This window comes from Flavobacterium sp. LC2016-12 (assembly GCF_015351595.1).
Lineage (GTDB): Bacteria > Bacteroidota > Bacteroidia > Flavobacteriales > Flavobacteriaceae > Flavobacterium.
Genome location: NZ_JADKPT010000012.1, coordinates 1 through 57,182, shown reverse-complemented (window position 1 = coordinate 57,182; position 57,182 = coordinate 1). Strand labels below are relative to the sequence as shown.

General features: G+C 33.2%; 61 protein-coding genes and 2 tRNA genes (1 of these 63 running past the window's edge). 43 read left to right on the top strand and 20 right to left on the bottom strand.

The features are described from left to right. Positions 1-248, bottom strand: partial view of a type B 50S ribosomal protein L31 gene (locus tag IRZ99_RS17035; RefSeq protein WP_026984106.1) — the 5' portion only. 7 nt of this gene lie to the left of the window's left edge; 248 of the gene's 255 nt are visible here — the first part of the coding sequence; its start codon is at positions 246-248; its stop codon lies off the left edge, out of view. A gap of 248 nt (positions 249-496) precedes the next feature. Between IRZ99_RS17035 and IRZ99_RS17030 the strand changes: the two genes are divergently transcribed. The 5 genes from IRZ99_RS17030 to IRZ99_RS17010 all read left to right on the top strand — a co-directional run bounded on the left by IRZ99_RS17030 (position 497) and on the right by IRZ99_RS17010 (position 6,571). Beyond that, the gene (locus IRZ99_RS17030) at positions 497-1,027 is read left to right on the top strand and encodes a DUF4199 domain-containing protein (RefSeq protein WP_194658402.1); all 531 of its coding nucleotides are present in this window, start codon (positions 497-499) and stop codon (positions 1,025-1,027) included. A gap of 8 nt (positions 1,028-1,035) precedes the next feature. Then, positions 1,036-1,983, top strand: coding sequence for a glycosyltransferase family 2 protein (locus IRZ99_RS17025; RefSeq protein ID WP_194658401.1), 948 nt, complete (start codon positions 1,036-1,038; stop codon positions 1,981-1,983). 127 nt (positions 1,984-2,110) lie between these two features. Continuing rightward, complete coding sequence (locus tag IRZ99_RS17020) at positions 2,111-3,838, top strand: phospho-sugar mutase (RefSeq protein WP_194658492.1); 1,728 nt, start codon at positions 2,111-2,113, stop codon at positions 3,836-3,838. Between the two features lie 82 nt (positions 3,839-3,920). Beyond that, complete coding sequence (locus IRZ99_RS17015; RefSeq protein ID WP_194658400.1) at positions 3,921-5,750, top strand: ABC transporter ATP-binding protein; 1,830 nt, start codon at positions 3,921-3,923, stop codon at positions 5,748-5,750. Positions 5,751-5,869: 119 nt separating this feature from the next. Further along, on the top strand, positions 5,870-6,571 hold the full coding sequence (locus tag IRZ99_RS17010) for a DUF2971 domain-containing protein (RefSeq protein ID WP_194658399.1): 702 nt from the start codon (positions 5,870-5,872) through the stop codon (positions 6,569-6,571). Between the two features lie 156 nt (positions 6,572-6,727). On the opposite strand, the gene IRZ99_RS17005 is transcribed toward IRZ99_RS17010, so the two are convergent. The 3 genes from IRZ99_RS17005 to IRZ99_RS16995 form a co-directional block, all read right to left on the bottom strand. Further along, the gene (locus tag IRZ99_RS17005) at positions 6,728-7,450 is read right to left on the bottom strand and encodes a hypothetical protein (RefSeq protein ID WP_194658398.1); all 723 of its coding nucleotides are present in this window, start codon (positions 7,448-7,450) and stop codon (positions 6,728-6,730) included. A gap of 154 nt (positions 7,451-7,604) precedes the next feature. Continuing rightward, the gene (locus IRZ99_RS17000) at positions 7,605-10,064 is read right to left on the bottom strand and encodes a TonB-dependent receptor (RefSeq protein ID WP_194658397.1); all 2,460 of its coding nucleotides are present in this window, start codon (positions 10,062-10,064) and stop codon (positions 7,605-7,607) included. Between the two features lie 11 nt (positions 10,065-10,075). Next, the gene (locus IRZ99_RS16995) at positions 10,076-11,755 is read right to left on the bottom strand and encodes a M23 family metallopeptidase (RefSeq protein ID WP_194658396.1); all 1,680 of its coding nucleotides are present in this window, start codon (positions 11,753-11,755) and stop codon (positions 10,076-10,078) included. A gap of 180 nt (positions 11,756-11,935) precedes the next feature. Between IRZ99_RS16995 and IRZ99_RS16990 the strand changes: the two genes are divergently transcribed. The 3 genes from IRZ99_RS16990 (at position 11,936) to rny (ending at position 14,298) form a co-directional block, all read left to right on the top strand. Further along, entirely contained in the window at positions 11,936-12,226 is a 291-nt protein-coding gene (locus IRZ99_RS16990) for a hypothetical protein (protein ID WP_026984115.1), read from the top strand. Positions 12,227-12,232: 6 nt separating this feature from the next. Then, positions 12,233-12,526, top strand: a complete 294-nt coding sequence (locus tag IRZ99_RS16985; RefSeq protein ID WP_026984116.1) for a cell division protein ZapA — start codon at positions 12,233-12,235, stop codon at positions 12,524-12,526. Positions 12,527-12,735: 209 nt separating this feature from the next. Beyond that, positions 12,736-14,298, top strand: a complete 1,563-nt coding sequence (gene rny, locus IRZ99_RS16980) for a ribonuclease Y (protein WP_194658395.1) — start codon at positions 12,736-12,738, stop codon at positions 14,296-14,298. Between the two features lie 77 nt (positions 14,299-14,375). On the opposite strand, the gene IRZ99_RS16975 is transcribed toward rny, so the two are convergent. The 5 genes from IRZ99_RS16975 to IRZ99_RS16955 all read right to left on the bottom strand — a co-directional run bounded on the left by IRZ99_RS16975 (position 14,376) and on the right by IRZ99_RS16955 (position 19,022). Next, positions 14,376-15,896 (bottom strand): PAS domain-containing sensor histidine kinase, encoded by a 1,521-nt coding sequence (locus IRZ99_RS16975; protein ID WP_194658394.1) that lies wholly within the window; start codon positions 15,894-15,896, stop codon positions 14,376-14,378. Between the two features lie 131 nt (positions 15,897-16,027). Next, complete coding sequence (gene xerD, locus IRZ99_RS16970; RefSeq protein WP_194658393.1) at positions 16,028-16,924, bottom strand: site-specific tyrosine recombinase XerD; 897 nt, start codon at positions 16,922-16,924, stop codon at positions 16,028-16,030. Positions 16,925-17,003: 79 nt separating this feature from the next. Continuing rightward, positions 17,004-17,579: a porin family protein gene (locus IRZ99_RS16965; protein WP_194658392.1), complete on the bottom strand. Its 576-nt coding sequence runs from the start codon at positions 17,577-17,579 to the stop codon at positions 17,004-17,006. A 184-nt stretch (positions 17,580-17,763) separates the two neighbouring features. Further along, positions 17,764-18,339: a porin family protein gene (locus IRZ99_RS16960; RefSeq protein ID WP_194658391.1), complete on the bottom strand. Its 576-nt coding sequence runs from the start codon at positions 18,337-18,339 to the stop codon at positions 17,764-17,766. Between the two features lie 173 nt (positions 18,340-18,512). Further along, complete coding sequence (locus IRZ99_RS16955) at positions 18,513-19,022, bottom strand: hypothetical protein (RefSeq protein WP_194658390.1); 510 nt, start codon at positions 19,020-19,022, stop codon at positions 18,513-18,515. A 510-nt stretch (positions 19,023-19,532) separates the two neighbouring features. Here IRZ99_RS16955 and IRZ99_RS16950 point away from each other — a divergent pair. From IRZ99_RS16950 to IRZ99_RS21315, 4 genes are all read left to right on the top strand, one after another. Next, a complete protein-coding gene (locus tag IRZ99_RS16950) occupies positions 19,533-20,099 on the top strand; it encodes a porin family protein (protein WP_194658389.1) in 567 nt (188 codons plus the stop codon). 131 nt (positions 20,100-20,230) lie between these two features. Beyond that, complete coding sequence (gene aroQ, locus IRZ99_RS16945) at positions 20,231-20,644, top strand: type II 3-dehydroquinate dehydratase (RefSeq protein WP_194658388.1); 414 nt, start codon at positions 20,231-20,233, stop codon at positions 20,642-20,644. 157 nt (positions 20,645-20,801) lie between these two features. Then, a complete protein-coding gene (locus IRZ99_RS16940) occupies positions 20,802-23,291 on the top strand; it encodes a DUF5686 and carboxypeptidase regulatory-like domain-containing protein (RefSeq protein WP_194658387.1) in 2,490 nt (829 codons plus the stop codon). Positions 23,292-23,408: 117 nt separating this feature from the next. After that, positions 23,409-23,576, top strand: a complete 168-nt coding sequence (locus IRZ99_RS21315) for a GIY-YIG nuclease family protein (protein WP_370527668.1) — start codon at positions 23,409-23,411, stop codon at positions 23,574-23,576. A 343-nt stretch (positions 23,577-23,919) separates the two neighbouring features. On the opposite strand, the gene IRZ99_RS16930 is transcribed toward IRZ99_RS21315, so the two are convergent. The 4 genes from IRZ99_RS16930 to IRZ99_RS16915 form a co-directional block, all read right to left on the bottom strand. Beyond that, a complete protein-coding gene (locus IRZ99_RS16930) occupies positions 23,920-24,795 on the bottom strand; it encodes a cation diffusion facilitator family transporter (protein WP_194658386.1) in 876 nt (291 codons plus the stop codon). Positions 24,796-24,850: 55 nt separating this feature from the next. After that, complete coding sequence (gene murA / locus IRZ99_RS16925) at positions 24,851-26,164, bottom strand: UDP-N-acetylglucosamine 1-carboxyvinyltransferase (protein ID WP_194658385.1); 1,314 nt, start codon at positions 26,162-26,164, stop codon at positions 24,851-24,853. 91 nt (positions 26,165-26,255) lie between these two features. Further along, entirely contained in the window at positions 26,256-26,978 is a 723-nt protein-coding gene (locus IRZ99_RS16920) for a DUF4290 domain-containing protein (RefSeq protein WP_056195845.1), read from the bottom strand. Positions 26,979-26,981: 3 nt separating this feature from the next. Beyond that, positions 26,982-27,278, bottom strand: coding sequence for a DUF493 family protein (locus IRZ99_RS16915; RefSeq protein ID WP_042567278.1), 297 nt, complete (start codon positions 27,276-27,278; stop codon positions 26,982-26,984). A 272-nt stretch (positions 27,279-27,550) separates the two neighbouring features. Between IRZ99_RS16915 and IRZ99_RS16910 the strand changes: the two genes are divergently transcribed. The 7 genes from IRZ99_RS16910 (at position 27,551) to IRZ99_RS16880 (ending at position 34,313) form a co-directional block, all read left to right on the top strand. Continuing rightward, positions 27,551-28,468 carry a S9 family peptidase gene (locus IRZ99_RS16910; RefSeq protein WP_194658384.1) on the top strand — a complete coding sequence of 306 codons (918 nt, stop codon included), beginning with the start codon at positions 27,551-27,553 and terminating at the stop codon, positions 28,466-28,468. An 18-nt stretch (positions 28,469-28,486) separates the two neighbouring features. Next, the gene (locus IRZ99_RS16905; RefSeq protein ID WP_194658383.1) at positions 28,487-29,110 is read left to right on the top strand and encodes a hypothetical protein; all 624 of its coding nucleotides are present in this window, start codon (positions 28,487-28,489) and stop codon (positions 29,108-29,110) included. Between the two features lie 619 nt (positions 29,111-29,729). Beyond that, positions 29,730-30,263: an ATP-binding protein gene (locus tag IRZ99_RS16900; RefSeq protein ID WP_194658382.1), complete on the top strand. Its 534-nt coding sequence runs from the start codon at positions 29,730-29,732 to the stop codon at positions 30,261-30,263. Positions 30,264-30,328: 65 nt separating this feature from the next. Beyond that, positions 30,329-32,224 (top strand): ATP-dependent DNA helicase RecQ, encoded by a 1,896-nt coding sequence (locus tag IRZ99_RS16895; RefSeq protein ID WP_194658381.1) that lies wholly within the window; start codon positions 30,329-30,331, stop codon positions 32,222-32,224. Continuing rightward, complete coding sequence (gene fmt / locus IRZ99_RS16890; RefSeq protein WP_194658380.1) at positions 32,224-33,171, top strand: methionyl-tRNA formyltransferase; 948 nt, start codon at positions 32,224-32,226, stop codon at positions 33,169-33,171. Before IRZ99_RS16895 ends, fmt begins: the two co-directional genes overlap by 1 nt. 180 nt (positions 33,172-33,351) lie before the next feature. Further along, on the top strand, positions 33,352-33,624 hold the full coding sequence (locus IRZ99_RS16885; protein WP_017498096.1) for an HU family DNA-binding protein: 273 nt from the start codon (positions 33,352-33,354) through the stop codon (positions 33,622-33,624). A 128-nt stretch (positions 33,625-33,752) separates the two neighbouring features. Continuing rightward, the gene (locus tag IRZ99_RS16880; RefSeq protein ID WP_026984133.1) at positions 33,753-34,313 is read left to right on the top strand and encodes a YqgE/AlgH family protein; all 561 of its coding nucleotides are present in this window, start codon (positions 33,753-33,755) and stop codon (positions 34,311-34,313) included. On the opposite strand, the gene IRZ99_RS16875 is transcribed toward IRZ99_RS16880, so the two are convergent. Next, the gene (locus tag IRZ99_RS16875; protein WP_194658379.1) at positions 34,310-35,149 is read right to left on the bottom strand and encodes an aminotransferase class IV; all 840 of its coding nucleotides are present in this window, start codon (positions 35,147-35,149) and stop codon (positions 34,310-34,312) included. The two genes, IRZ99_RS16880 and IRZ99_RS16875, sit on opposite strands and share 4 nt — an antisense overlap. Before the next feature lie 55 nt (positions 35,150-35,204). Continuing rightward, positions 35,205-35,597: an START-like domain-containing protein gene (locus IRZ99_RS16870; protein ID WP_026984135.1), complete on the bottom strand. Its 393-nt coding sequence runs from the start codon at positions 35,595-35,597 to the stop codon at positions 35,205-35,207. Between the two features lie 153 nt (positions 35,598-35,750). On the opposite strand from IRZ99_RS16870, the gene IRZ99_RS16865 reads away from it, so the two are divergent. The 10 genes from IRZ99_RS16865 to IRZ99_RS16820 all read left to right on the top strand — a co-directional run bounded on the left by IRZ99_RS16865 (position 35,751) and on the right by IRZ99_RS16820 (position 41,964). Then, positions 35,751-35,824 (top strand) — tRNA-Met (locus IRZ99_RS16865). Positions 35,825-36,030: 206 nt separating this feature from the next. Then, positions 36,031-36,288 carry a hypothetical protein gene (locus IRZ99_RS16860; RefSeq protein ID WP_194658378.1) on the top strand — a complete coding sequence of 86 codons (258 nt, stop codon included), beginning with the start codon at positions 36,031-36,033 and terminating at the stop codon, positions 36,286-36,288. 85 nt (positions 36,289-36,373) lie between these two features. Next, a complete protein-coding gene (locus tag IRZ99_RS16855; protein WP_194658377.1) occupies positions 36,374-37,594 on the top strand; it encodes a DUF763 domain-containing protein in 1,221 nt (406 codons plus the stop codon). Positions 37,595-37,627: 33 nt separating this feature from the next. After that, positions 37,628-37,984, top strand: coding sequence for a nuclear transport factor 2 family protein (locus IRZ99_RS16850; RefSeq protein WP_194658376.1), 357 nt, complete (start codon positions 37,628-37,630; stop codon positions 37,982-37,984). Between the two features lie 17 nt (positions 37,985-38,001). Further along, a complete protein-coding gene (map, locus tag IRZ99_RS16845) occupies positions 38,002-38,766 on the top strand; it encodes a type I methionyl aminopeptidase (RefSeq protein WP_194658375.1) in 765 nt (254 codons plus the stop codon). A 155-nt stretch (positions 38,767-38,921) separates the two neighbouring features. After that, the gene (locus IRZ99_RS16840) at positions 38,922-39,398 is read left to right on the top strand and encodes a hypothetical protein (protein WP_194658374.1); all 477 of its coding nucleotides are present in this window, start codon (positions 38,922-38,924) and stop codon (positions 39,396-39,398) included. A gap of 197 nt (positions 39,399-39,595) precedes the next feature. Beyond that, complete coding sequence (locus IRZ99_RS16835; RefSeq protein WP_194658373.1) at positions 39,596-40,159, top strand: DUF6642 family protein; 564 nt, start codon at positions 39,596-39,598, stop codon at positions 40,157-40,159. A 2-nt stretch (positions 40,160-40,161) separates the two neighbouring features. Then, positions 40,162-41,082: an AraC family transcriptional regulator gene (locus IRZ99_RS16830; RefSeq protein ID WP_194658372.1), complete on the top strand. Its 921-nt coding sequence runs from the start codon at positions 40,162-40,164 to the stop codon at positions 41,080-41,082. A gap of 69 nt (positions 41,083-41,151) precedes the next feature. Further along, the gene (locus IRZ99_RS16825; protein WP_194658371.1) at positions 41,152-41,352 is read left to right on the top strand and encodes a hypothetical protein; all 201 of its coding nucleotides are present in this window, start codon (positions 41,152-41,154) and stop codon (positions 41,350-41,352) included. Positions 41,353-41,391: 39 nt separating this feature from the next. Continuing rightward, the gene (locus tag IRZ99_RS16820; protein ID WP_194658370.1) at positions 41,392-41,964 is read left to right on the top strand and encodes a pentapeptide repeat-containing protein; all 573 of its coding nucleotides are present in this window, start codon (positions 41,392-41,394) and stop codon (positions 41,962-41,964) included. A 78-nt stretch (positions 41,965-42,042) separates the two neighbouring features. Here the strand turns inward: IRZ99_RS16820 and IRZ99_RS16815 are convergent, their stop codons facing one another. Beyond that, entirely contained in the window at positions 42,043-43,209 is a 1,167-nt protein-coding gene (locus IRZ99_RS16815; RefSeq protein ID WP_194658369.1) for an MFS transporter, read from the bottom strand. Positions 43,210-43,311: 102 nt separating this feature from the next. Between IRZ99_RS16815 and IRZ99_RS16810 the strand changes: the two genes are divergently transcribed. The 4 genes from IRZ99_RS16810 (at position 43,312) to IRZ99_RS16795 (ending at position 45,804) form a co-directional block, all read left to right on the top strand. Next, complete coding sequence (locus tag IRZ99_RS16810) at positions 43,312-44,145, top strand: AraC family transcriptional regulator (RefSeq protein ID WP_194658368.1); 834 nt, start codon at positions 43,312-43,314, stop codon at positions 44,143-44,145. Positions 44,146-44,214: 69 nt separating this feature from the next. Beyond that, positions 44,215-44,598: a hypothetical protein gene (locus tag IRZ99_RS16805; protein ID WP_194658367.1), complete on the top strand. Its 384-nt coding sequence runs from the start codon at positions 44,215-44,217 to the stop codon at positions 44,596-44,598. Positions 44,599-44,713: 115 nt separating this feature from the next. Next, the gene (locus IRZ99_RS16800; RefSeq protein ID WP_194658366.1) at positions 44,714-45,241 is read left to right on the top strand and encodes a DUF3347 domain-containing protein; all 528 of its coding nucleotides are present in this window, start codon (positions 44,714-44,716) and stop codon (positions 45,239-45,241) included. Between the two features lie 2 nt (positions 45,242-45,243). Beyond that, entirely contained in the window at positions 45,244-45,804 is a 561-nt protein-coding gene (locus IRZ99_RS16795) for an AraC family transcriptional regulator (RefSeq protein ID WP_194658365.1), read from the top strand. A 46-nt stretch (positions 45,805-45,850) separates the two neighbouring features. Here the strand turns inward: IRZ99_RS16795 and IRZ99_RS16790 are convergent, their stop codons facing one another. Beyond that, positions 45,851-46,132: a Txe/YoeB family addiction module toxin gene (locus IRZ99_RS16790; protein ID WP_194658364.1), complete on the bottom strand. Its 282-nt coding sequence runs from the start codon at positions 46,130-46,132 to the stop codon at positions 45,851-45,853. Next, entirely contained in the window at positions 46,108-46,338 is a 231-nt protein-coding gene (locus IRZ99_RS16785) for a DUF2683 family protein (protein WP_072974537.1), read from the bottom strand. Before IRZ99_RS16785 ends, IRZ99_RS16790 begins: the two co-directional genes overlap by 25 nt. Positions 46,339-46,697: 359 nt before the next feature. Here IRZ99_RS16785 and IRZ99_RS16780 point away from each other — a divergent pair, with 359 nt between their 5' ends. The 4 genes from IRZ99_RS16780 to IRZ99_RS16765 all read left to right on the top strand — a co-directional run bounded on the left by IRZ99_RS16780 (position 46,698) and on the right by IRZ99_RS16765 (position 50,536). After that, on the top strand, positions 46,698-47,411 hold the full coding sequence (locus IRZ99_RS16780; protein WP_194658363.1) for a heavy-metal-associated domain-containing protein: 714 nt from the start codon (positions 46,698-46,700) through the stop codon (positions 47,409-47,411). Beyond that, positions 47,411-49,660 (top strand): multicopper oxidase domain-containing protein, encoded by a 2,250-nt coding sequence (locus tag IRZ99_RS16775; protein WP_194658362.1) that lies wholly within the window; start codon positions 47,411-47,413, stop codon positions 49,658-49,660. The genes IRZ99_RS16780 and IRZ99_RS16775 overlap by 1 nt, the downstream gene beginning before the upstream one ends. Before the next feature lie 52 nt (positions 49,661-49,712). Further along, positions 49,713-50,135, top strand: a complete 423-nt coding sequence (locus tag IRZ99_RS16770; protein ID WP_194658361.1) for a hypothetical protein — start codon at positions 49,713-49,715, stop codon at positions 50,133-50,135. A gap of 239 nt (positions 50,136-50,374) precedes the next feature. Next, complete coding sequence (locus IRZ99_RS16765; protein ID WP_194658360.1) at positions 50,375-50,536, top strand: hypothetical protein; 162 nt, start codon at positions 50,375-50,377, stop codon at positions 50,534-50,536. A 193-nt stretch (positions 50,537-50,729) separates the two neighbouring features. Here the strand turns inward: IRZ99_RS16765 and IRZ99_RS16760 are convergent, their stop codons facing one another. Continuing rightward, positions 50,730-51,182: a DUF4442 domain-containing protein gene (locus IRZ99_RS16760; protein WP_194658359.1), complete on the bottom strand. Its 453-nt coding sequence runs from the start codon at positions 51,180-51,182 to the stop codon at positions 50,730-50,732. Positions 51,183-51,413: 231 nt separating this feature from the next. On the opposite strand from IRZ99_RS16760, the gene IRZ99_RS16755 reads away from it, so the two are divergent. The 5 genes from IRZ99_RS16755 to IRZ99_RS16735 all read left to right on the top strand — a co-directional run bounded on the left by IRZ99_RS16755 (position 51,414) and on the right by IRZ99_RS16735 (position 55,725). After that, complete coding sequence (locus IRZ99_RS16755) at positions 51,414-51,893, top strand: DUF4870 domain-containing protein (protein ID WP_228519112.1); 480 nt, start codon at positions 51,414-51,416, stop codon at positions 51,891-51,893. A gap of 98 nt (positions 51,894-51,991) precedes the next feature. Further along, positions 51,992-52,324, top strand: coding sequence for a PadR family transcriptional regulator (locus tag IRZ99_RS16750; RefSeq protein WP_008464689.1), 333 nt, complete (start codon positions 51,992-51,994; stop codon positions 52,322-52,324). Between the two features lie 2 nt (positions 52,325-52,326). Then, entirely contained in the window at positions 52,327-54,063 is a 1,737-nt protein-coding gene (locus tag IRZ99_RS16745) for a PspC domain-containing protein (RefSeq protein ID WP_194658358.1), read from the top strand. Positions 54,064-54,067: 4 nt separating this feature from the next. Further along, positions 54,068-54,805 (top strand): head GIN domain-containing protein, encoded by a 738-nt coding sequence (locus IRZ99_RS16740; protein WP_194658357.1) that lies wholly within the window; start codon positions 54,068-54,070, stop codon positions 54,803-54,805. 86 nt (positions 54,806-54,891) lie between these two features. Then, positions 54,892-55,725 carry a GIN domain-containing protein gene (locus IRZ99_RS16735; RefSeq protein ID WP_228519111.1) on the top strand — a complete coding sequence of 278 codons (834 nt, stop codon included), beginning with the start codon at positions 54,892-54,894 and terminating at the stop codon, positions 55,723-55,725. A 140-nt stretch (positions 55,726-55,865) separates the two neighbouring features. Here the strand turns inward: IRZ99_RS16735 and trxB are convergent, their stop codons facing one another. Continuing rightward, a complete protein-coding gene (trxB, locus tag IRZ99_RS16730) occupies positions 55,866-56,813 on the bottom strand; it encodes a thioredoxin-disulfide reductase (RefSeq protein ID WP_194658355.1) in 948 nt (315 codons plus the stop codon). A 176-nt stretch (positions 56,814-56,989) separates the two neighbouring features. Between trxB and IRZ99_RS16725 the strand changes: the two genes are divergently transcribed. Continuing rightward, positions 56,990-57,064: transfer RNA gene (locus IRZ99_RS16725), tRNA-Pro, on the top strand. The last annotated feature ends 118 nt before the right edge of the window (positions 57,065-57,182 follow it).

Below are 57,182 nucleotides of genomic sequence, written 5' to 3'. Positions count from 1 at the left end.
TTAACGTGTTTTGCATATTTAGTTTTGAATTTATCAATACGTCCTGCAGTATCGATAAGTTTAGATTTACCAGTATAAAAAGGGTGAGATGTTCTAGAAATCTCCATTTTTACAACTGGATACTCAACTCCGTCAACTTCAATTGTTTCTCTTGTATCTGCAGTAGATTTAGTAATAAAAACTTCGTCATTTGACATGTCTTTAAATGCAACTAATCTGTAATTTTCTGGGTGGATTCCTTTTTTCATCTTTTCTTTTATTTATTGTTTAGAGTATTTTTATTTTGAAGCTTTTCCATGGTTAGAAAAAGGTGTAAACAAAGGCTACTCTTTTTTGTTTAAAAATTTAATTATTTTTGAGTGTGCAAATTTACAATTCTTTTTTAATAAACAAACATTTAGCTCATTTTTTTTAGTAAAATTCAAAAAGCTTTTTTTATCCCCGATTATATTGGGAATTGCTATATTTGTGGATTAATTTTAAAACATATAGAAATATGATTAATGAAGTTATAAAAAAGAACGGGATTACTTACGGTGTAATAATTGGAATTGCATCTGCTTTAATAACTGCTACCATATATGCGGTTGATTTAAATTTGTTCACAGCATGGTGGATGGGATTGTTAGGAATCGCTATTAGTTTAACTATTTCTATCATTTTGCTTTCTAAAACAAAGAAAGAGTTAAATGGCGTTTTTAGCTTTAAAGAAGCTTTTACAACTTATTTTATTGCTGCAGTAATCGGGATTCTGATTTCTACTTTTTTTAATATTATTCTATTTAATGTTATTGACCCAGGCGCGAAAGACACTTTAAGCGAATTAATGATTAAATATACCGTTGGGATGATGCAAAAATTTGGAACTCCAGCATCAGCCATTAACGAAACTATTGCCAAAATGAAACTAAGCAATCCATATTCGACTTTAGAATTATTGAAAGGGTCTGTTTTTGCAATTGTAATCAGTGCCATTTTTGGTTTAATTTTCGCAGCATTTTTCAAAAGCAAAACTACACAAGAATAAAAAAATAAATGAATTTATCTATACTTATACCGCTTCTAAACGAGGAGGAATCACTTCAAGAACTCTATTCGTGGATTATTAAAGTGATGCAATCTAACAATTACTCTTATGAAATCATTTTTGTAGATGATGGAAGTACGGATGATTCTTGGAATATTATTGAAAGTTTTTCAAACGAGAACCCGAATGTAAAAGGAGTTCGTTTCATGAAGAATTTTGGAAAATCGCAGGCTTTGCACGCTGGTTTCGCCAAAGCAAAAGGTGATGTTATCATTACCATGGATGCCGATTTGCAGGATAGTCCGGACGAAATTCCAGGATTATACGAAATGATTACCAAAGAAAAATTTGATTTGGTTTCAGGCTGGAAAAAGAAACGCTACGATTCTGTTGTGGCAAAAAATCTTCCTTCAAAATTATTTAACTGGGCTGCCCGAAAAACTTCAGGAGTTGAATTGAATGATTTTAACTGTGGCTTAAAAGCTTACAAAAATACGGTTGTAAAGAACATCGAAGTATCTGGCGAGATGCACCGATACATCCCGGTTTTAGCAAAAAATGCCGGCTTTAATAAAATTGGAGAAAAAGTTGTAATTCACCAAGCTCGCAAATATGGTGAAACGAAATTCGGGATGGATCGTTTTATTAACGGTTTCCTGGATTTGATAACTATTTGGTTTTTGTCAAGATTTGGAAAACGACCGATGCACTTATTTGGTTTATTAGGATCCATTATGTTTATGATTGGATTTTTATTAGCTTTATACTTAGGAATAGACAAATTGTTTATTCATAAAACCAGCCGTTTAATTACTGAAAGACCGCATTTTTATTTATCAATAACATCGATGATAATAGGTACACAATTGTTTTTGGCAGGTTTTCTTGGCGAAATTATTTTACGTACCAAAAGCAACGAAGCACGTTACAAGGTTGCCAGAGAGGTTAATTTTTAACATAAACGCCTAGCCCTGATGGGAACGGCATCCTTTTGTGTCCGCCACGGCGGAAGCAAAAGATATAGTGGACAGCAGGATCAGCTCCTGAAAATTATTATTATTTAAATATAAAAAGATACGAATGATGAATATAGCACCTAATATATTGAATGCTGTAAACGAATGGTTGACTCCAACATTTGATAAAGAAACACAAGCGGCAGTTAAAGAATTAATGACAACGTCGCCTAAGGAACTTGAAGAGAGTTTCTACAAAAATCTTGAATTTGGAACTGGTGGAATGCGTGGTGTTATGGGCGTTGGAAACAACAGAATTAACAAATATACGCTAGGAAAAAACACTCAGGGTTTGTCTGATTATATACATGAAGTTTTCCCAAACCAACCTTTAAAGGTTGTTATTGCTTATGATTGTCGTCATAACAGTAATACTTTAGCGAAAGTTGTAGCAGATGTATTTTCTGCAAATGGAATCCAGGTTTATTTATTCTCAGATTTGCGACCAACTCCGGAATTGTCTTTTGCACTTAAATATTTAGGCTGTCAGTGTGGAATTGTATTAACAGCTTCACATAATCCACCGGAATATAATGGATATAAAGTATACTGGGAAGATGGTGGACAAATTGTACCTCCGCAAGATGCTGCTATTATTAACGTAATTGAAAATTTAGGCTATGACAAAATTAAGTTTGACGCAAACGAAAGCCTAATTAAATATATTGATACTGAAATCGACAAGGCTTTTGTGAAATCATCTATTGAAAATGCAAGTTTCAATACTCCGGCTGAAGCAAAAGATAATTTACAGATTGTTTTTACATCATTACACGGAACTTCAATAAAATCTATTCCTGATACATTATCGCAGGCAGGTTACAAAAACGTACATATTGTACCGGAACAAGCTATCCCTGATGGTGATTTCCCAACAGTAAAATCACCAAATCCAGAAGAGCCGGAAGCTTTGACTATGGCTTTAGCATTAGCTGATAAAACAAATTCAGATATCGTTGTTGGAACAGATCCTGATTGCGACCGTCTTGGTGTTGCCGTTAGAAATAATGATGGCAAAATGATTTTATTGAACGGAAATCAAACCATGGTTTTAATGACTTCTTTCTTGTTGAAACAATGGAAAAAAGCTGGAAAAATTAATGGAAAACAATTCGTGGGTTCTACAATTGTATCCACTCCAATGATAATGGAATTGGCAACAAGTTATGGTGTAGAATGCAAAGTGGGTTTGACCGGTTTTAAATGGATTGCTAAAATGATTAAAGATTTCCCTGAACTTCAATTTATTGGAGGCGGTGAAGAAAGCTTTGGTTTTATGGTTGGCGATGCTGTTAGAGATAAAGATGCCGTTGCTGCTACCTTATTGATTTGTGAAGTTGCTGCTCAGGCAAAAGCTGCAGGAAGCAGTGTTTATAAAGAACTTTTACAACTTTATGTTGAAAATGGTTTTTACAAAGAATATTTGGTTTCATTGACCAAAAAAGGAATGGAAGGTTTAGAAGAAATCAATCAGATGATGATTGATTTACGCCAAAACCCTTTGAAAGAAATCAGTGGTCAAAGAGTAATTATGGTTGAAGATTACGACTCATCAGTTGCATTAAATCTATTGACTGGTGAAGAATCCGTAATGGATATTCCGAAATCGAATGTATTAATATATTATACTGAAGACGGATCTAAAATTTGTGCAAGACCAAGTGGTACTGAACCAAAAATCAAATTCTACATTAGTGTTAATGCAGAATTAGATTCAGTTGAAAATTTTGATGCAGCTGAAAGTTTCTTAGATCAAAAAATAGAAAATATCATTGCAGGAATGCAGTTGAAATAAAAAGACAAAAATACCTTTTCAATCAAACCCGGCATTGTTTCAAATAAACTGTCGGGTTTTAATGGTAAAATAACGACCCATAATGAGTAATTTCAAAAAAATAGTTCCTTTTATATATCCTTATAAAAAATACGCATTCTTAAACATCTTTTTTAATGTTTTGTATGCACTTTTCAGCACTCTATCTTTTGTTGCTTTAATACCAATGCTTCAGGTGTTATTTGACCAAACAAAGGCAAGAAAAGTAAAACCAGTATATCAGGGAATTTTAAAACTCCAGCAATATGGCGAGGATTATTTGAGCTATTATATCACTACAACAAAAGGCAATCATGATCCGGGCTACATTTTATCTATAATGGTAGCGATTATAATTTCAATCTTCTTATTAAAAAACTTAGCAGATTATTTAGCTATGTTTTTCATCACTTTTTTGCGAAATGGTGTTTTAAAAGATATGCGAAATGCGTTGTATAAAAAAACACTGGAACTTCCGTTAGCTTTTTATTCTGAGAAAAGAAAAGGAGATGTTATTTCCAGAATATCTGCTGATGTCAATGAGGTTCAAAACTCATTTTTAGCCATATTGGAACTTATTGTAAAAGAACCTTTAACTATAGTTTTTACCATAACAACAATGCTAATTATTAGCACCAAACTAACGCTGTTTGTTTTTATTTTTATTCCTGTATCAGGCTACATTATTTCATTAATTGGAAAACAACTTAAAAAACAATCGACTAAAGCACAGCAAGAACAAGGTACTTTTTTATCTACTATTGAAGAAACTATTGGGGGATTGAAAGTCGTAAAAGGATATAATTCTGAAAACTACTTTAATACAGTTTTTCAAAATTCAACTGAACGTTTTTTTACTTTATCTAATAGCATTGGGAATCGCCAGAATTTAGCTTCTCCTGCAAGTGAATTTATGGGAATTACCGTTATTGCCATTTTATTATGGTACGGAGGACAAATGGTTTTGATCGACAAAACGCTGAGCGGCCCTTCATTTATTGCCTATATGGGATTAGCTTATAATATTCTAACACCTGCAAAAGCAATTTCTAAAGCTTCTTACGGAGTAAAAAGAGGAAACGCAGCTGCTGAACGTGTTCTTGAAATTTTAGATCAGGAAAACCCAATTGTTTCAAAACCTGATGCAATCGAAAAAACAACTTTTGACAGTAATATAAACATTCAGAAAATTAATTTTAAGTATGAAGAGGAAACGGTTCTGAAAGACTTTTCACTTGAAATTAAAAAAGGCCAAACTGTTGCTTTGGTTGGACAGTCCGGAAGTGGAAAAAGTACTATTGCAAACTTACTTACCCGTTTTTATGATGTGAATGACGGAACGATTTCGATTGATGGAATCAACATCAAAGACATGAATTTACAATCACTGCGTAGTTTAATGGGATTGGTTACACAAGACAGCATTCTATTTAATGACACCATCAAAGCTAATATCGCTTTAGGAAAATTAGACGCTACTGATGATGAAATTATTGAAGCTTTAAAAATTGCAAATGCTTTTGAATTTGTAAAAGATCTTCCTTTAGGAATTTACACTAATATTGGTGACAGCGGAAACAAACTTTCAGGTGGACAAAAACAACGTTTATCTATTGCCAGGGCGGTATTAAAAAATCCTCCAATTATGATTTTAGACGAAGCTACATCTGCACTGGATACCGAAAGCGAAAAATTTGTTCAGGTTGCTTTGGAGAATATGATGCAAAACAGAACTTCTATTGTAATTGCACACAGACTTTCAACCATTCAAAAAGCAGACGTGATCATTGTAATGCAAAAAGGAAAAATCGTTGAACAAGGAACACACGACGAATTAATAGCGCATAACGGCACTTATAACAAATTAGTTACTATGCAATCTTTCGAGTCTTAAGATTTAAATAAAGATCTTATTCATACAGACACAGATTAAGGAAATATTAAAACTATATTTAATTTCTTTAATCTGTGTTTAATTTTCTAACTTTAGGTAGATTATTTAATTTTCTAAAAATGTATCTTAATAATCCAAACATAAAACTTCCTGACGACCCCGATACTATTGTCTGGAAATACCTTGACCTATCTAAATTTCTTGATTTACTACTTTCGAAAAAGTTATTCATGTCCCGTTCTGATAAATTCGAAGATCAGTATGAGGGCACGTTTAGTGAACCTACTTTTGAAGAGATCAAGAAACTAGCCATTGATAATCCCGACTTTTTAAAATATTACAAAACACAGCGCGAACAAGTTGCTATTAGCAGTTGGCATATCAATGAATACGAATCGTTTGCCATGTGGCAAATTTTTACGCAAAACAGTGAAGGTTTAGCAATTCAGTCGACAATTGGAAGATTACAAAAAGCGGTAAAACCAGAAAACAATTTTGATCAATATATTGGTGAAGTAAATTATATAGACTACAGAAAAGAATACATTCCGTTTGACGATTTGTTCTTTCCGTTTTTATTTAAACGAAAAAGCTTTCAGTACGAACGTGAAGTTCGAATTCTAACTGACACGTCAAAAAGCACTATAAAACTAAACGACGGTTTGAAAATAAATGTTGACATCAATCAATTGATTGAAAAGATATACATTCATCCAAAATCTGAAAACTGGTATAAAAAACTCGTTATTGAATTGGTAGAACGCCTGGGATTTGGTTTTGAAATAGAAAAATCAGATTTGGAAAGCGATATTTTGATCTAATTAAAACATTATCTATAAACTGGACTGAAGTCCAGCCCTACAAAATTTATTGAGCCTAGCGGCTCTTTATCAAAATAAAAAAGCCATTAAAAATTTTACTTTAATGGCTTTTTATAATATTTTCAATCTAAAATCTAAAATCAACAATCTAAGATTCTAGATCGGTTTATAATTTTTAACTTCCCATTTTTTAGACATTAAATCAATGTAGTTGTAATGCAACACATCGTTTTTATCGAATTGTCCATTTTGGTTGGTATCTTCAATAGTTCTAAAATAAATGCGATTTTTAGATTCGATCAAATTCCAATCTACTAATTCCTGAAGATCAGGCGAAACTTTAGTGAAATTCTCTCCGCTTATATCACTTAAATACAAAGTTTTAATATCACCTGTGTCTATTTTCCCATCTTTATTCGTATCAGAATCCGTTAAAGTATAGACCATAATTTTATTTATAGTACGATCTGCAACTGTTTTTAAATAAGTAGCAGTTAAGATTAAAACAGGCTTATCAGAAAGAGGACGAATAGAATCGGAGTCTACTCTTTGAAATTTCAGGTTTTGTAAATAACCAGTTATTTCAAATTCTCCTAAATTTGAAATAGTAAAACTCACATCATTCACACTAGAAGAACCATAACGTGCTTTTGTTCCTTTTTCAAAAACCCTTAGATCTCCAACAGGATGAATTAAATAATTCGTTCCCTCCATCTGAATAGGCAAGTCTGCCACTTCAATTTGTGTAGAATCGGTTTTAGTTAACACTTTTGCCTTATTTGAAGCATCATAAATTACTTTCGGTTTCTGAGCATCATCTTTACAACTCACTACTGTTCCGATGATTACTAAGGCGATATATTTTAGATAGTTTTTCATTTATGCTAATTATATTGGAATATCAAATATAGTATTTTTGATTGTATTATTTATTGTTATTGAATTTTCTCAAAATGACAATATAATCTCATTTTTAAAACGCAAGAAACTCTTTTCTTATTGCCGAAGTTTATTTTTAACTTCACTTATTTCTCTATAACCTGGCATTAATTTTCACATTAAAAACTCTCGAAGTCATATAATTTGGAATCGCGTATTGGTTTTTAGAATACACATCACGAACCCATGTATTGGTAATTGCGTTTTGATTATTGAAAAGGTTGAAAATTTCAAATCCAACGGATAATTCTTTAAAACCTTTTAACCAATTTGCTTTAGCGGTTTTGGTACTGGCATCAACGAAAACTTTAGCAAAACCAACATCTGCCCTTCTGTAATCGTTTAATCTGTTTTGATACAAATACGGATCTGAATAGGCTGGCGCACCGCCTGGCAGGCCAGTATTGTACACTAAATTCAGATACAATTTTACACTTGGAATATTCGGCATATAATCCTGAAACAACATGGCAAATTTTAACCGCTGGTCTGTTGGTCTGGCAATGTAACCTCTATTTTCGTAGTTCTCTTCGGTTTTCAAATAACCAAAACTAACCCACGATTCGGTTCCCGGAACAAATTCTCCATTCAATCTAAAATCTAAACCTTGTGCATATGCAGTTGCATTGTTATTGGCGATATATCGAATTCGAACATTGTCGATCGAATATACATTCACATCAGAAAGTGATTTATAATAGACTTCCGTCACCCATTTAAAAGGGCGATCCCACATTTTAAAGTTATAATCATTACTCAAAACGATATGAACTGATTCTTGCGCTTTCACATTAGGATTCACTACTCCATTTACATCGCGAAGCTCTCGATAAAAAGGTGGCTGATAATAAATCCCTCCTGCGAGTCTGAAAACCATATCCATGTCCCAATCCGGTTTTATAGCAAATTGTGCACGCGGACTAAAAACGGTCTGATTTTTACCTTCAACAGCTGCTCCGGATACATTCCAACTTTGAAAACGCGCTCCAACATGATACCAAACCTGATTTGAACCAATTGCAGTTTTCTGATTCCATTGCGCATAACCTGCAAGTCTGTTTACCGTATTAAAATTTGTTGCACGAATATCCTGATAAGGCAAAAGTGGTCCGGTATACGACTGATACGGCTGATTATTTTTGGGCAAAATAATCAAAGGTGGATTTATAGAAAATCCGGCCGAATCAATTACTTCCCACTCCACAACTCTGTCACGAATAGATTCTCTGGTATATTTTAAACCAAATTCTAGCTGACTGTCATTTTTCCATTCCTTAAATCCTTTGATTTCAATATTTGCAATTAAGGCATCCAGATCATTTCGGGCGTGATTGAGCTGAGAACCAATTCCTCTCGTAAAATCAATTGCCTCCGGTTCTCCTTCATCCGTAACATTACCTAAACGATATTGCGCCAAAATATCAAAGTGTTCCTGTTCTTTTGTATGAAATAACGAACCTATCAACTTTAAAGTAAAATCAGGAGTAACTTTATAAGTAGTTTTCAGTGCTCCAAAATAAGTATCATATTGATCTTTTTCCTGTCCTTCATAATAGACATTCAGCTCCATTGGCTGGTCTATTGTTCCGAATCTCGTTTCGCGGGTCAAAGGCTGGTACAAATATTTATTCTGAGAAATATTTCCTAAAAAACTCATTTGCCATTTTTTAGAAATATCATAGGTAATATTCGTTTGAACATCAGCAAAAGTTGGCGTATAATTTGTTTCAGTATCCTGGCTATTCACCAGCAAACTATTGTTTCGATAACGAATTCCGGTTACGGCTGACCATTTTTTATTTTTAGAAACCAAATCAACCGCTGCACTTGCCCCAAGTAAACTAGCTTCAAAAGCAGCGCCAAACTGAGTTGGTTTTCTATAAGTAATGTCTAAGACAGATGATAATTTATCTCCAAATTTAGCTTCAAATCCTCCGGCAGAGAAATCTACATTCTGTACCAAATCAGTATTTGTAAAACTTAAACCTTCTTGTTGACCGGAACGAATTAAAAACGGACGATAGACTTCGACTTCATTTACGTAAACTAAATTCTCATCATAATTACCACCACGAACTGCATATTGTGTGCTCAATTCGTTATTAGAATTTACTCCAGGCAACGTTTTTAGAATATTTTCTATACCGGCATTTGCTCCTGGAATCTTTTTGATCGTTGCAACATCAATTGTCGTAATTCCCTGAACTCGTTTTTTATTTTTAGAAGATACGAACACCTCGCCCATTTGTTCTTCAGAATTACTCATAACAGGATTAAAAACGAAAACTTCGTTCGGTTTTAAATTCACCGTCAGGCTCATCATTTTTAAAGAAATATGAGTAAAAATCAGTGATATTTTTTTATTGGAAGGAATTTCAATTTCAAAAAAACCATTTGAATCTGACTGGGCAGCATTCACTAAAGCTGTAATATTTACATCTGAAACCGGACGATTTTCCTGATCTAAAATAATACCTTTTACATGTGCATTCTGAGCAAATGAAACACAACTGCTTAGAAAAAGGAAAACAAATATTAATTGACGATAGCTCAAATGTTGTGGTTTTATTTTTGTTGGCTTCTAAAAAAACGAGTTTCAAAGATAGCAGAATTACCCACATTATCAATCACTTCAATTTTTAAATCATTTTCTCCTTCCGCTAATAAAGCATCATCAAACTTGTGGGTTATTTTTCTGGTTTTGTTATCATATTCAAACAAAACCCAATCTCCGTTTAAATATCCGTTATAGGATTTAATTCCGGACGAACTATCACTTATTGTAAACTGAATTGTTTTATCGCTGACCGATTTACCCTCAATTGGTTTTGCGATTTTAATAACCGGCGCAATTGTATCGAGTACCAAGCCAAATTGTCCTAAAGTTTTGGATTTGGCTGTAAAAACATCATTTTTTCTTGTAGTTGCATTATAACTACCGCTTCTTCCTATAAAAACTTTATCCCGTAACGCTTCTGAATAAGTACTGTCTTTTATTGTAATTGTAAAATTGGAATGAACCGGAACTACGTCATCATGAATATAAATTTTGTTATTCTTTACATCAAAATTCAGATTGAAATCATCATAAAAAGTTCCTGCCGGAAAAAATACCGACATATTATCCTTTTCAAAATTGTAATCTTTATTGACTTTTATAAAATATTTTGAAGTTTCAGGGACCTCGTTTATGATTGGAGTTGCTGCATCAAATTCAATTGGAATCGTAATGGCGCTTAAATTTCCAAAATAATCCGAAACTTCAATACGATATGTTGAAGCTAAATTCGGCTCGACCGGAATAATTCCACGAAGCGAATCGGTTTTTATAATACTTAATGCAAAAGGTGTTTTCATAAAAAGCTTTTGCACGCGCTGGCCTGATTTTTTATATCTGCCATAATCGATCAAAGCATTTATATAACGCATTTCATCAAACGAATACGTATTAAACTTATAATTGTAATTTGGATCTCCGTTAACGAAAGTCGACACATTAAAAACGCCATTTCTATTTCCGGAAACATTATCGAAATCAACAGCATTGATTCCGAAACCAATTTTTCCATTAGCTTTTACTTTACTTGCGAGATAAGTTCCGTCTTTCTGAAGCGCAAGATTTAACAACAAGGGTTGTTTCGATTGATTCACCGTTGTGTTATCCATCGGATAAACGTACAAACTCGAAATGGTTGGTTTTTTAGTGTCATTTATATTTTTATCGTATCCAAAGAACATTGGATTAATAACAAATTCCGATTTTGTATCTCTAATTTCAAAATGCAGGTGCGGTCCTTCAGAGGAGCCCGTATTACCCGAAAGTGCAATTAACTGCCCTTTTGTAACCGGTAATTCTCCCGGTTTTGGAAACATTTCAATTTCAAATGCTTTTTCTTTGTAGTGTGTTTTCTGAACATACTCCTGAATGGCTCCAAGTGTAGTTTGCAAATGTCCGTATACGGAAGTGTATCCGTTTGGATGTGTGATATAAATACATTTTCCGTTACCAAAAGTCGAAATTTTGATTCTTGACACATATCCTTCAGCAATTGCATAAACATTTAAACCTTCCCTTTGATTCGTTTTTAAATCAAAGCCGGCATGAAAATGATTTGGTCTCAACTCCCCAAAATTCCCCGAAAGCTGCATCGGAATATCAAGTGGCGGAGCAAAATAATCTGTAGGATATTGCGTCTGGGCAAAAATAAATTGGCAAAATAAAAGGGTAAGTATTGAAAATCTCATAAGGAACATTTTTGCTAAGATAAAAAAATAACAGGCGAAATCCGACGATAATTAAGACAAAAATACAATTGATTGAATTTCATTTATTTGTCTATTTTTAATGCAAAAAAATCGATAAAAAATTGCATTAATAAAAAGGAATACTAACTTTGTATGATTAAGTAATGAATAGGATTTATAATGAGTGTAATTGCAGAAATAATTGATACTCTTGAATATAAAGTCGAAAAGCTTTTTGAAAAATCAAAAGGCCTGGAGAAAAACAATCAGGAATTACGATTACAATTAGCCAAAGCTGCGCAAATCATCCAGAAACAATCTGAAGAAATGGAGGCTTTGAAAAAGCAGTATGACACACTTAAAATAGCCAATTCGTTGCTCGGCAGCGACAATAACAAGAGAGAGACAAAGCTTAAAATAAATTCATTAATTCGCGAAATTGATTACTGTATAGCGCAATTATCAGATTAGAAAAACATGGACGGAAAGCTTAGAATTAAAATATCAATTGCAGACCGCGTTTACCCCTTAACGGTTGAACCTGTTCAGGAAGAAGGACTTAGAAGTGCTTCTAAGAAAATTGATGCTATGATAAAGCAATTCGAAGAAAGTTACGCGGTTCGTGACAAACAAGATGTATTGGCTATGTGTGCACTACAATTTGCATCACAGGTTGAACAAAAACAAATTGACAACGCGATTGATGGCGAAGAAACCATCGAAAGAATTAAAAGATTAAATTCGCTATTAGATCAATATCTCGAAAATTAAACGTTCTTTACAGAAACTAAGATACTGCCTACATTAGTTCACAATTGGTAAACTCAACACTAACAAATTAAAGTGAGTGAATCGTCGCTACTATAGTACGTCCCGATTTTATTGGGAAAACTTGAACAGTGAGTTAGCTCAAAACTTGTCTTTACGAGTTTATTCAAGCAATTAATGTAGGCTTTTTTTATATATAAATTTAAACAAACATGGACATCATAACGATCATCATTTCAGGTATAATAGGTATTGCAGCAGGTTTTGGAATAGCTAAAATTATCGAAAAAAGTAATATTTCTAATCTTATTAAAAACGCAAAAAAAGAAGCTTCTTCCATTTTAAAAGATGCTAATTTAGAAGCAGAAAATATTAAAAAAGATAAAATCCTTCAGGCAAAAGAACGTTTTATCGAATTAAAATCAGAGCACGAACAGGTTATTTTAGCAAGAGACAAGAAAGTTGCTGAAGTAGAAAAAAGAGTTCGCGATAAAGAATCACAAATATCAAATGAACTTTCTAAGGCTAAGAAAGTAAACGATGATTTTGAAGCTAAAACATTAGAATACACTAATAAAATTGATGTTTTAGACAAAAAACAAGCGGAGGTTGATAAATTACACAAAAGCCAATTACAGCAATTAGAAGTAATTTCAGGGCTTTCTGCAGAAGAAGCAAAAGAACAGTTAGTGGAAGGTTTAAAAGCCGAAGCCAAGAGTAAAGCTATGTCTCATATTCAGGACACAATTGAAGAGGCTAAACTTACTGCACAGCAAGAAGCTAAAAAGATTATCATCAACACCATTCAAAGAGTTGGAACAGAAGAAGCAGTAGAGAATTGCGTTTCTGTATTTAACATTGAGTCTGATGATGTAAAAGGTAGAATTATTGGTCGTGAAGGACGTAACATTAGAGCTCTTGAAGCTGCAACCGGAGTTGAAATCATTGTTGATGATACACCGGAAGCTATCATTCTTTCTTGTTTTGATCCTGTTCGTAGAGAAATCGCACGTTTGTCATTGCACAAATTAGTAACTGACGGACGTATTCACCCGGCCAGAATTGAAGAAGTTGTTGCTAAAACAGCTAAACAAATTGATGATGAAATTATTGAAGTAGGTAAACGTACTGTAATTGACTTAGGAATTCACGGATTACACCCTGAATTAATTAAAGTTGTGGGAAGAATGAAATACCGTTCTTCTTACGGACAAAACTTACTACAACACTCAAGAGAAGTTTCTAAACTTTGTGGTATCATGGCAGCCGAATTAGGCTTAAATGTAAAACTAGCTAAAAGAGCTGGTTTACTTCACGATATTGGTAAAGTGCCAGACACTGAAAGTGATTTACCACACGCTTTATTAGGTATGCAATGGGCAGAAAAATATGGCGAGAAAGAAGAAGTTTGTAACGCGATTGGAGCTCACCACGATGAGATCGAAATGAAATCATTGTTATCTCCGATTATTCAGGTTTGTGATGCTATTTCAGGTGCAAGACCAGGTGCAAGACGTCAAGTTTTAGATTCTTATATCCAACGTTTGAAAGATCTTGAAGAAGTAGCTTACGGATTTACAGGTGTGAAAAATGCTTACGCAATTCAGGCCGGTAGAGAACTTCGTGTAATTGTAGAAAGCGAAAAAGTTTCTGATGATAATGCAGCAAACTTATCTTTCGAGATTTCACAAAAAATCCAAACAGAAATGACTTATCCAGGTCAGGTTAAAGTAACAGTTATTAGAGAAACAAGAGCCGTTAATATCGCGAAGTAATCTCCATTCTTTATAAAAACAATAAAGGCTATCTTGAAAAAGATAGCCTTTATTGTTTTTATACTAAATTTCAACTCTTATAGATCGCCGAATACAATTTTAAAACTTGTCCCCACTCCTACTTCACTTTCAACCGAAATAGTTCCTTTCATCGCTTCTATTTGATTTCTGGTAATATACAAGCCAATTCCGCGTGCTTCTTCGTGCTTATGAAAGGTTTTATACATTCCGAATAAAAGATCGCCATGAATGGCTAAATCGATACCTAAACCATTATCTGTAATCTTTAATGATTTTTGACCTTCCTGCTCAATACCGAAATCGAATACAACAATTGGATCGCGATCCGGATGAGCATATTTTATAGCATTCGTTGTAAAATTTAGTAAAACACTTTCAAGATAAGCGGGATTAAAATTAATAGTCAAATAATTCGGGACATTATTTACAATTACAACATTCTTTTGCTTGTCATATCCTTTTATCGTGGTGATTGTTTTTTCGATATATTCACAAAGTTTCAATGGCACAACGGCAATATTAATATTACTTTGTGTTTTTACGATTTGTGTCAAATTTGAAATAGTGTCATTCAAATCATTAGAAACTGTCCTTAAATGCACTAACATTTCATCGACAGTTTGTTTATCAACATCGGCATCAATAAAGTCTAAAATTGATTTAATATTTCCGGCCTGCGTATTTAAGTTATGAGAAACGATATGTGAAAAATTCAACAAACGACTGTTCTGGTCGCTGTATAATTTCATCGTTTTTATAATCTCTAACTCTTTTTCTTTCTGCAAAGAAACATCTGTATGCGTTCCTAACACACGCAATGGTTTTCCGTTTTCATCACGTTTAATCACCTTTCCACGATCGAGAATCCATTTGTAATTACCACTCGAAGTCATTACACGATGGTAGTTTTCGTAATAAGGTATTTTATTATCAAAATGCTCCTGTATATCAGAATAATATTTTGGAAGATCATCCGGATGAACAATTTTATCCCAACGTTCGGGATCATCAAAGATATCTGTAGACTCTAACTCCAGAATTTTAAGGGACAATGAAGAATAAAAAACACTATTAGTTACCATATCCCAATCCCAAACACCAACCGTCGAGGCATCAAGGGCAAATTGAAATCGTTCTTCGGAAATACGCAATTTTTCTTCCTTATCTTTAAGCTCGGTAATATCAGAAACGTGCCCGAAAAAGCTAACGCTATCAGCAATTGACTTTTCTGTTTTTGAGGAGATTTTAAACCAGCGCAAGCCTTTTTTTGGTAAGACAGCTCTAAACTCTATTTCCCAAGGCTTTACTTCCCTGCGTGCTTTTACCAAAGATTGAAAAAAAAGTTCTCTGTCAGAAGGGAAAATTCTGTCGTATATAAGAAGCTTAATATCATTTGTAAATTCCTTAGCAGAAATTTCAAAAATAGCATCAGCTGATTTACTTATAAGTGGAAAAGTATAATTATTGTCTCTGTCTATTACAAACTGAAAAAGCAAATCGGGCATTTCAGCTAATAATTTTTTATAAAAATTATTAATCTCTAAGCAATCATCATTTTCATATAAATCAAAAACCATATAGTAACTTTTATGTAAATTGACCGATTAAAACCAAAAAAATGCAGTTCGTCGATTTTATCTGCATTTAATAGAATTTATCATACAATATATTAATTTTTGAGATAAAAACAGAGTCTCTTCAAAAAAAATTACTTCCTTGGATGAAAAGAATGCATTACTTCTTTTAAAAAACTTCTGTCCAAATGCACATAAATTTCAGTAGTTGTTATTGATTCGTGACCAAGCATTAATTGAATTGATCTTAGATCGGCACCATTTTCCAGAAGATGCGTTGCAAAAGAATGACGAAGCGTATGGGGACTGATATTTTTTTTAAGACCGACTTTTACTGCCAAATCTTTTATGATGGTAAAAATCATTGCACGAGTTAACTGATTTCCTCTTCTGTTCAAAAACAGAGTATCTTCACAGCCTTTTTTAATAGTTAGATTTCCTCTAATTTCGTTCTGATAAATTTGAATGTATTTTTGTGTCAACTTCCCAATTGGTACAAAACGTTCTTTATTTCCTTTACCTGTAATTTTTATAAATCCTTCATCAAAAAACAAATCAGAAATTTTGAGAGAAACGAGTTCCGAAACCCGAAGTCCACAACCGTATAAAGTTTCCAACATAGCACGGTTTCGTTCGCCTTCATTTGAGCTCAAATCGATTGCCGCTATAAGTGAGTCAATTTCCTGAACCGCCAATGTATCTGGTAATTTACGACCTGTTTTTGGCGTTTCAATTAATTCTAAAGGATTGTCATTTCTATAATCCTCAAAAACTAAATAGTTAAAAAAACTTTTTAATCCTGAAATAATACGCGCCTGAGAACGCGGATTTAACTCCTTAGAAACATGGTAAATAAACTGCTGAATTGTTTCATCGGTAATTTTTAATGGCGAAACCTCCATTTTATTTCCATCTAAAAAAAGACAAAGTCGTTCAATATCAAAACCATAATTTTCGATGGTATTTTTAGACAAACCTCTTTCGATTCGCAAATACGATTGATAATCTTTTATATATCTGTTCCAGCTCATATTTACAAAGTAAGTGATTTTTAGGCATAAAAAAACCTTCCTGGATTGGGAAGGTTTTAAAAAATATCATAATTATAGATTAGAATTTATATGCCGCAGTTAAAGCTAAAACATTGTTAGTATGTCCGCCATCATAAAAACCAAAACCATCAATATCATCATTATTTGCATACTCGTAAACATCTGACAAACCAATAGTATAACGAATACCTACAGAGAAATTATCTGTAAAATTATATCCTGCTCCTAAATTAAAACCTAGATCAATTGAATTTTCGTTAGAAATATTTTTACTAGAAACTAAAAATCCAAGTTGTGGCCCAGCTTCAACAGTAAATTCTTTTGTAATATAATATTTAGCCAATACGGGAATATTGATGTAGTTCAAATTTATTTTAAAATCTCGCGCACCATCGTATTCAAATTTTGCTCCCTGAGCAGAAAATAATAGTTCTGGTTGAATGAAAAATTTTTTCCAAACATTGATTTCAGCAAAACCACCAACTTGAAAACCTATTAAAGCACTAGCCTTAGCCTCCTCAGCACCTCCAATAGTTGCAATATTAAGACCTCCTTTTACTCCAAACCGAGTTTTTTGGGCGTTAGCAAATCCAAATACCAGTACTGAAATAGCAACTAAAAAAATTCTTTTCATTATTTATTTTATTTTGGGTTAAAATTAAAAAGTCAAATATAAAAATTTACTTAATAAAAAATAATTTGCTTTTTTATAATAATGTAACTACGACAAAAAATCACAGGTATGAAAAATGAAATAAAAAACAAATAAAAAACCTCCCTGAATCAGGAAGGTTTTTACAATATCTATTTATGCTATCTTAGAATTTATATCCCAAAGTCAAAGCTAAAACACTGTTTTTTGGACTATCAAAATATTCATCTGCATCATCAACTTCATAATCAAGGACATTAGATAAACCAACAGTATAACGAAGATTCACAGAAACATTATCTGTAAAATTATAACCAGCACCAAAATTAAAACCGGTATCCATTGATTTAAAATCATCTTTAATATCTTCGCCTTCAGCTTTCGCAGATACTAAAAATCCTAATTGCGGCCCACCCTCAACTGTAAATTGTTTTGTTATATAAAATTTAGCCAAAACAGGAATATTTATATAATTTAATTTCTCATCATAATCCCCAAAAGGAGTATCAAGATTAGCACCTTGCATAGAAAATAAAACCTCTGGTTGAATCGCCAATCTTTCAATAACTTTAATCTCAGCGAAACCTCCAATTTGAAAACCTACTAAAGAATTAGCATCCCAGTAATCTCCTCCGGAATATGTCGTTATGTTAAGCCCCCCTTTTATTCCAAACCTTGTTTTTTGTGCATTTGTAACTCCAAATGCCATTAATGCAATAGTAATTAAAAAAATTCTTTTCATTTTTTATCTGATTTTGGGTTAAAATTAATACACCAAATATAAAAATATACTTAATAAAAAATAATTTGTTTTTTATTAATAATGTTATTATTATAAAACATCACACTATAAACCGAAAATAAAAAAACCTTCCAAACTGGAAGGTTTTAAACATTATAGATTTTTTAATAAATTTAAAATTTATAGTTAAATCCTAAGTTTATTGAAGAAAAAGTTCCATCATTAGAAATTCCTTTATAAGCAGCATATAATTCAATTTTTTCGTTTTGGTAACCAAACTTTGGTTGGTACAAAAACCCTCCATCTACTCCTTCACCACTACCAACATAAATCGCGTACCCTAAATCTCCTCCAACAAATAAATTATCAGAGATTGAATATTGTGCAGTTCCGGCAACTGGAATAAAACCTACATCATCTCCTTTTGTTTCAAATGAAACAAATCCATCATCATAAGTGTAAGTTTTAGCTAAATAAGTAGTATAACCAGTTGTAACACCAGCACTAAACTTATCAGCTACATCCCAAAGATAAGCAGCATCTATACCTAAGTTTACAGAAGAAGCATCTTTAATATCACCTAGAGGCAAACCAACGTGAGCTCCAACTTTAAAATGTCCATCTTGTGCATTTGCAAATCCAAACGCCATAACTGCAATTGCAGATAAAATAATTCTTTTCATTTTTATTTTTTTGGTTTATAATTAATGATTCAAATATAGAAATATACTTATTAAAAAATTATTTGTGTTTTAATAAATAAAGCAGTAATTAGAGCTAAAATCTTACGAGATTAAGGCGACCTTAGAGACGTTAATAATACAGGTAAAGGTCAAATAACAACTTTTTTTGCGTTGAGAAAAACATCAAAATCATACTTAATTATAACTCAAAAAAAGTTATTCTTTTTCATTTTGTGTTTGTTGTAGTAAATTTAAGCCTAAAAATACTGCAGAGAAATCTTAAATAAATTCTAAAAAAAAGACATCTAATTCTTATTAAATAAAATTTTAACTATTTTCTAATACATAAGAATAACACTCTTAAAAAGAGCCAATTATCTAGTCACTTTAAAAATTCATCCGAATTTTATTAATTATTTAATGTAAAACGCAAAACAATAAAATCATAATTCTGTAGTTTTGGTCTATATATAACATTTAAAAAAAATACCAATTTTTAAAAACAATTTTATGAAAAAGATAATTTTAGCAGCTATCCTGTTCATCGCAACATCAGCTACAATACAAGCCCAATTATTAAAACTTGGAGTTAAGGCAGGGGTTAACTTTGCAAGCCAACCTGGAGATGCAACATTAGATGGTGTAGCATTTGATAAAGATGGAATTACTAGCTATCATGTTGGTGTGGTTGCAGAAGTAAAATTATTAGAAAAATTCGCTATTCAACCAGAGCTTTTATATTCTACTCAAGGAGCAACTTATAAATTTGCCGATGCTCAGGAAGATTTCAAAAATGAATTAGCCTATTTATCTATTCCTGTAATGGCTAAAATCTATATGACAAAATCATTAAGCTTAGAAGTTGGACCACAAGCTTCATTTTTATTAAGTCAAAAAAATGACGTAGATTTCGAAGATGCCAATACTTTTGATTTCGCTGTTAACGCAGGTTTAGGGTTAAAAATTACCGAAAGTATATTTCTACAAGGACGCTACAGTTTAGGATTAACAGATGTTTCTCCTAATGCCGATATTAGAAACTCAGTAGTTCAAATTTCAGCTGGATTCATGTTCTAAAAAGAATATCACATAGTTTTATAAAAACCGTTCTATTAATTGGAACGGTTTTTTTATTTTTACATACTTGTGAAATGTATTCCGTGAAATGTAAAACGGAATTAATCACACTAATAAAATTTAAATTACTTATGAAAATCTGCATTATCAACGGACCCAATTTAAATCTTTTAGGAAAAAGAGAACCAGAAGTTTACGGAAGCCAGACTTTTGAAAATTACTTTGAGATATTGGAACATAAATTTCCAAACGTTGAACTTTCTTATTATCAAAGTAATATTGAAGGCGAGTTGATTGGAAAAATTCAGGAAGTTGGTTTTTCTTTTGACGGAATCATTTTGAATGCCGGCGCTTACACACACACTTCTATTGGCATTGGCGATGCTATGAAAGCGATTACAACACCAGTGATTGAAGTTCATATTTCGAATACATATGCTCGCGAAAGCTTTAGACATCAATCGTATTTATCTGGAAATGCAAAAGGTGTTATTTTAGGCTTTGGATTAAAAAGCTACGAATTAGCCATTCAGTCTTTTTTGTAAATAAGTATCATTTTTGTACGCGAATGTCATCCTGAGCGAAGTCGAAGGCTAATAGAAACGAGAGGGCTTCGACTCCGCTCAGCCTGACAAACAATTTAACAAATTATTAATAAGCTCGTTTTTAAGTTATTCTATTTTTGTGAGAGAAAAAACTTTCATGAGAAACTATACTTTATTTGCCTTTTTACTTTTTTCGATTTCTAACTTTGCTCAAATCAAGGGAACCATAACCGATGAAAAAGGAAATCCTTTGCCTTTTGTATCTGTTCTTGAAGAAAACACTTATACGAGTACAACCTCAAACGAGCAGGGAAAATACCAACTGAATGTAAAAGAAGTTGGCAAAAACAAAATTACGTTTCAGTATTTGGGTTTTAAAACCCAAAAAATAGCAGTTTCATCAGAATCCAAAACAATTACGCTCGATGTAAAAATGCTGGAGGAAAGTTTTACTTTAAACGAAGTTATTATTGATCCTAAAAACAATCCGGCAAACGCCATTATAAAAAGCGCGATTGCAAACAAAAAAGAAAACTCAGAGAAGACCTCACGCTATACTGCCGATTTCTATTCAAAAGGAATGTTCAAAGTGAAAGATCTTCCAAAGAAAATCCTTGGACAAAAAGTCGATCTTGGCGAAGACATGGCTTCCAATCTAGATTCGACAGGAACAGGAATCTTGTATTTATCTGAAACTATTTCGAAAATTTCTTTTGAAAAACCGAACAAATTAAAGGAGAAAATCATTGCTTCTAAAATCTCTGGAAACAATAAAGGCTACAGCTACAACACCGCTTCTTTATCAACTTATGATTTTTATGACAACACTTTAGACTTCGATATTAAACTTATCTCCCCTATTGCTGATAATGCGTTCAGTTACTACAAATACAAACTGGAAGGCACTTTCTTTGATGATAACAATCAGCAAATCAACAAAATTAAAGTAACGCCAAAACGGGATAAAGAACCGGTCTTTGAAGGCTACATTTATATTGTCGATGATAGTTTTGCGATTTACGCGATAGATTTACACATTAAAGGGTACAGAATGAAAAATGAATTTACTGAGATTATGACTTTAAAACAGAGTTTCAGTTATAATTCGAAGAATAAAATCTGGTCTAAAAATGCGCAGACCCTTTCATTTAATGCCGGTATTTTTGGAATCAAATTCTCTGGGAAATTCAATTATGTTTATTCGAATTATGAGTTTCCCGATTCATTTGAAAAGAAAACTTTTGGAAATGAAATTGTAGCTTTTGAAGCGAACGCCAATAAAAAAGATGATGCTTTTTGGAATGAAATCCGCCCAATCCCTTTAACTATTGAAGAAAGTACCGATTACACCAAAAAAGATAGTTTACTAACGATTAGAAAATCGAGAAAATATACTGACTCTGTTGACGCCAAAAACAACAAATTTAAAATTTGGGATATTCTAATGGGTTATGATTATAAAAATACCTTCAAGAAATACTCTTTTGAGTATAAAGGTTTATTAAACATAACTTCATTAAGCTTTAATACCGTTCAGGGATTTAATTTTGATTCTGGTTTTTCCTTTAGAAAATGGGATGAGGAGAAAGGAACAAATACTTCTATAAGTACCACTTTTAATTATGGCTTTTCAGACGAACGTTTTCGTATTACCGGAGATTTTAGCCATCGATTCAACAATATTAATTACGCCACAATTTGGGCTTCCGGAGGAACAAAAACAGCTCAGTTTAATGGTGCTGAACCTATAACTAAATTTGTCAATTCTATTAGTTCATTATTCTTTAAGGACAATTATATGAAATTGTACAATTTAGAATTTGCTCAAATTAACTATGCTCAGGATGTTGCAAACGGAATTAATTTGAATGCTAAAGTAGCGTACGAACAAAGAAAACCACTTTTTAATACAACCGATTATTCTTTCTTTAAAAAGGATGATATTTATTCTTCTAATAATCCTTTAGCCCCAGACGATTTTGCAACTCCCGCTTTTGATCAGCATCACTTATTTAAAACAGCTTTGACTGCGAGAATTAATTTTGGCAACAAATACATTTCAAGACCAGACGGGAGATATAATATTAAAGACGAAAAATATCCAACTGTATTTTTGATTTTTGAAAAAGCTTTTGCCGCCAGCGAGAAAAAATATGAATTTGAGAGACTTGGCGCTGCTGTTCAATACGATTTATCGTTAGGAAACAAAGGTCTTCTGGGAATGAGTTTCAAAGCCGGAAAATTCTTTAATGCTGAAAATATATCTTTTATAGATTACAGACATTTTAACGGAAACCAAACGCATATAGGAACAAGCGATCGTTATTTGAATGTTTTTAATATGATGCCATATTATGCCAATAGCACGAATGACAGTTATCTTGAAATACATTCAGAATATAATGATACCGGTTTTATTATGAATAAGATTCCGCTATTAAATCTTTTAAAATCTACAATGAATATTGGCTTTCATTCACTGGCAATTCCGGATAGAAAACCGTATTCTGAATTCACTGTTGGTTTAGACAATTTAGGCTTCGGAAAATTTAAATTATTTAGAGTTGATTATGTTCACTCTTACCAAGGCGGAATTCAACAAAACGGGGTTGTCTTTGGGTTGAAGATTTTGAATGTCCTTGATTAGATTAAAGACAATCTTGTCACTTCGACGAAGGAGAAGTCACATAAAGAAGTTCACACAAAATAACTTCTGCATATGCTTTGTTTAAAGTGACAAAAAACTATAAAAACATTAAAAATTATGTTTAATCCACAAGAAGGATTTCATTCCTATTATGTGTACATTTTAACCAATAAATATCGTTCTACTTTTTATATCGGCGTAACTAACAATTTAAAATTAAGATTACAACAACATAAAGACAATTTAGGAAATGGAAACAAAACTTTGCTTCAAAATACAGTATAGAATTTCTAGTTTATTGTGAAAAATTTGTTTGGATCCAAGAAGCAATTGCTCGAGAAAAAGAATTAAAAAAATGGAGAAGAGAAAAGAAAATAGAATTAATACAAAGTTTCAATTCAGGCATGGAATTTCTTAATTATCATTTCGAATAAACCATCAAATTGTCAATTTTGTCATTCGAAAGAGAAATTACGTGACGTGATCTACTTTATGTGACTTCTCCTTCGTCGAAGTGACAAACTTTATCTATAAAAAAATCCGCTTACTCTTTAAAAAAAGAATAAACGGATTTTTTTATAGATTCAAAACCTTAGCACCTTTGAACCTTTGCAACTTTGAACCTCTCCTAGTGATAATCATCTGGCTCAATATGAATCAGTACATTACCCAATTGAGGTATTTTTTCTTTTAAAGTGTCTTGTAGTTTATGCGATAAATCATGTCCTTCTTTCACTGAAATTTGTGCCGATACTATTGCATGAAGATCAACATGATATTTCATTCCTGCTTTGCGGATAAAGCATTTTTCTGTTCCTAATATACCTTGAACCGTCAAAGATTTTACTCTAATTTCTTCAACCAAATCATCATTTAGATTTTCGTCCATGATTTCTCCAAGTGCAGGCCTGAAAATTTTATAGCTGTTGTATAAGATAAAAAAAGCAGCAAAAAGTGCCGCCCAATCATCTGCTGATTCGTAACCTTTTCCCATTATAAGCGCAACAGAAATTCCGATAAATGCCGCTACCGAAGTAATGGCATCACTGCGATGGTGCCAGGCATCAGCAGCAAGAGAAGAACTATTAGTTTCTTTACTTCGTTTCATCACTAAACGAAACGAATATTCTTTCCAGATAATAATAGCGCCTAAAACATATAATGTCCACGATTTTGGTAAATCATGCGAAGTCTGAATATTAGAAATACTTTCGTACCCAATAATCGTTGCTGAAGTAATTAAAAAACCAACGACCAAAAAGGTAATTAATGGTTCTGCACGTCCATGTCCATAAGGATGATTTTCATCTGGCGGTTTATTTGAATACTTGATTCCAAATAAAACCAAAAAAGACGAAAATATATCTGCAGTTGATTCTATTGCATCTGCAATCAAGGCGTAAGAATTGCCAAAAAAACCTGCTAAACCTTTTACAAGGGCTAAGCAGGTGTTTCCAGCTATACTAAAGTATGTAGCTTTTATAGCTTTTTGTTCATCTGTCATTTAGACTATTTTTTTTCGCCACTCCCGATAGCTATTGGGAGTGGCAAATATTTTTTTACGCTCTCACGATTTTTGCTCCAATAGCTCTCAAACGCTCATCGATACGCTCGTATCCACGGTCAATTTGTTCGATATTTTGAATTGTACTTGTACCTTTTGCTGAAAGAGCCGCAATTAATAATGAGATTCCCGCACGAATATCAGGAGATGACATTGTTGTTGCTTTTAATTGAGATTCGAAATTATGTCCCATAACAACCGCTCTGTGCGGATCGCATAACATAATTTTTGCTCCCATATCAATTAATTTATCTACGAAAAACAAACGGCTTTCGAACATTTTTTGGTGAATTAAAACATCGCCTTTTGCTTGTGTAGCTACAACCAAAACGATACTTAATAAATCAGGCGTAAATCCTGGCCATGGTGCATCGGCAATTGTTAAAATAGAACCGTCGATATCTGTTTTCACTTCATATCCATCTTTGTGAGCTGGAATATAAATGTCATCGTTACGTTTTTCAATTGTAATACCTAATTTTCTGAATGTATTTGGAATCAAACCTAAGTTTTCCCAACTTACATTTTTGATCGTGATTTCACTTTTTGTCATAGCCGCAAGACCAATCCATGAACCGATCTCGATCATATCAGGTAAGATTCTGTGCTCACATCCTCCAAGGCTTTCAACACCTTCAATAGTCAATAAATTTGAACCAACTCCTGTAATTTTAGCTCCCATAGAGTTCAACATCTTACACAATTGTTGTAGGTAAGGCTCACATGCAGCGTTGTAAACTGTAGTTTGACCTTTAGCTAAAACAGCAGCCATTACAATGTTTGCAGTTCCTGTTACAGAAGCTTCATCAAGCAACATATCTGTTCCTTTCAACCCTTCTGCCGGAGATTCTACACCATAAAAGTGATCTTCTCTGTTATATCTGAATTTTGCTCCAAGGTTAATAAAACCTTCAAAGTGTGTATCTAATCTACGACGACCAATTTTATCTCCACCCGGTTTTGGAATATATCCTTTTCCGAAACGAGCCAAAAGCGGTCCAACAATCATTATAGAACCACGAAGTGCTCCACCTTCTTTTTTGAAAGCTTCCGTTTCTAAATATCCAACATTAACCTCATCGGCCTGAAACGTAATCGAACCCGGTTCATTGCGTTGAATTTTCACTCCTAAATTACCCAACAAAGTGATTAATTTATTGATGTCAATAATATCGGGAATATTATTAATTCTTACTTTATCCCCCGTTAGAAGCACGGCACATAAAATTTGTAATGCCTCATTTTTTGCTCCTTGCGGAGTGATTTCTCCTTTTAAAGGAATTCCTCCTTCGATTTTAAAAATTCCCATAGATCTTGTTTAGGTTCTAAGGTTCTGAGATTCTGAGGCTCTAAGCTAAAATTCTTAGCTTCTTAGCTCCTTAGCATCTTAGCACCTTTTTTTATTTCTGATTATTGTTTTTCTGAAAAGGTTTTGGTTTTCCCGGGCCTTTATTGTTTTTATTGCTTTGGATTTTTGGTTGCCCCGGCGGCGTAATTTTATTAGACATACGTTTGTTCGTACGCAATAAATCAGTTGTGTTTAAAAGCTCTTCTGTACTTTGTAACAAATTGATTTTTCCTCCTGACAATTCAAATAAATGCTCGAAAATCACATCATCTTTTACCGTGTCTTTGTTCCAGCTTAAATATGACTTTTTCATGTGATTAGCGATCACTAATACCAATGCATTTTTCATTTCGCCATCTTCCCATTTATTGGCAACATCAATCATATATTTGATGTTATTACCATAAAACCTATATTTAGGAAAGTTTTGCGGATATTGTAAAACATCTGGTTTTAATTGCAATACATCGCGAGACGGAATTGGATACGGCGATTCTACATCTAATTTAAAATCAGACATGATAAAAAGCTGATCCCATAATTTATGTTGAAAATCGGGTACATCACGCAAATGCGGATTAAGACTTCCCATTACCTGAATGATGTATTTCGCAGCTTTATTGCGCGTTTCGGCATCTTCAATAATAGTAGCCTGATCAATCAGTTTTTGCAAATGACGACCATATTCAGGAATAAGTAAACGCTGTCTTTCAGAATTGTATTCTAAATTAAAAACAACGTCATTTGCGACTTCTTTTTTATATTTTTCGACCATAAGTTATAATGAAACTATACCTTCTATTGTAGATACTTCTTTGTATTTGCCAATCACATCGTCAGAGCTGTTCATCGTAACATCTACAGAAACACTGGTAAATTTACCGGTTTTAGATTTTGTTGTTTTGATAACCGCACCCATACTGTCAAAAGCTTTTTCAACTCGCTCAACATTATCGGCTACTGAAGGCACAATGAATTTATACAAATATTCAGCAGGCCAGGTGTTTGCGTTATCCAGCTCTACCTTTAATCTTTCGTAAAATTCGGCGGTGTTTTTTTCTTTATCGTTCTCCATTCGTAATTAAAAATAAACGCAAATATACGGTTTTGATTTCAGATTTCAGATTTTAGATTTTAGATTTTTTAGGATGAAACGGCGAGCGGTTTTTTGCCACGAATTTCACGAATTTTCACGAATTAAAACAATCTAAAAAAATCAGAAATTTCATATGTTTTAGAGCAAGTTACCAAATAAAAAATTAGAGTAAATTAGTGAAATTAGCAGCTAACCTTTATATTTGAAAAACTTTGCGACTTCGCGCCTTTGCGAGATTAAACCACAATGCTATGAAAAAGAACATTCTTCTCCTTCTTATTGCGATTACATTCAGTTCGATGAAAGCTCAGGAAATTAAAACAATGACTTATTTCCAGAACGACACCATCAAACTCGATTTAGATTTGTATTTGCCTGAGAAAAAATCAAATGAAAAAATTCCTTTAGTGATTTTTGCTTTTGGTGGAGGTTTTTCTGGCGGAGAACGTACGAGCGAGAAAGACTTTGGAATGTTTATGGCGAAAAACGGTTATGCGGTTGCAAGCATTTCGTACAGTTTATATATGAAAGGAAAAGATTTTGGCTGTAAAGGAACTTTGACCGAAAAAATAAAAGCGATCCAAATTGGCGTGAGTGATATGTGGCAGGCGACTTCGTTTTTGATTGAAAATGCTAATAAATACAATCTTGATGCTTCAAAACTCTTTATTTCAGGAATTAGTGCGGGTGCCGAAATTGGTTTTCACGCTTCATTTTGGGATTATAAATTGATGAATCTCTATAAAAGTAATTTGCCCGAAAACTTTAAATATGCCGGTTTTATTGGAGGTTCGGGTGCGATACAGGATATCAATTTAATTACAAAAGAAAGAGCAATGCCGATGTTATTAGCACATGGAAATAATGACCAAACTGTTCCGTACGCTGCAGGCTCGCATCGCTCCTGCCCGACGAATGCTTCGGGTTGGTTGATTCTATTTGGCTCATATGCCGTTTACAATCATATGATTGATCTACATAAGGATATTGAAATGATTACGTTTTGCGGTGGAGGACATGAATTCTCTGGCTATCTTTTTCATGACGGAAAACAATATGTTTTGGATTTTGTGAATGATGTTTTGAAAGGAAAGAAATTTGAATCGCATTTGATTGTTCCTTCTAAGAAGAAAGGGGCTGATTTTGGGAAGTATTTGTTTTGTGAATGATTAATTTTATAATTAGATATGAAACAACAATATAAAAGTTTTGAAATTGAAGTCATTGATGAGCCTAATTACATTTTTAATTCAGTTAAAAATTTACGTCAATATAATAAGGTGTTTTTTCATGAAGATTATTACCAAGAAAATTTTAATACTACAAGCAAACATGCAATTATCATTAAAGAATTTGAAACCGAAATTTCTAATGCTATAATTGGCGAAATTGGCGGAGGCACTGGAGTTTACGATAATTCATTTATTATTGAAAATGACAAAATATGGATTTGCGTTTGTAATAAAATTTATTGTTTAGAAATTCCGTCTCTAGAATTAATATGGCAAAGAGAGTTTGATCATTTTACAAATTTGTGCATTTATAAACTTGAAAAAGATTTTGTAATACATGGCGAATTAGAAATATTACGAATTACAAGAGAAGGTGAAATTGTTTGGCGTTTTGGAGGAAGAGATATTTGGATAAATCCTGAAGGCAAAACAGAATTTAGTATTGAAGATAACGTAATACGATTATTCGATTTTGAATCGAATGAATATGTTTTAGATTTTGATGGGAACCAAATTGAAGACAACCCAAGAGTGGTTTCAGGAGCAATTAAAAAGAAATGGTGGAAAATATTTGGTTAAATCAAAGACAAATTATTTCATAATCCTTGGTTTTAAATAAGGAATATTCAAAATTAGAAGCGCAAAGCTCCAGCGGAGCAAAATATTTTTAGCAAATTTTTAAGTTTGATATTCAAAAGCTCCATCGGAGCGATATGTCGATTTCAAACATCCCACCCCGATGGGGTTTTACAAAACAACTTTTTAATTTTCTATAAACATTACGTCCCGCTGGGACTGTAAATTCTTAACATTCCAACCTAAACTGGACTAAAGTCCAGCCCTACAATATTTTAGAACCTTCGGCTCTTTTTGCTTAGTACCGGAGGAACAATTTATTTTGTAGAGCTGGACTTCAGTCCAGTCTAATAAAGTTTCTGAAGGCTTTCGTTCTTTTATACCTACAAGGTTTTGAAAACCTTGCAGGAGCGCGCAATATTGTAAATCTTCCCAAAAATAAAACCATATTTCCTAAATAGCCCTGATTGAGGCGGTATCCTTTTATGGCGGGGTTAGCCATAAAAGATAAAGCCGAAAGCAGGAACCCATGCCTCCAAAATTGCGAAATCATCCGCTTCAGGCAAAATAATCTTTTTAAATACCAATAAGTTTAGGTAAATTTGCGCTTTATTTTAAGAAAGTGCAAAAAGAAATCATAGTTCTCATTGGTGGCCCGGGAACGGGAAAATCTACTCTGATCAACGAATTGGTAGCTCGTGGCTACTGCTGTTACCCTGAAATTTCAAGACAAGTTACGCTCGAAGCGCAACAACGCGGGATCGAACAATTGTTCCTGGAACAGCCTTTATTGTTTAGCGAAATGTTATTACAAGGTAGAATTAAACAATTCGAAAACGCCCTTGAAGAACCTGAAAATGTCGTTTTTATAGATCGCGGAATTCCGGATGTCGTTGCTTATATGGATTATATTGGCGATGAATATCCGACGCATTTTACAAAAGCCTGCGAAGATTTTAAATATTCAAAAACATTTATTTTACCGCCTTGGGAGGAAATTTACGAAAGCGATACTGAGCGTTACGAGAATTTCGAACAGGCATTAACGATCCAGAAGCACCTTGTTGAAACCTATAAGAAATACGGTTACGACTTAATTGAAGTGCCTAAAGATACGGTGGAGAACAGAATTCTTTATATCTTAGATAAAATTTAGGCATTTGGTTAAAGTTGCAAAACTAGAAACTGATTTCTAAATTTTTTAACTTTAAAACAAGACCAATGCCAGAAGCGCAAGAAATTCTTTTAAAATACTGGAAACACGACAGTTTTAGACCGTTGCAAAAGGAGATTATTGACTCAGTTTTGGACGGTCAAGATACTTTTGCCCTTTTACCAACCGGCGGAGGAAAATCGATTTGTTTTCAGGTTCCCACGATGATGCAGGAAGGTATTTGTTTGGTCGTTTCGCCTTTGATTGCCTTGATGAAAGATCAGGTAGCAAATTTGCAAAAACGAGATATTAAAGCGATTGCACTTACAGGTGGAATTCATACTGAAGAAATAATTGACCTTCTCGACAATTGCCAACACGGAAATTACAAGTTTTTATACCTTTCACCAGAGCGTTTACAGTCTGACTGGATTTTGGAGCGTATCAAAGATCTTCCCATAAATCTAATTGCTATTGATGAAGCGCATTGTGTTTCGCAATGGGGACACGATTTTCGTCCGGCTTATTTGAAGATTTCAGAACTTAAAAAATATTTCCCTAAAATTCCTTTTTTGGCTTTAACCGCTACGGCAACTCCAAGAGTTATTGAGGATATTAAAACGGAATTAGGCTTAAAAGACCCTAATTTTTTCCAACAATCTTTTGAAAGAAAAAATATTGCGTACATGGTTTTTGAAATCGAAGACAAATTGTATCGCACCGAACAAATTCTAAAGAAAAATCCACAGCCTTCTATTATATATGTACGAAATAGAAAATCGTGTTTAAATATGTCAACACAATTACAATCGTTAGGATTTAAAGCGACGTATTATCACGGTGGACTTTCGGCTAAAGAAAAAGATAAAAACATGCAATTGTGGATGTCGGAACAAGCGCAGGTTATCGTGGCCACAAATGCGTTTGGAATGGGGATTGACAAAGACAATGTAAAAACAGTTATTCATACACAGTTACCTGAAAATCTGGAAAATTATTATCAGGAATCCGGGAGAGCGGGACGAAATGGCGAAAAAGCTTTTTCGGTATTGCTTTTTAATAATGCTGATGCCAATCAGACAGAACAGCAATTTTTGAGTGTTTTGCCCGATAAAAAGTTTCTGAAAACCATGTATGTAAAACTTTGCAATTACTTTCAGATTGCTTACGGCGAAGGACTTGACGATTCTTTCTCTTTTAAACTGAATCATTTTTGTAATAAATATGACTTCCCTACCCTAAAAACCTATAATGCTTTGCAGTTTTTGAATCAACAAGGAATTATTACCATGTCACAAGAATTCTCAGAGAAGATTACAATGCAATTTTTAATCGAATCGAAAGAAGTAATTCGGTACATGAGTCTAAATCCAAACGACGAAGAAATTATTCTGGCGATTTTGAGAACGTATCCGGGAGTTTACGAAATGAAAACGCCTTTTAACCTTTCGTTGATTGCCAAAAAATCACATCATACCGAAGAACAGGTTACGGCTGTTTTAGAAAAACTAAGGGAAAAGGAAATCATAGAATACAAATCAAAAAATAACGACGCGACAATCTTATTCAATGAAGTTCGCGAAGATGATTTAACTATAAATCGAGTTTCGAAATATCTCGAAAAACAAAATCAGCTAAAAAAAGAACAGTTGATGTCTGTCCTATATTATATAAAGGAAAACAAAACCTGCAAAAACCGCTTAGTTTTAGATTACTTTGGAGAAGAAACAACAGAAAATTGTGGTATCTGCTCCTACTGCATTACTCAAAAAGGAAAAATTACCGAAGCCGATTCGATTGCGGACAAAATTCTGCATTTATTAAAATCAGCTTCTATGACTTCTAGAGAGCTTCAAACCCAAATAAAACTAGATGCCAATGACATTGTTTCGGTACTTCAGGAATTATTAGAAAACAATCATATTACCATATTAGCGAATAATAAATACACTTTAAAATCATAATGGAAAAATTGAGAATTATATTCATGGGAACTCCTGAATTTGCTGTCGGCATTTTGGATACCATTATTAAGAACAATTACGATGTTGTTGGCGTTATTACAGCTGCAGACAAACCAGCGGGGCGCGGACAAAAAATAAAATATTCGGCAGTGAAAGAATATGCGCTGGCGAACAACCTTACCTTATTACAACCAACGAATTTAAAAGACGAAACTTTTCTAGCTGAGTTAAAAGCATTGAATGCCAATTTACAAATTGTAGTTGCTTTTAGAATGTTACCAAAAGTAGTTTGGGAAATGCCAAGTTTAGGAACCTTTAATCTTCATGCTTCTTTATTGCCAAATTATCGCGGAGCTGCACCAATTAACTGGGCTATTATTAATGGAGAAACCAAAACTGGGGTTACAACCTTCTTTATTGATGATAAAATTGACACCGGAGCTATGATTTTAAATTCTGAAATTGCAATTAAACCAGAAGAAAGCGCGGGACAATTGCACGACCGATTGATGTTATTAGGAAGCGAGACTGTTATTGATACTTTGAAAGTGATTGAAAATGGAAATGTAACTACTACAATTCAGGAAGACAATGCAGAAATTAAAACGGCGTATAAATTAAATAAGGAAAACTGTAAAATCGACTGGACAAAATCCGGAGAAGAAATCAATAATTTGATTCGCGGTTTAAGTCCTTATCCTGCAGCCTGGTGTTTTTTGAAAGATAAAGAGGAAGAGCAAACCATTAAAATATATGAAGCAAAATTAGTTTCAGAAGCACATTCTTACGAAGCCGGAAGCTTAATTTGCAGCAAAAAAGAAATCAAAGTTGCGGTTCAAAATGGCTTTTTACAGCTATTAAGTTTACAATTGCCAGGAAAAAAGAGAATGCAGGTAGCAGAATTGCTAAATGGGATAACTTTTTCTGATACTGCAAAGCTGTATTAACGTCAGTAAAACAGGGGTTTCTACCTGTTTTTGATCGATGAACAGCTGGCTTTATGAACAAAAAAACTAAGTTATTAACAATTTTTGCTAAATTTAAAGAAAACACTTGCAAGGAACGGATTTCCTACTAAATTTGTGTATTAACAATTTTTTTTAACCAACAATTAATAACTAATTATTATGAACAAATCAGAATTAATCGATGCTATCGCTGCTGATGCAGGAATTACAAAAGCTGCGGCAAAATTGGCTTTAGAATCATTTTTAGGAAACGTAGGAGCTACTTTGAAAAAAGGTGGAAGAGTTTCATTAGTAGGTTTTGGATCATGGTCAGTATCTGCTAGAGCTGCTAGAGATGGTAGAAACCCTCAAACAGGAAAAACGATTCAAATCGCTGCTAAGAATGTTGTAAAATTCAAAGCTGGAGCTGAATTAGAAGGTGCAGTGAACTAAGTAAGAAAGTTCTCTAAACTTATAATATAATCAAAACCCTCCTCATGGAGGGTTTTTTTGTGCGGTTTAACGATTTTATTTGGGTTTTTAAAAATTTTATGATTAAATTTAATAAAAATTGTAGCCGTATGATTTCAGAAAAATTAAAAAAAGGACACCTGCTTATTGCCGAACCTTCTATAATTGGAGATTTATCATTTAATAGATCGGTAATTTTATTAGCAGACCATAACAAAGAAGGATCAATAGGTTTTATCATTAATAAACCATTAAAATATACTATTAATGATCTGATACCTGAAATTGACGCCACTTTCAAGATATATAACGGAGGTCCTGTAGAACAAGACAACCTTTATTTCATTCACAACATTCCAGAGTTAATCCCGAATAGTGTCGAGATTTCTAATGGAATTTATTGGGGAGGTGATTTTGAATCGACCAAAGACTTAATAAACGACGGATCTATTAGTAAAAATAATATTCGTTTTTTCTTAGGCTATACGGGTTGGGACGAAAATCAGCTCGAGAGCGAAATGCAGGGAAACTCCTGGATTATTACCGATAATAGTTATAAAAACAAAATTATCGGTAAGTCTACAACCCATTTCTGGAAAGAGCAAATTATTGAGCTTGGCGGTGATTATCTTATTTGGTCTAATGCACCTGAGAATCCGTATCTGAATTAATTTTCAGAAATGGATTCATTAAGCTTCTGCACTAATAAATGCGCCAAATTGCTTGTAAACTCCTTTTTTCGATATTTGGTTATCGGCTGTATTCCTATGATTACATTAGTCAGAAATAATTCGTCAGCTTTTTGAAGATCAAATGGCGAAATTATTTCTTCTACCACTTCTATGCCATCCAGTTTCTTAGCTAGCGCTAAAATTTGTTTACGCATTATTCCATTCAAACATCCTTCAGAGATTGGAGGTGTAATTAATTTTTTACCTGTCAGCATAAATAAATTACCTTGTAAACCTTCGACCACATTTTTTGTATCATTGACTAAAAGACAATTAGCCAAACCGTTTTCGTGAGCAAAAATACTACCAGTCACGTTTATCAATTTATTCGTCGTTTTAATTGATGATAATAATTGTTTGGTCACATAGAAATCTTTATACAAATCAACTTCGTATTCAGCTGTATTTAAGCCGTATAAAGCATTTTCCAGAGGAGTCGCATGAATTAAATAAGAAACCTCATTCGTTTTTGGCAAATACAATCCGCCATCATTTCTAAAAACGGTTATTCGTGCTCTGGCTGAAGATGAAATTTCATTTTCCTGAACCAGTTTTAAAACTTGTTCCTCAAAAAATTCCATTGTAAAATTCATTGGAATTTCCATTCTAACCACACGCATTGAAGCCATTAATCTAAAGTAATGATCTTCAAGAAACAAAATTCTGTTATTTACTATTTTTAGTGTTTCAAAAACACCATCACCATACAAAAAAGCGCGATTTTGAGTTAATATATTTTCATCTTGCGCTACTATGTTTCCGTTAAAATTAATCATAAAAAAAGCCCTGAATTTTGTTCAGGGCAAATATAAGGTATAAAATAGACTTTTACTAAACAGATCCTATAAGATGTTTCAGGTCTGAGATCTGATTCTCCCACAATTGTTTAGCTTCTCCTACTTCTTCTTTTTCGGCAAAATCGACCACCATTAATGATACATCTTTAGTTAATTCATCAACTAAAATATGCAATTCAAAAAAGTATTCTGTATCCTTGCTGCTTTCATCGACCCATTTAAACTTTACTTTTTCGCCAGTCTTTTTAGACGCTAAACGCGCTTTTTCCTGAGAATCGTTCCAGATAAAAGTAAAAAATTCACCTCTTGAATTTACGTTGTCAGCAAACCATTCTGACAACCCTGAAGGCGTTGATATGTATTGATATAATAATTGCGGCGAAGAATTTATAGGAAACTCGATTTCGTAACGTATTTTTGGATCCATGTGCTACTTTTAATTTTTTCGAAATATAAGAATATATGTCCAAAAACAATGCATTTTTAAAAATATTTTTTTTTCTTCATTTTATTCTTGGAAGCTTTAATAATATTTATATCTTTGCACCCGCAATGAGGAACACGGTTCACTTGCAATCTTGGCGAGGTAGCTCAGTTGGTTAGAGCGCAGGATTCATAACCCTGAGGTCACGGGTTCAACTCCCGTCCTCGCTACAAAAAACAAAACCCTAATCATCAATTGATTAGGGTTTTTTTATTAGAATTAATTTCTTACTATAATAAAAAATTACAGTAAATAATTAACCTATAACTCTAAATAATTAAATATCTTTAATACTTTTTAGCGGCATGTTAGAAAAATTAGCATTCCCAGAATTTTCATATTAGAAAAAAATATAAAAAGTTAACACGTTATAAATATGGACATAGTTAAGTTTAAAATCACATCAAAAACTATAAAAGTAGAAGTACGTAATTCTAATAATTATGTTTTTAATTTTAATACTGCTTTAGATATTGCAAAAGAGGACAAAGATGTTTTATTAAAATTATACAATGCCTTAGATATTCTTTTTAAGAAAGAAACTCCCAGTGAGGTAAAAAACTATATTTCACCCAACCAAACCAATATATTGGATCAAATTTCGGCTGTTGACAATTTAGAACAGGACAAGTAAACCGTTCTAATCTGTAACATCTTTTCAACCTTCCCAGCATTTAAACGTATTTTAGTTATTTTTGTGTAAATACAAATCCCACTAAATGAAGCGTTCCGGCACAGCAGATCTTCCATTACACTATGGTCATGTTCCATTATGGCTTGCCGAACGAATGTCGAAACTTGGTTTTGCAATTGTAGAAACGATTGCTATGGAGTTTTCTACTTCTGAAGTAATTAGCAAACTAAGTAATCCTTTTTGGTTTCAAAGTTTTGGCGCCGTTATGGGAATGGACTGGCATTCTTCCGGAATTACAACTTCAGTACTTGGGGCTTTAAAAAAATCTGTAAACCCACACTCAAAAGAACTCGGAATTTACATCTGCGGAGGTAAAGGCAAGCATTCCATGACAACGCCACAGGAACTTCTATTTGTGGGTGAGAAAACTGGCCTTGACGGTCATAATCTGGCGAATTGCAGCAGACTTACCGCTAAAGTAGATAATACAGCCATTCAGGATGGTTTTCAATTGTATCAGCATAATTTTATTGTAGACAATAAAGGACAATGGGCCGTTATTCAGCAAGGAATGAATCCTAATTCTCAAACTGCAAGAAGATACCATTGGCATTCACAGGATTTAAAATCATTTATAAACGAACCGCATACTTTTATTTATGGCGAAAATCAAGGGCGAATTTTAAACCTTACCGCTGAAGCGGCCACAAAATCAAGAGAAGGTATTTTAGAATTATCTAAAGAGTCTCCAACAAAAATTATGAAAGAAATGCAGCATCTTTCTATGCCTGCCCATCATGATGTCAGAATGGAAGATGTGAATATGAAGAGACTCGGTGCAATGCTTTGGACAACACACGAAAACAAGCCAGAAGATTTTCAGGAACTATTACTTTTAAAAGGAATGGGGCCTAGAGCATTACAATCACTAGCACTAGTTAGCGAAATCATTTACGGTACCCCGACCCGATTTGAAGATCCTGCACGTTTTTCATTCGCTCATGGCGGAAAAGACGGCCATCCGTTTCCTGTTCCGGTAAAAATTTATGACGAGACGATTGATACTTTGCAGAGAGCCATTAACCGTGCTAAAATTGGTAACAATGATAAAATACAAGCCATTCAAAAATTATCTGAAATCTCAAGAAAAGCGGAAGAAAGTTTTACGCCCAATTCTAACTTTGACGCCTTGATTCAGAGAGAACGAGACGAGTCATACAAATATGGAGGGAAAACTGTTTTTGGAGATGCTAAGCCTCCTAAAAGCAAACCGGTAAATCCGAATAATCAATTGGAATTATTTTAAGTTGATTCCGAATTTAAATTTAAAAACACAATCATGAGCTTCGAAAACACAATCAAAAAAGCCTACACAGCTTTTAACGAAAGAAACATTGACAATGCACTTTCAACAATGCAACCAGATGTACAATGGTCAAAAGCATGGGAAGGAGGTTACATTTCCGGACACGATGAAATTAAGCAGTATTGGACCAGACAATGGACAGAGATTAACCCAAATGTTGAGCCAGTGGGTTTCAATGAAAGAGAAAACGGAAGCTTAGAAGTTAAAGTTCATCAAAATGTAAAAGATTTGCAAGGAAATTTGATGTTTGACGGATTCGTAAAACATATTTATACCTTTCAGGATGGATTAATAAAAACAATGGATATCGAACTGGTTGAAAATAATTAATTAGAAAAATAAAAAAGATGTCAATAAAACAAGAGTCCGAATTGATCGGAATGAAAAAAGCCAGCGAAGCAGTTGCTTATACTTTAAAAGAAATGCAAAAATTTGCTAAACCAGGTATGACAACGAAGGAATTAGACGAATATGGAGGAAAGATCCTTAATGATTTAGGTGCAAAATCGGCTCCGTATTTAACTTATGGTTTCCCCGGATGGACTTGTATCAGCGTAAATAATGAATTTTGTCATGGTATTCCATCTGAGAAGAGAATATTAGAAGAAGGGGATTTAATTAATATTGATGTTTCTGCAGAATTGGGTGGCTTTTGGTCAGATAATGGAGGTTCATTTGTTATAGGTGAAGACAAAAACGGACACCAAAAACTAGTTGATGCTTCAAAAGATATTTTGCAAAAAGCCATAAATAACATAAAAGGCGGAGTGAAAATTTCTGAAATAGGATATCTTATAGAGACAGAAGCAAAAAAAAGAGGTTACAAAGTAATAAAAAATTTAGGTGGCCATGGAATTGGCAGAAGTTTACACGAACAACCAGACGAGTTACTAAATTACAAAAATCGCTTTGACCAACGACGTTTTAAGAAGAACTCGGTTGTGGCGATTGAAACTTTCATATCCACAACTTCATCTCAGGCAGTAGAACTTAATGACGGTTGGACAATGGTTGGCAACAAAGGTGGTTTTATGGCACAGCACGAACATACAATTGTGGTTACTGAGAGCAAACCGATCATACTAACAGAAAGGAATGGAATTTGGAATTAAATAAGCGTTTCTAAACCTTAGATATAAATCCTTTGCAAATAAAAACACATATAACACTAACAGACAGGTATTTACAAATAAAAAAGCGATAAATATTTTTCTTCGGCATGCTTTTTGGTTTTCGTATCTTTAATAATAATTTAAAAATTGAAATCATGAAATCACTAAAATATTTATTTCTCGGATTGTCGCTTTTGGCAATCAATTTTTCAAATGCTCAGGTTAATGTAAACGTTAACATAGGTACACCGCCACTATGGGGACCAGTTGGTTATAATGATGCACGTTATTATTACCTACCAGATCTTCAAACTTATTATGATGTAAACACATCTAATTATATTTACATCAATAATGGAAAATGGATAAGAGCGAGAACACTTCCATCTGTTTACAGAAATTATGATCTTTACAACGAGTATAAAGTGGTATTAACAGATTACAGAGGAAATTCTCCTTATGATAATTTTAAAACCCATAAAGTAAAATACGCCAAAGGTTACAAAGGAAAACCTCAAAAAACAATTGGTCAAAAACCGGGAAACGGAAATAACAAACAAGGACACGATAACGGAAACCATGGAAACGGAAACAGCAAAGGAAACAACGGTAAAGGAAACGGAAAACATTAAAACTAAGAGGCTTTAAACAGCCTCTTTTTTTTGCTCAATTTATTCTAAATTCTATAATTCTCAAAAAGACAAGATTGCAAAAAGCACGTTAAAATCTATATCTAATAGCAGTTTTTCCACATAAAAAAATACTTTTGTCAAAACGAAAACAAAGAGAGTCTTTTCACCACTCACCCTGAACCTGAAAGTGTACTGTTATGGATCATGATAAATTTATTTTCTGTCTGGAAGGCGTTCCTGATGTAGATACTTATTTAGAGACTCAAGTGGTTAAAAACTTAGAAGAAATTGCTATTGATCAAGGCATTGCAAGTATTTATAAGACTTGTGACACCATTGAAGGTCTCGAAGAAAGTCTAAATGTATTGCTATATGAAGATCATAATTTTAAAGATTATGAAATCATCTATTTGGTAATGCCAGGCGAACCTAATAACATCTGTCTTCATGATTATTATTATAGTCTGGAAGAAATAGCTGAACTTTTTGAAGGGAAGATGAAAGGAAAGATAATTCATTTTGCCAACAAGAAAATCTTAGATCTCAAAGAAGATGAAGCACAATATTTTCTGGACATAACTGGGGCGCGTGCCATTTCAGGTTACGGATCAACTTATAATAAAATAGCCAGCAGCAGTACTATTGACAAAGCTTTTTTTAGCTTATATCAGGACAATGACGATCTTACTGAAGTTGTTGAAGAATTGTACCAAAAACATTATGCACTTTGTCAATTGCTTGATTTCAGGCTTTATTATTAAAGATGAAAAAACAGGCAAACGAAAAAATAAAAACTTACGGAGCGAAAGGATTTCGGGAACGATTTCTTGGAGAAGAAAATCCGATACATTTGCTATTCAAATCCAATTCAGACCATTTTTTTTGTTTGAAAATTGAAGAAATGATGGGACTTCAATTTCCTGTTCCGCCTTCAAAACACAGTTGTCATACTGTCATTTTTATAACTTCGGGCATTCATAGTATCAAAATTGGCTTCGAAGAATACCATACTTATTCTAATGGAATTATAGTCGTTCCGGCAGGTCAGATTTTTTCAGTAGAACATTTAAACAATAAGCATGTTGGTTTTGTCTGTCAATTTCACCCTGATGTTCTAATTGGAAAATATGGCGGAAGCGAGATGATTAATGAATTTGACTTTCTGAAAATTGGCGGCAATCCAAAAATTCCGGTTTCAGAAACAGACTTTCCTTTTATCCTCAATTTATTCAACCGTCTCCAGCATGAATATGTTTCGAACGAAAAGACTAATTTAGAAATCGTTCAATCCTATTTGATGGCTTTATTCTGTGAAATGAATAAAAACAAAATTAAAAAAACAAAAAACAATAGTGCGGCAACGACACTCTCTTCAAAATTCAAAGCACTTATTTATGATCATATTAAAATAAATCATCAGGTAAATTACTATGCTTCGCTTTTAAATGTAACACCCAATCATTTAAACAAATCAATAAAAACAACTACTGGAAAGTCAGCAACGAACTGGATTGACGAAACCATAATGCTTGAAGCAAAATATTTACTCTATCAAACTACATTTTCTGTTAGTGAAATTGCAATGCAGGTTGGTCACGAAGATCAGTCTTACTTCAGCAGATTCTTTAAAAAACACGAAGGCATGACTCCCGTTCAGTACCGAAAAATGATTGATAAGTCCTAATTATTGATTGCGAAATCCTATCAACTCCTAAAGCATTTCATGAAATTTGCCTCATAAAAAAGGAGATTTATGATTCATGTTTTTAAAACTTCAGTTGATACAAAATCGAAATTAGAATTCGCAACAGCTTTGCTTAGCGAATTGCTGCCTCATGCCAAATGGAACTTTGATCTCGAGGATTGTGATAACATTTTACGAATTGAGAGTGAAACGGAAGTTTCTGAAATAGTACTACAAAACAACATTTTTGATTGTATAGAATTAGAATAAAATTTCAATCAAAACTTTACCCAAAATCACCTATTCATTATGGAAACTGCCCTGCATCAAAATAAAACTTTTGATACCATTGATTATTCAGAACAAAGATTATCAGACAACGAATTTGTAAATTGTGAATTCATCAACTGTAATTTCTCCAAAAGCGATTTCAGTTCTATTGATTTCTTAGATTGTACTTTCAAAAACTGCAATTTATCATTAGCCATTCTTAAGAATACCGGGCTTAAAAACATTCAGTTTATCGGTTGTAAATTGATGGGATTAGATTTCAGCGCAAGCAATAGCTTTTTGTTTTCAATGCATTTTCAGGATTGCCTTTTAGATTATTCCACCTTCATTTATAAAAAATTAAAGAAAACAAGTTTTATCGATTGCTCTCTAAAGGATGTTGATTTTTCTAATACCGATCTGTCTCTTGCCGTTTTTAAAAATTGTGATTTGGCAAATGCCACTTTCGTGGAATGCATCCTGGAAAAAACCGATTTTCGTTCTTCCAGGAATTATGCTTTTGATCCTTCCGAAAATAAAATCAAAAGAACTAAAGTTTCACACGCAGCACTTGCTGGATTATTGGAGAAATTTGATTTGGATATTGAGTAAGATTTTCACAAGCTTCTATTATAAAAAAGCCTTTAAACGCAATTCGTTTAAGGGCTTTTTACTATAATTAACCTATTATTAAACAGACTGTAATTGTAAATTACTTTTATGTTTCTGCATTAAAAGCAGCGTAATAATCATTCCTATACCCGCCATTCCGATACCAATAAGATTTGGAGACGCATAACTATAACCCGCCGCTAAAGGCAATCCACCTAAAAAGGCTCCTAAAGCATTTCCTATATTGAAACTTCCCTGAAGTGCTGCCGAGGCGATCATTTCAGCATCTTTAGCTGTTTTAATCATCAGCATTTGAATGGGTGCAATTACAGAAAACGAAATTGCTCCGGTTAAAAATGTCAGAAATAAAGATATGTATTGATTGAAAGAGAAAAAGTAAACCATAATCAAATCGGCCACCATTACAAACAACAATGCTAATACAGTTGGTGCCGGCGAATATTTATCAGCCAATTTGCCTCCAAGAAAATTCCCAACTACCATTCCTAATCCGGCTAATATTAAAATATACGAAACATCTTCGGGAGAAAACTTAGAAACATTTATTAATAAAGGTGCGATATAACTAATCCAGGCAAACAATCCTCCAAAACCAATCGCTGTAATTCCGATGATTAACCAGGCTTCTGTTTTCTTGAAAAACAACAATTGTGTTTTCATATTTACATTACCGCTTTTCTCCAAGTTTGGCATCCATAAAGAAATAAACAAAAAGGTCAGCATTCCGACAATCGCAATTAATACAAAAGTATAACGCCAGATAAAATGGTGTCCTATATAAGTACCAATTGGCACTCCTATTAAATTGGCCAGCGTTAAACCAGCAAACATTATTGAAATTGCCTGCGCTTCTTTTCCTTTATCAGCCAAACGGCTCGCGACTACCGCTCCTACCCCAAAAAAGGCACCATGTGGCAATCCGGAAAGAAATCGTGAAGCAAACAGAAAATCATAAGTAGGCGCAATTATTGAAAGAGCGTTGAAAACCGTTAACATCAAAGCTAATATTAAAAGCATTTTTTTTGGCGGAACATTTCTTCCGATGATTACTAATAAAGGCGCACCAATAACAACACCCAACGCGTAAGCCGAAATTAAATAGCCGGCAACCGGAATTGAAACTTTCATATCTGAAGCAATATCAGGAAGTAAACCCATCATTACAAATTCGGTTATCCCAATAGTTAAGCCTCCCAAAGACAAGGCAATAAGACTTTTTTTCATTTGTTTTATTAAGAAAGGATTAGACTTTCTACGATGCAAATTTACGTCAGGAATGCAAGAAATAAATTGTACATTTGCGATATAAACTTGTAAATTTAAGTTATGCCGAAATTAAATCAATTCAAAACACTGATGATTGATGAGTTTGAAGATGAGAAATTTCATCTTCCATTGCACTCTCATACCTATTATGAGATCATCTATATAAAGAAAGGAAGCGGAGTCCATCACTTAAATAACAATTTATTGCCTTATAAGTCAGGTGATCTATTCGTAATTTCACCAGAAGACGAGCATTATTTTGATATTAAAAAAAGTACACGTTTCTTTTATATAAAGTTTACCGATAGTTATTTCAATTCCAAACAAAACCTTACGTGCGATGAATTTTTAATTCACACTCCTGAAAGTTTCATGCGAAACAAGACATTAAAAGAAACCGTTCTTAAACTAGATGATCCATGCAAAACTATATTAAAAAATACAATCGAAAATATTGCTGCTTATAATTGTCATACTGATGTTTCAAATTCACCAATTGTATTTTATCAGATTCTTTCGATTTTTGGATTAATAAAAGAAACAATGCGCGGTCAGAATCTTGTTGTAAGAGGCAATTCTATTGATAACGAGCAAATAACATCCTATATCCATCAGAATATTTATCAGCCAAAATTGGTTCAGATTAAAATAATTGCAGATCATTTTAATATTGCTCAAACCTATTTCAGTGCTTATTTCAAAAGAACATTTGCGATTAGCTATCGCGATTATATTCATAATCTGCGAACGACTTTAATCGAAAAAAGATTCCACAACAACCAATTACCAATTAAGCAAATTGCACACGAATTTGGTTTTACAGACGAAAGTCATTTGTCGAATTATTTTAAAAAACGAAAAAACATGAAACCTACAGAATATAAAAAACTGTAGTTAGCGAAATCTTAAATAATCTTGGTACTTGAAAAAAAAACTTAATTTTGTATCACTAACCTAATTTCTTTGGCAAAAAAAGTACACATATTACTTCTCGTTTTAACCTTTGGCTTCTTTTTGATACCAACTGCGGGTTTTGCATGTGGAAAATCGTCTGAAAAAATTTCTTGCGAAAGAAAAAGTGCAATAAAAACAAATTCAGATTCTTGTCAAAAAGACTGTTGCAAAAAAGGTCATTCTTCAAAAAAAGATCAACACGGCTGCAATGGAAAATGTGATCATACGGGTTGCACAACTTCGGGATTACAATTTAGTCTGATTTCAGAAAATGAATTTGATTTCAATACTAATGCTTTTAATTTCTCTTTAGAGAAACCTATTTCATATTACACTGAAACCCCTGTTTCAGATGGATTTACTTCTATTTGGTCGCCGCCAAAAATAAAATAATTGTATTTCGTACAGCCATAATTGGGTTTTGCCGCGAAGACACGAAGACCCAAAGAAATATTAAATTTAATTATTCAACTTAGAGAAATTTACAATCTCTATAAAATCATATAAAATGAAAAAGTCAATAGCAACTATAGTATCAGTACTTACATTATTTACTGCAAACATTATTCAGGCAAAATCAATAAAAACTGAAACAACATCAATTGAAATTGCAGATTCAAATCAGCTGCAACCTGTTTATGATGCTTATTTTACAGTAAAAGACGCACTTATCAAAAGTGACAGCAAATTAACTTCGGCGAAAGCCAAAGATCTATTAACAGCAATTTCGGCTGTAAAAATGGACAAACTTAAAAGCGATGAACATACAGCCTGGATGAAAGTCATTAAAAAACTGACTACTGATGCAAAAACTATTTCGGCAACTACAGATCTGAAAAAGCAACGCGAAACTTTCAAATCACTTTCAAAAAATACTTACGATCTTATTAAGGTTTCAAAATCGGCACAAGTTGTTTACAAACAATACTGTCCAATGGCAGACGCTGATTGGTTAAGCAAAGAAAAAGCAGTTAAGAATCCGTACTACGGTTCTTCAATGTTAACTTGCGGAAACGTGGTAGAAACTATCAAATAAATATGAAGCTCTACATCAAAAACATGGTGTGTAGTCGATGTAAAATGGTTGTGAAGTCTGAGTTTGAGAAACTCGGACTTCAGACTATTTCTGTTGAATTGGGCGAAGTCGAACTCAAAGACAACATCTCTGAAGATCAAAAGAAAGAACTTTTAACGCATCTTCATGCCTTAGGTTTCGATTTAATCGATGATAAAAAAAGTAAAACCATTGAGAAAATAAAAAATCTCATCATTGATTTGGTTCATCATAAAAACAACGAACTTAAAATCAATTTATCTGATTATCTGGCGCAAAACCTTAATCAGGACTATAATACGTTAAGCAATTTATTTTCAGAAGTAGAAAACACAACAATCGAAAAATATTTCATCAGTCAGAAAATAGAAAAAGTAAAAGAGCTTTTGATTTATAATGAACTTTCGTTAAGCGAAATAGCCGACATTTTAAATTATAGTAATGTAGCACATTTGAGTAATCAATTTAAGAAGATTACGGGCTTCACTCCTACTTATTACAAACAATTGAAGGATAAAAAACGCATTCAGATAGAGAATTTGTAAATCAATTTATACCATAAAAAAAACGTGCTATAAATTAGCACGTTTTTTATTTATCTGAATAATGTCCCATTGCAGAAATTACCACAACGGTTACAATTTCCTCTTCAACACTATAGATAAGTCTGTCTTTTTTATTTATTTCCCTGGACCAAAATCCTGAAAAGTTATGTTTGAGTGCCTCAGGTTTTCCTACTCCTTCAAATGGAGTTTCACTAAGTTCTTCTAAAATTTTTGCGATTTTTTTAATACTAGCCTGATTACCTGATTTTAAATGTTTAGAAATTTCCGCTTGTGCCTCCGGAATCACTTCAACCCTAAACTTCCCCATATATCATTAGGATCAACTGTTATACTTTTAGATTTTCCACTTTTATAATCTGCATATCGCTTTTGTATCTCAGCAACGAATTCAGGATTATAAGGACTTTCTTCTTCCTCTATTTTCACACCTTTATTCGTAACTGCTAGCAACTTTGCAAGTTCAAGCAGTGTTTTACCCGCTTTTGTTCGCTCGTTAATGGTTATAGTTGTCATAATCTAATTATTTATATTACAAAGATACAAAAACCTACCTATTATAATCCATTCAATTATTTAACTAAAAATATCCTTATTTTTGTAAAACCCTCAATATCAAAGAATTTATTTTTATAAATTATAATTTGTAATTTTTTTGACCGCAAAGCGCGCAAAGATCTACGCAAAGAACGCAAAGTTATAGTCAAAGCTTTGCGAACTTTGTGTTTTTAATAAATATAGTATATCAAAAAACCTTTGCGCACTTTGCGGTTAAATAACTTTTTGTAAATATTACAAATCATTCTCAAAATTATACAACCCGAAGCAAACCTTACTTCGGAAATTTGCATTGTAATACTTTAAAAGATAAAACAATGACACATACCTATCAGCTTACCGGAATGACTTGTTCAAGTTGTGAGGACAAAGTAAAAAGAGCACTTGAATTAGTTGACAATATCACTACTGTAGAAGTTTCAAAAGAAAACAATACTGCAACTGTGAGTATGAACAAACATATTGCCCTAGCAGATTTGCAAAATGCTTTAGACCCTAAATATAAGATATCTGCTATTGAGCATAATGAAACTATTGAGCAAACGAGATCCTGGTTTGAAACTTATAAACCTATTTTACTTATTTTCTTTTATATCAGTTTGATCACGGTTTTAATACAAACTACCAACCATCATTTTGAATACATGCAGGCGATGCAGCACTTTATGGCAGGATTCTTTTTGGTTTTCTCTTTCTTCAAAATGCTGAATTTAAAAGGTTTTGCCGAAAGCTATATGATGTATGATGTTTTGGCCAGAAAAATTCCGGTTTGGGGATATATTTATGCCTTTCTCGAATTCGGCTTAGGAATTTCTTATCTCCTGAATTTCAATCCAATTTTCACAAACGCTGTTACTTTCATTGTAATGACTATTAGTATTATTGGTGTTCTGCAATCAGTTTTAAATAAAAAGAAAATTCAGTGTGCGTGTTTAGGTGCCGTTTTTAATTTGCCTATGAGCACTGTTACTATTATAGAAGACGGTTTAATGATTATCATGAGTTTAATTATGCTAACAACAATGTTATAATGAATTATAAAAAATCAGTTCCAGCGGTATTATTACTTTTATTCTTCACTCAAATTATGCTTTCGCAGAAAGTCGTTCGATACGATTTATACGTTCGCGACACTATTGTCAATTTTTCCGGAAAAGAAAAACGTGCTCTGACTGTTAACGGACAAATTCCAATGCCGACTCTGACATTTACGGAAGGCGATATTGCAGAAATTTATGTCCACAACGAACTGGATAAAGAAGATACCGCATTACATTGGCACGGATTATTTCTTCCGAATAAAGAAGATGGCGTTCCTTATTTAACGCAAATGCCAATTAAACCTGGAACTACTCATAAATATAGTTTTCCAATTATTCAGAATGGAACGTATTGGTATCACAGCCATTCCGGACTGCAGGAACAAATAGGTTTGTACGGTCTTTTTATCATCAACAAAAAGAAAGACGACACTACTTTTAGAAAAGAAATTGATGATTTACCGACAGTTCCCGTCATCTTAAGCGAATGGACCGATCTAAAACCGGAAAATGTTCAGCGAATGTTGCACAATGCCAACGATTGGTTTGCCATAAAAAAAGGAACAACGCAAAGTTATGCCGAAGCCATTAAACACGGACAGTTTTCAACAAAAGTGACCAACGAATGGAAACGCATGAACGCCATGGACGTCAGTGATGTTTATTATGAGAAGTTTTTAATTAATGGTAAAAATGAAGATCAGCTTTCGCAATTTAAAGCTGGCGATAAAGTCCGACTTCGAATCGCAAACGGAGGCGCCTCGAGTTATTTCTGGCTGACTTACGGTGGTGGAAAAATAACGGTTGTGGCCAGTGACGGAAACGACGTTGAACCCGTAGAAGTCGACCGATTGATTATTGCAGTTTCTGAAACCTATGATATTGTCGTTACAATTCCTGAAGATAAAAAATCCTTTGCTTTTTTGGCTACAGCCGAAGACAGAACCGGATCAGCTTCTTTGTTTTTAGGAGACGGAGCTAAACAGCCTGTCGCTCATCTTCCCAAATTAAAATATTTTGAAGGGATGAAAATGATGAACGACATGATGAAGATGAATGGAGAAATGAATGATATGGGCATGAATATGTCTTTGAATAAAATGGACATGAACGCCGTGATGTATCCGGAGATTTCCGGAGAAGAGCAAGTATCTAAAACAGAAGATCATTCTCAGCATACTATGGAAGGCATGAATATGGCAAACGATACAACAGAAGTTGCTGAGATTACAACGCTGAATTACGGAATGCTAAAATCTCCAACTATAACAACATTACCAAAAGATGCTCCCGTAAAAGAATTACGCTTTGAATTATCAGGAAACATGAATCGATATGTTTGGAGTATGGACAATAAAGTAATTTCTGAAACCGATAAAATCTTAATTAAAAAAGGAGAAAACGTTCGGATTGTACTATATAATGGTTCGATGATGCGACATCCAATGCATTTACACGGGCATGATTTCAGAATTTTGAACGAACATGGCGATTATTCTCCACTTAAAAATGTGATTGATATTATGCCAATGGAAACCGATACGATCGAATTTCAGGCAAATGCTGACGGCGACTGGTTTTTTCATTGTCACATCTTATATCATATGATGGCGGGAATGGGAAGGATTTTTAGCTATGAAAATTCGGCTCCAAACCCTTTGATTCATCATCCTGAAATGGCGTACAAAATGCTAAAAATGGACGATCGTATGTTTCACTTTATGGCCGAAAATGATTTTGCTACAAACGGAAATGACGGAGAAGCCATGTACAGCAACACACGATGGAGCATTGGAACCGAATGGCGTTTGAGTTATAACGACAAACACGGTTATGAAACCGAAACCCATATTGGACGTTACATTGGAAAAATGCAATGGCTTATGCCGTTTATAGGTTTCGACTGGCGCTATCGAAAAATGGGAATGGATGAACAGGAACAAAATTTGTTTGGGCAAACCAATACCAAAGACAATCGTGCTGTTTTTAGCGCCGGACTTGAATATACATTACCAATGCTTGTAAAAGCACAGGTTGAGGTTTATACCGATGGAAATGTGAGAGTGCAATTTGAGCGAAAAGATATTCCGCTTTCAAGACGTTTGCGCATGAATTTAATGTGGAATACTGATAAAGAATATATGGCGGGTTTAAAATATGTAGCGGGAAGAAACTTCGGAATCACAACACATTATGATAGTGATATGGGAATAGGATTTGGAGTTAACCTGAATTATTAATAGTATATTAGCATAGAGATTTTATCAAAAAACTAAACAGTAACCTTCATAAATGAAAAAAGTAAATTTCCTATTCTTATTTCTGACTGCTTTTCTCTTAATAAGCTGTGATCCTTCGCAAGGTATTCTTTTTACAAACAAAGGTGAAAGCAATGTAAAAGTAAAAGTTATTATAAATTCGAAAGTTAAAAACGATCAGCTTGATGAAATGAAAAAAGGAGATTCGATTGTTTTTAATTTAATTCCTCATAATCCAGACGAAAAACAAGGACATATTTATTTTGGAAGAGGAAGATGGGATGATGAAAATATAATTAAAATCAGTAAATCTATCAAAAGCATTGAAATTGAAAATCATAATTATAAGATTGTTTACAAATCGCAACAAGCAATAAATAATTTGCTGAAAGAAAACTATAATGGCATAATCATGAAATCTCTCAATATTAAAATTGATGACAATTTTTTCAAATAAAAATTGGAGAAAAATCTCTTTTATGCTACTTTTTATTTCCGGAATAACCTTAGCAGTCTATAATAACAAAGAAGCTGATTTACAATTTGAAGAAAAATAGAAAATGCCTGGATTGTTTAATTTTCAATGACATATTATTATAAAAACATTAACAAATTGTAAGAATCAACTCTAAGAAATGTTGGTATATTTGAATCACCAGAACACAATATTTCTAACAAAAAACAAATTGTATCAAAATGACAAAAGTAATTACCTTCTTAACGGCTGCTGTATTTTCAATTGGAGTAACTGCACAAGAAACAAAACCGGTTCAAAAAGAAAAAGCAAAAAAAGAATCTTGTTGTAAAAAAACGGCAACAGATAAAAAAGACAAAAAATCTTGTTGCGTTAAAAAATAAATGAAATTCTATTTCAATAAAAAAGACCTCAAAAATTATTGAGGTCTTTTTTTATGTTTTGTTTTGCCACAGATTTCGCAGATTAAAAAGATTACTAGTCTTAGCTTTGACAAAGTTTAAAACTTTGTCAAAGCTAAATCAAGATTTTGATTTTAAAAAATCATTTTAATCTGAGAAATCTGTGGCAAAAAAACTATTTTAATCTTACGCTCCATTCAAAATCCATTTCAGAAACCTGAACTCCTTCTTCATTTGTTCCAATCGATTTCATCCAGAAAGTCTGCCCTTCTCCAGTTTCTATTGTTCTTTTAATAGCATCGGCAATTAAATGACCGTCATTACAAACGAAAGTTATTCTCCCAGTTGCTTTCTTAGTGAAGTTTCCTTTATTGTTAGCTACCAACATCGAAATCTTTCTTCCGCTTTCCTGGATTTGAGAAATCACCAAAGCTCCTGTGGTTAATTCGGCCGCCATGGCTTGCACTGCAAAATACATTGAGTTAAAAGGATTCTGGTTTATCCAACGATGTTTAACACTTACTACGCATCTGTCTTTATCAATTGCTTTAACGCGGACACCACAAATATAAGCTGAAGGTAATTTGAATAATACAAATTTATTGAGTTTGGAAACTGAAACTGCCATGTGATTTATTTTTTTATGTAAAAATACAAAAAAACTATGCACGCACAATAAATTGACATTACTTTCCTAAAACACCAATAAAACCAGTACTTACGAATGATTTTCAGCCTGTTATAATCCCTTTTAAAATTTCAACTTTGTTAAAATTTTGTTAATATTTGGTACTATGCAAAACAAGATACTGTCTTTTAGCCATATATTTGTATAAGAAATTACTATATACTTTTAATCATGGAAACATCAACACCACTAATCATGGAAACAACATCAGAAAAGAACACTGCAACGTTCACACATTTAAGTACTTTAACACAGTATTTCATTCCGTTTGGAAATTATATTTTTCCAATTTTGATCTGGACGAGTTACAAAGACAAATCAGAATTTGTAAATCACCATGGAAAACAGACGTTAAACTTTCAATTGAGTTTATTGCTTTACACTTTGGTTTTGGCTTTAATTGCAATTCCGGTTTTTGTAACTGTTTTTCTTCAGAATCTGCCAATGGAAGCTTTTTTTAACGACCATGATTTTGAGATCAGAAATTTCGATTTTCAAGGTAACATTGGATTGCTTACAATAGGTGGAACAGCAGTAGTACTTTTTGGATTACTAAAAGTTGTTGAATTCTTTTTAGTGATTTATGCTTCAATAAAAACTTCAAACGGAGAATATTACAAATATCCGCTAACGATTCCTTTTATAAAGTAATCTTAAAAGGATTAAAGGTTATAGAAAACGATCAATCATCAATCATCATCATCAATCAAAAAACGAATTGTTCAATCTAAAAAAAACAAAATGAAATTATGAACATTGAAAACACAAAAGCACAGATGCGCAAAGGTGTTCTTGAGTTTTGCATCTTATCTGTATTGAAAGAAAAAGACGCATACACATCAGAAATATTAGACACTTTAAAAAACGCAAAATTACTAGTTGTTGAGGGAACAGTTTATCCACTTTTAACTAGGCTGAAAAACGACGGTTTGCTAAATTATCGTTGGGAAGAATCGACCTCTGGGCCACCACGAAAATATTATGGATTAACCGAGATAGGACAAACATTTTTAAACGAACTTAGCGGCACCTGGACAGAATTATCTGACGCCGTAAATCTAATCACCAATCAAAATCAATAGTCATGAACAAAACAGTAAATATTAACTTAGGAGGTATGTTTTTTCACATCGATGAAGATGCGTACTTAAAATTAACCCGCTATTTTGACGCCATAAAACGATCGCTTAACAGCTCATCCGGACAAGACGAAATTATTAAAGATATCGAAATGCGTGTTTCTGAATTATTAACAGAAAAACAAAAAAGCGAGAAACATGTTGTTGGACTGAAAGATGTTGATGAAGTGATTGCCGTTATGGGACAACCTGAAGATTACATCATTGAAGATGAAGAAAAATCAAATCAGTCTTTTAATGATTACGGAACAAGAAAACATAAAAAATTATACCGTGACAAAGAGAAAGGTATGATTGGTGGTGTTGCAACAGGTTTAGGACATTATTTTGGAATTGACGCTGTTTGGATCAAAATCATATTCTTAGTATTTGTTTTTGCAGGTTTTGGAACTGGAATTTTAGCTTATTTCGTTCTTTGGATCGTAACTCCGGAAGCCGTTACAACTTCTGAGAAATTAGAAATGACTGGTGAGCCGGTAACCATTTCAAACATCGAAAAAAAAGTTCGTGAAGAAATAGAATCATTATCTGATAAATTTAAAAGTGCAGATTATGACAAAATGGGAAACCAGGTAAAGTCGGGAGCTGAGAGAATAAGTAGTTCATTTGGAGACTTTGTCATTACGGTTTTTAAAATCTTTGCAAAATTTTTAGGCGTAGTTTTAATCATGTCAGGAATATCAGTTTTGATCATGTTGCTGATTGGAGTGTTTACCTTAGGAACTAATATTTTTATTGACTTCCCTTGGCAAAACTTTGTTGAAGCAGGAAACTTTACAGAATATCCTATTTGGTCATTTGGTTTATTGATGTTCTTTGCAATTGGAATCCCATTCTTCTTTTTGACACTTTTAGGTTTCAAATTGTTATCGCCAAACTTAAAGTCTATTGGTAATATTACAAAATACACTTTATTGGCAATCTGGATTATCGCTGTTGCAATTGCTATCAGCATTGGAATCAAACAAGCAACTGAAATTTCTTATGACGGAAAAACGGTAGAGAAAAAAGCGATCAGTATCAATGCGAAAGATACGCTTTATGTAAAATTCAGATACAATGATTATTTCGCTAAAGACCTTAACAACTATCACAGAGAGTTTGAGTTTGTACAGGATTCTGTAAACAATCAATTAATTTATTCTAATGATGTTCGTTTGCATGTTTTACACACTGATGAAGCTAGTCCATACTTACAAATAGAAAGAAGTGCAAGAGGAAACTCTTTTACAAATGCTAAAAAAAGAGCTGAAAAAATTGATTACAAAATTCAGATCAACGGAAATCATTTAGTATTGGATAATTATTTTCTAACTGATGTAAAAAATAAATTCAGAGGTCAGGAAGTTGATGTATATTTGTACTTGCCAGAAGGCCAATTGTTTAAACCAGATGCTTCGATACAAGATTATGATGACTCTGAAGATGATTTTTTCAACTTACACTTTAGCGGAAACTACAATTATAAAGTAGAGGGTTCTAAAATTAAATGCTTGAATTGTCCTGCAGATGAAAATGATAATGGAGATGTAGATTATGACAGTGACGAAGACAATACTATTGACAATGATACTGTAAAAGAAGTTTCAATTAAAATTAATGGAAAAGAAGTTCTAAACGGAAAAAAAACCAACGGAAAGTTAACCACTGATAAAAACGGAGTTATAATCAAAATAAACTAAAGCCATGATAAAAATAATCATTCATATTACGAAATTCATTATTGCCACTGTTACCGCATTACTGTTCGCTTCATGTAATTTTACTAACATGAAATCTATAGAAGGAAGTGGAAATGTTACGACTGAAAAACGAATTGTTCAGGGAGATTTTAAAAACGTATCAGTAAGCAATGCTATTGATGTTGTAATCGAACAATCAGATAAAACAGAAATTATTGTTGAAGCTGATGACAATTTGCAGAAAGAAATTAAAACGACTGTTGAAAATGGAACTCTTGTAATTAGCTGTGAATTTACTTCTTTCCACAATGTTACTAAGAAAAAAGTAATTGTAAAAATGCCTGCTATAGATGCACTAGAGGCATCAAGTGCTTCTACTATAACGAGTACAAATGTTCTTCATTCTACTAATATAAAATTAGATGCTTCAAGTGCTGCTACAATGAATGTTAATGTAGAATCTGATGAAATCTCTTTAGATACAGACAGTGCGGGTTCTATTACAATTGAAGGAAAAGCATTAAAAGTAAAATCTTCAGCATCGAGTGCTGCAAATATAGAAGCTGAAAAATTATTAGCCAATGAGATTGAAGCTGATGCCGATAGCGGAGCAAGCATAAATATTAGCCCAATAGTGAGTTTGAAAGCTAATGCCAATAGTGGAGGAAGCATTAATTACAAAGGATCTCCTAAATCAATTGAAAAAACTTCTAATTCAGGCGGAAGTATCAATCAGGGATAAACCTTATTTTACTGTTAAATATAAAAGAAATCATTCATCAAAAGTGGATGATTTTTTTATATTTGTCAAAATCAAATCTAGAATTAATGAAAAAAAGTACAGCCCTACTCCTATTATTATTAGTCACTACAGTAACTTTTGCCCAAAAAAGAGAAAAAATAAAAGGAACTAAAATCGTAACTACTTCAATAAAAGAAACAGGAAATTTTGATGCTCTTGAGGTGGATGATAATATTGAAGTTTATCTGGAACGCGGAGAAAAAAACGAAATTAAAATTGAAGCTGATGATAATTTACATGATATTATCGGAATGGATTTAAGAGAAAAAACACTTCGTTTATATACTTCAAAAGAAAGTACCATTTTCAAAAAACTTACTGTACACGTAACCTACACGAATACTTTTAATAAAGTTATTACAAAAAACGAAGCTGTTGTTTATGCAATTCAGGAACTTCAGTTGGATGATATTACTTTTAATAGTTTTGATTTTTCAAAATTATATTTGAATGTAAATGCTAAAAAATTCAGTTTAATTGCTGATGACAAATCGAGATCGGAAATAAACTTAAAAGCAGATGAAGCGACGCTTCAACTAAGCAAAACTTCGGCTATAAAATCATTAGTCGCAGCAACTAAATTCCAATGCGATTTATATCAAAAAGCTACCGCTACTCTTGAAGGAATTGCCGAAAAAGCAACGATTCGTTTAGATAATAACTCGGTTTTTACAGGAATAAAATTTACTTTAAAAGATGCTAATGTGACTGCTGAAAGTTATTCAACAGGAAGTATCTTAGCTGAAACTGCTATTTCAATCGCTGTTGGAGACAAAGCAGAACTTTCGTTATTTGGAAATCCAGCGATTCAATTGACTCGTTTTTCTGAAGAAGCAAAATTGATTAAGAAGGTAAAGTAAGACGTTTCAAGTTTCAAGTTATTAGAACTAAATTACAGAACATATATAAATAGAAAATCCATTCACAAAATGAATGGATTTTCTATTTATTATAGATTCAAACAAAACTTGAAACCTGAAACTTGAAACTAAAGTAACTATTACTCCTTAGATGCCAAATATCTCTCTGCATCAAGAGCGGCCATACAACCTGTACCCGCAGCAGTAATTGCCTGACGGTAAACATGATCAGCAGCATCTCCAGCTACAAAAACACCATCAACATTTGTTTTAGATGTTCCCGGTGTATTGATGATATAACCCGTTTCATCAAGTGTAATGTAATCTTTAAAGATATCCGTGTTTGGTTTGTGGCCAATTGCTACGAAAAATCCTGTTGCAGGAATTTCGATAACTTCACCAGTCGTTTTATTTAAAGCTTTTATAGCGTGAACAACGTTGCTGTCTCCTAAAACTTCTACAGTATCGTGGTTCATTAAAATCTCGATATTCTCTGTTTTACGAACACGTTCTTCCATGATTTTTGAAGCTCTGAATTTTTCGCTTCTTACCAACATCGTTACTTTTTTACAAAGTTTAGATAAGTAATGTGCTTCTTCACAAGCAGAATCTCCTGCTCCAACAATTACAACTTCCTGATTGCGGTAGAAAAATCCGTCGCAAACTGCACAGGCAGAAACTCCTCCACCCATATTTAAATAATGTTGTTCTGAAGGCAATCCTAAATATTTAGCCGTAGCTCCTGTTGAAATAATAACTGTTTCACAGTGTAATTCGATAGTATCGTTAATCCAAACTTTATGAATATCTCCTGAAAAATCAACTTTAGTAGCCCAACCATCACGAATATCAGCACCAAAACGTTTTGCTTGTTCCTGCAGCTGAATCATCATTTCCGGTCCTGTAACTCCGTCAACATAACCTGGAAAATTTTCTACTTCATTTGTAGTAGTCAATTGACCACCTGGCTGCATTCCCTGATATAATATTGGGTTCATATTAGCTCTGGCAGCGTAAATTGCAGCAGTATAACCCGCTGGACCAGAACCTATAATAAGGCATTTAATTTTTTCTATTGTATCTGACATAATATGTGTAGTTTTTTGTGATGCAAATGTAAACTTTATTATAAAAAATTACCACCAAATTAAATCCTAAATAACTATCTCAAAATAAGTTTTATTTATTTTGAGATTTTCCTTTTGTAAACAGAATTTATTACTATATTTGCATCCGCTTACGGGCAGTACAACAAATACATCTTCGGGGTGTAGCGTAGCCCGGTTATCGCGCCTGCTTTGGGAGCAGGAGGCCGCAGGTTCGAATCCTGCCACCCCGACTAAAGTCTTTTCATCTTTTTGAAAAGACTTTTTTTTGCTTTAAACTTTTTTGAAATTAACATAAACGAACGGTTATAGCGTCCCGATTGAAATCGGGAAGGCCGCAGGTTCGAATCC

What these genes read in the sequence shown, in the direction of transcription:
- IRZ99_RS16850 (WP_194658376.1), top strand. Translation starts at nt 37,628, where the DNA reads ATGAGCTTCGAAAACACAATCAAAAAAGCCTACACAGCTTTTAACGAA.
- aroQ (WP_194658388.1), top strand. Translation starts at nt 20,231, where the DNA reads ATGAAAATCTGCATTATCAACGGACCCAATTTAAATCTTTTAGGAAAA.
- IRZ99_RS16880 (WP_026984133.1), top strand. Translation starts at nt 33,753, where the DNA reads ATGATTTCAGAAAAATTAAAAAAAGGACACCTGCTTATTGCCGAACCT.
- murA (WP_194658385.1), bottom strand. Translation starts at nt 26,164, where the DNA reads ATGGGAATTTTTAAAATCGAAGGAGGAATTCCTTTAAAAGGAGAAATC.
- IRZ99_RS16765 (WP_194658360.1), top strand. Translation starts at nt 50,375, where the DNA reads ATGACAAAAGTAATTACCTTCTTAACGGCTGCTGTATTTTCAATTGGA.
- IRZ99_RS16760 (WP_194658359.1), bottom strand. Translation starts at nt 51,182, where the DNA reads ATGGCAGTTTCAGTTTCCAAACTCAATAAATTTGTATTATTCAAATTA.
- IRZ99_RS16860 (WP_194658378.1), top strand. Translation starts at nt 36,031, where the DNA reads ATGGACATAGTTAAGTTTAAAATCACATCAAAAACTATAAAAGTAGAA.
- IRZ99_RS16780 (WP_194658363.1), top strand. Translation starts at nt 46,698, where the DNA reads ATGACACATACCTATCAGCTTACCGGAATGACTTGTTCAAGTTGTGAG.
- IRZ99_RS17025 (WP_194658401.1), top strand. Translation starts at nt 1,036, where the DNA reads ATGAATTTATCTATACTTATACCGCTTCTAAACGAGGAGGAATCACTT.
- IRZ99_RS16800 (WP_194658366.1), top strand. Translation starts at nt 44,714, where the DNA reads ATGAAAAAGTCAATAGCAACTATAGTATCAGTACTTACATTATTTACT.
- xerD (WP_194658393.1), bottom strand. Translation starts at nt 16,924, where the DNA reads ATGAGCTGGAACAGATATATAAAAGATTATCAATCGTATTTGCGAATC.
- IRZ99_RS16930 (WP_194658386.1), bottom strand. Translation starts at nt 24,795, where the DNA reads ATGACAGATGAACAAAAAGCTATAAAAGCTACATACTTTAGTATAGCT.
- IRZ99_RS16740 (WP_194658357.1), top strand. Translation starts at nt 54,068, where the DNA reads ATGATAAAAATAATCATTCATATTACGAAATTCATTATTGCCACTGTT.
- IRZ99_RS16830 (WP_194658372.1), top strand. Translation starts at nt 40,162, where the DNA reads ATGAAAAAACAGGCAAACGAAAAAATAAAAACTTACGGAGCGAAAGGA.
- IRZ99_RS16775 (WP_194658362.1), top strand. Translation starts at nt 47,411, where the DNA reads ATGAATTATAAAAAATCAGTTCCAGCGGTATTATTACTTTTATTCTTC.
- IRZ99_RS21315 (WP_370527668.1), top strand. Translation starts at nt 23,409, where the DNA reads ATGTTTAATCCACAAGAAGGATTTCATTCCTATTATGTGTACATTTTA.
- IRZ99_RS16820 (WP_194658370.1), top strand. Translation starts at nt 41,392, where the DNA reads ATGGAAACTGCCCTGCATCAAAATAAAACTTTTGATACCATTGATTAT.
- IRZ99_RS17005 (WP_194658398.1), bottom strand. Translation starts at nt 7,450, where the DNA reads ATGAAAAACTATCTAAAATATATCGCCTTAGTAATCATCGGAACAGTA.
- IRZ99_RS16790 (WP_194658364.1), bottom strand. Translation starts at nt 46,132, where the DNA reads ATGGGGAAGTTTAGGGTTGAAGTGATTCCGGAGGCACAAGCGGAAATT.
- IRZ99_RS16835 (WP_194658373.1), top strand. Translation starts at nt 39,596, where the DNA reads ATGGATCATGATAAATTTATTTTCTGTCTGGAAGGCGTTCCTGATGTA.
- IRZ99_RS16950 (WP_194658389.1), top strand. Translation starts at nt 19,533, where the DNA reads ATGAAAAAGATAATTTTAGCAGCTATCCTGTTCATCGCAACATCAGCT.
- IRZ99_RS16905 (WP_194658383.1), top strand. Translation starts at nt 28,487, where the DNA reads ATGAAACAACAATATAAAAGTTTTGAAATTGAAGTCATTGATGAGCCT.
- IRZ99_RS16815 (WP_194658369.1), bottom strand. Translation starts at nt 43,209, where the DNA reads ATGAAAAAAAGTCTTATTGCCTTGTCTTTGGGAGGCTTAACTATTGGG.
- IRZ99_RS16755 (WP_228519112.1), top strand. Translation starts at nt 51,414, where the DNA reads ATGGAAACATCAACACCACTAATCATGGAAACAACATCAGAAAAGAAC.
- IRZ99_RS16965 (WP_194658392.1), bottom strand. Translation starts at nt 17,579, where the DNA reads ATGAAAAGAATTTTTTTAGTTGCTATTTCAGTACTGGTATTTGGATTT.
- fmt (WP_194658380.1), top strand. Translation starts at nt 32,224, where the DNA reads ATGGAAAAATTGAGAATTATATTCATGGGAACTCCTGAATTTGCTGTC.
- IRZ99_RS16735 (WP_228519111.1), top strand. Translation starts at nt 54,892, where the DNA reads ATGAAAAAAAGTACAGCCCTACTCCTATTATTATTAGTCACTACAGTA.
- rny (WP_194658395.1), top strand. Translation starts at nt 12,736, where the DNA reads ATGGACATCATAACGATCATCATTTCAGGTATAATAGGTATTGCAGCA.
- IRZ99_RS16910 (WP_194658384.1), top strand. Translation starts at nt 27,551, where the DNA reads ATGAAAAAGAACATTCTTCTCCTTCTTATTGCGATTACATTCAGTTCG.
- IRZ99_RS16795 (WP_194658365.1), top strand. Translation starts at nt 45,244, where the DNA reads ATGAAGCTCTACATCAAAAACATGGTGTGTAGTCGATGTAAAATGGTT.
- IRZ99_RS16855 (WP_194658377.1), top strand. Translation starts at nt 36,374, where the DNA reads ATGAAGCGTTCCGGCACAGCAGATCTTCCATTACACTATGGTCATGTT.
- IRZ99_RS16885 (WP_017498096.1), top strand. Translation starts at nt 33,352, where the DNA reads ATGAACAAATCAGAATTAATCGATGCTATCGCTGCTGATGCAGGAATT.
- trxB (WP_194658355.1), bottom strand. Translation starts at nt 56,813, where the DNA reads ATGTCAGATACAATAGAAAAAATTAAATGCCTTATTATAGGTTCTGGT.
- IRZ99_RS16995 (WP_194658396.1), bottom strand. Translation starts at nt 11,755, where the DNA reads ATGAGATTTTCAATACTTACCCTTTTATTTTGCCAATTTATTTTTGCC.
- IRZ99_RS16975 (WP_194658394.1), bottom strand. Translation starts at nt 15,896, where the DNA reads ATGGTTTTTGATTTATATGAAAATGATGATTGCTTAGAGATTAATAAT.
- IRZ99_RS16940 (WP_194658387.1), top strand. Translation starts at nt 20,802, where the DNA reads ATGAGAAACTATACTTTATTTGCCTTTTTACTTTTTTCGATTTCTAAC.
- IRZ99_RS16870 (WP_026984135.1), bottom strand. Translation starts at nt 35,597, where the DNA reads ATGGATCCAAAAATACGTTACGAAATCGAGTTTCCTATAAATTCTTCG.
- IRZ99_RS16825 (WP_194658371.1), top strand. Translation starts at nt 41,152, where the DNA reads ATGATTCATGTTTTTAAAACTTCAGTTGATACAAAATCGAAATTAGAA.
- IRZ99_RS17010 (WP_194658399.1), top strand. Translation starts at nt 5,870, where the DNA reads ATGTATCTTAATAATCCAAACATAAAACTTCCTGACGACCCCGATACT.
- IRZ99_RS16915 (WP_042567278.1), bottom strand. Translation starts at nt 27,278, where the DNA reads ATGGAGAACGATAAAGAAAAAAACACCGCCGAATTTTACGAAAGATTA.
- IRZ99_RS16875 (WP_194658379.1), bottom strand. Translation starts at nt 35,149, where the DNA reads ATGATTAATTTTAACGGAAACATAGTAGCGCAAGATGAAAATATATTA.
- IRZ99_RS16840 (WP_194658374.1), top strand. Translation starts at nt 38,922, where the DNA reads ATGAAATCACTAAAATATTTATTTCTCGGATTGTCGCTTTTGGCAATC.
- map (WP_194658375.1), top strand. Translation starts at nt 38,002, where the DNA reads ATGTCAATAAAACAAGAGTCCGAATTGATCGGAATGAAAAAAGCCAGC.
- IRZ99_RS16985 (WP_026984116.1), top strand. Translation starts at nt 12,233, where the DNA reads ATGGACGGAAAGCTTAGAATTAAAATATCAATTGCAGACCGCGTTTAC.
- IRZ99_RS16810 (WP_194658368.1), top strand. Translation starts at nt 43,312, where the DNA reads ATGCCGAAATTAAATCAATTCAAAACACTGATGATTGATGAGTTTGAA.
- IRZ99_RS16895 (WP_194658381.1), top strand. Translation starts at nt 30,329, where the DNA reads ATGCCAGAAGCGCAAGAAATTCTTTTAAAATACTGGAAACACGACAGT.
- IRZ99_RS16990 (WP_026984115.1), top strand. Translation starts at nt 11,936, where the DNA reads ATGAGTGTAATTGCAGAAATAATTGATACTCTTGAATATAAAGTCGAA.
- IRZ99_RS17020 (WP_194658492.1), top strand. Translation starts at nt 2,111, where the DNA reads ATGAATATAGCACCTAATATATTGAATGCTGTAAACGAATGGTTGACT.
- IRZ99_RS16920 (WP_056195845.1), bottom strand. Translation starts at nt 26,978, where the DNA reads ATGGTCGAAAAATATAAAAAAGAAGTCGCAAATGACGTTGTTTTTAAT.
- IRZ99_RS16955 (WP_194658390.1), bottom strand. Translation starts at nt 19,022, where the DNA reads ATGAAAAGAATTATTTTATCTGCAATTGCAGTTATGGCGTTTGGATTT.
- IRZ99_RS16785 (WP_072974537.1), bottom strand. Translation starts at nt 46,338, where the DNA reads ATGACAACTATAACCATTAACGAGCGAACAAAAGCGGGTAAAACACTG.
- IRZ99_RS17015 (WP_194658400.1), top strand. Translation starts at nt 3,921, where the DNA reads ATGAGTAATTTCAAAAAAATAGTTCCTTTTATATATCCTTATAAAAAA.
- IRZ99_RS16745 (WP_194658358.1), top strand. Translation starts at nt 52,327, where the DNA reads ATGAACAAAACAGTAAATATTAACTTAGGAGGTATGTTTTTTCACATC.
- IRZ99_RS16960 (WP_194658391.1), bottom strand. Translation starts at nt 18,339, where the DNA reads ATGAAAAGAATTTTTTTAATTACTATTGCATTAATGGCATTTGGAGTT.
- IRZ99_RS16770 (WP_194658361.1), top strand. Translation starts at nt 49,713, where the DNA reads ATGAAAAAAGTAAATTTCCTATTCTTATTTCTGACTGCTTTTCTCTTA.
- IRZ99_RS16750 (WP_008464689.1), top strand. Translation starts at nt 51,992, where the DNA reads ATGAACATTGAAAACACAAAAGCACAGATGCGCAAAGGTGTTCTTGAG.
- IRZ99_RS17030 (WP_194658402.1), top strand. Translation starts at nt 497, where the DNA reads ATGATTAATGAAGTTATAAAAAAGAACGGGATTACTTACGGTGTAATA.